The following is a 53,227-nucleotide window of genomic DNA, read 5'->3' as shown; positions in this document are numbered from 1 at the left end:
CGCTGGCACTGCCATCATTGCGGAGACTTCAGCGGTGGAAAATACTTCAACGGCAGCGCGGACACTCGGACCGATTGGCGTGGCGGCCATGGAAAAGCGCGGGCTCAGTCCCGAGACCGCGGTCCAATTGGGCGTTTTTACCGGTAGGTTCGTCTACGGCGAGGAAGACGGCCGCCGCGTGATCGACGGCGTCGAGCCGGACGAGAACGGCAACGTCCTGGTGTTCCCCATGGAGGAGCACGGCGTCGAGGTCGGGCAGAAGTGGCGCGGTCCCAACAAGTTCTTCATGCAGCAGAAGGGCAGCAAGCAGGTCTTCATCAACGGCGACGTGATGAGCGACCCCTCGCTCTACGACGGTTCGAATGCGCTGACGATCGTCGAGGGCGAGCCGGACATGATCTCGGCCATCGACGCAGGCTTTCCCCTCACGGTCTCGGTGCCGTCGGGCGCGCCGAACCCGCCGAAAGAGAAGGGACCAGCGGACGAGCCAACCGACGACTCCAGCGGCAAGTTTGAATTCATGTGGCACCGGCGCGAGGAGCTGAAGAAGATTCGCCGGTTCATCATCGCTGTCGACAATGACCGCAATGGCCAGTATCTGGCCGAGGAGCTGGTTCGCCGGCTGGGCGCCGCGCGCTGCTCGTTCGTCACCTATCAGGAAGGCTGCAAAGACCTCAACGACGTCCTGATGAAGCACGGCCTCGACGCCGTGCGCGCCGTGCTCGCGCAGGCCAAGCCCTATCCGCTGAAGGGCATCTACCTGCTCTCCGACTATCCGGACCGGCCGCCCATCGACGTCTACTCGACTGGCTGGAAGACGGTCGACGAGATCTACACGCCGTTCCTGCCGTCGTTCACCGTGGTGACGGGGCTGCCGGGCTCCGGCAAGTCGACCTGGCTCACCAACCTCTGTGTCAATCTCTCGGAGCAGTACGGCTGGAAATGGGGCATGTTCTCGCCGGAGATGCCGATCGTGCCGCACTACCGGGACAAGCTGCGGCGGATCGTCGGCCGCCGGCCGGTCGAGCTGATGGGGCGCAACGAGCTGGCGGCTGCCGACTATTGGATCAACCAGCACTTCTCATTCATCGATTTCGACGTCGCGGGCGAGGACGACGCCGACCTGACGCTCGAATGGGTAATGGACCGCGCCTACGACGCGCTGATGCGGCACGGCATCAGAGGGCTGGTGATCGATCCATGGAACGAGATCGAGCACGGCAAGACCCGTCACGAGTCGACGACCGAATATTGCAACCGCGCACTGCGCATGCTGATCAAGTTCGGCCGCCGGCATGGTTTGGCAACCTACGTCCTGGCGCATCCTACGAAGGACGTCGGCAAGGACGGCAAAGCCCGGGTGCCGACGCTGTACGACATCGAGGGATCGGCGGCGTTCTTCAATAAGCCGGACTTCGGCATCGTGATCGATCGGCCCGACCCGAACGTCGACCGCACCCACGTCTACAGCCGGAAGGTCCGGTTCGAGGGCACCGGCAACAAGGGTAGTGTCATCCTGCAGTTCAATCGCGAGAACAGCCGCTACGAACTGCTCAAAGCGTATCAGCCGGAGCTGGTGTGATGATGAAATCGGAGGGTGAATGAGCGCGAAGCTGGCCGACATCTGCGCCGAGCTCGGAGTCGAGATCATCGACACGAGCGAGAGCGCGCGCCGGCCAGGCCAGACGTGCGCCGGCAAGATACTGCAGAAGGTCTTGAACGACGAAGGCGAAGCGCACTTGCGCTCGGTGCTGATCACGATCATGGAGACCGAGAACAACAAGCGCATGCTGGTCCGCGCGGTGATCCTTGCCGTCTCCGATGTGCTGCGCGCGTATCCGAGCTGGTTCGGGGCCGAATGGCTAGCGGCCTTCGACCGTATCGAGCTCGCCGATCTCTACGAAGATGCGAAGCGCGATCGCGAGGCCGCGGCGCCTCGCCATTCGATTGCCGCACGCCTGATCGATCGGCTGCGACCGCATTTCGACGAACCGCCGCAACCGCGGCTGCTGTGAACTATGGAGGTAACGATGTGGACTGTTGAGATCGTCAAGGCGCGATTTATCGAGGCCGCCGATATCGAGCGGCGCATGATGGTGAAGGGCGGACCAAGCACTGGCAGCGCCTGGCCGACCTATTCCTACGACGCTGAGGATATCGCCGGCTGGGATGACGTCGCGATCGCCGACAACCTGGAACGCTGGCAGGGGCGCAAGGCTACCAAGTCGCCGGAGCTGACGCGGTGGGAAGAGGTGTTCTTTGACTGGACCGGACTGCTCGCGGTCGACCGCCGCATCATCGTCTGGCGCTGGTCGCAATGCATCGCCTCCGGCCGATCGTTCTCCGAGTGGTGCGAGCGCAAGGGCTTGGTCAGGATGACCGCCTACAATCGCATGGAACGGGTGTTCGCCAATCTCGCGACGCGGTTTGATCTTGAAGCGCGTTTGTTGAGGCTACCGGACGGGAAATGGGCTTTACAGGACGAGGCCTCCGAGGCACCTTCTGCGCACAAGATGGGGCCGCGCACGTCAAGAAGACACGTGGATATTCACCCCCCGGCCTATCGCGCCGAACCATTCACAGATCAGCTGACGACGCCTGAAGCTGTCGCTACCTTCGAGCAACACTTGGCCGACGTTAACGAGAGGCGGCGCAAGGCCCGAATTCGAAAAGCGCTTCGTGGAGTACCCGGAGAGACAGTAGACGATCGCGAATCGAGCCCAAGACATCTGGCTACCGAAAGGGCTACGCCGCCCGTGCGCCATCTGATATGGTCTGAGCGGGGGCAGGAATGAGATGGGCGAGCGGGCATTCAAGATCATTGAGATCGCATTCCTTGGGGCGAATTTTGCGCTCGGAGCTCTAAACCTGCTGGTGCTCTATGCTTGGCAGGTGCCGGTATTTTCGGCTGATGAGAAACTGAAAGGCATAGATTTCAACCTCAAGACTATTGAGAGCAGCGTATCTGAACAGAAGGCGAAGATAGATCTATTACAGAACGCGCTCCTCTCAACAGAGCGAACGTTGAAGCTGATTCAAGATCTTTCGCCAAGGCTGAACCTTGATTTTGCAAAAGCTGAATATTTTGGAAGAGGCAGTGTTGAGATTACATTGTCGCTAAAGAACGAAGGGCAGTATACGATAGCTCAAATCGGACCTCCATTCCTAAGAGTTTCGAAAACACCGTTGGATGATTGCGACTCCAAAGAGTCCGAGGTGGATATCAGCGAAGTTAAGTACCCAGCCCCGGTAGGAGCGCTAAATCCAAGTAGTAAAGCTCTGTATACAGTTAGATTGAGGTTGCCTGCCGACCTCCGTGTATTCTGGTACTGTGTTAAATTTCACACAGAGATAGATTCGAAGCTCATTGATATTGCTAAGAAGGCGCTCGATTCAAAATTCGACAACGAGATTGAGTCGCACAAGGTTGCTTACACTTGGCTATCGAGCAAAATCACCCTGAAGGGTCCAGGTCCGATTAGCGCCGGAGATCCCAACCGCTGACGCCTCCTCGTTTCCACAGGACTGAGAAGCCGCAACTTCGGGGGCGTCCACAATTTTTGAGCAATCGAGTCGCCGAAGGCGCCAGTCTACCCCCGAGGGACCGCCGTCAGACCGACACACCGCGCGAGAGGGAAGGCCGTGGAAGATACCCCGATAGGGGGCGCAACGCCTTGCCCCGGCCACTCACGTTCGAACATCCCGCCCACCGGGCCCGCGCCCGGCCGGGACGCCGTATAGGGCGGGATTCCATCTGCGGGAAACGAGCCGAGGATCGCTGGTAAACGGCCCGTGGATGCTTCTTTGGCTCTCGGCCGTGAGATGATAGCCGGCAGCTCGTGAAACGAATGGGTGAGGCTGGGAGCGGCGTTAGTCCGTGCCGTCCAGAATCCACTCGATGATAAAGGCCTCAATGTCGCGCTTCTGGCTGGTGAGGCCATCGATCGCGAGCGAAACCAAAGTGGCAACCGGCCCGGAGGGTCCGTCGCCCTTCTCCCATTTGCGGACGGTGTCGGCTCCGTTGCCGCCCGGATCCGACAGTCCGACCAACTTGGCCATGTCGGCTTGGGATAGCTTGCGGCCGCTCGCTGCGCTGAACGTTGCGCGCGCGCCGTGGAATTCTTCGCCCGTCATGGTCCGTGGCCTTCCTCGTCAAGATTCGGATCGTAATGCGCTAAGTATACGCGGGCGTACCCTCCGACTCCAACCTCGGCATCTCAGTCGTCGGCAGCGCTTGAAATCAGGACCTCGCTGGCGAGCCGGACGCGTGGCTTGCTCATCGCAGCACCTCCAACGCTTTGACGGCGTCGGCGCCCCCATCGTTCAAGACGATCGCCTTGGCCTGGTTATTCACTCGGTCGGCGGTGGCTTGGTTCGCGCGAATGATGCGAGTGATGGTCTCGCGTTTCGCATCTCGCGCGGGCTTGGCTTTCCGGTCGAAGGTCAGCCGGTCGATGGTGATCGTGGTCAGCGTCGGATAGTAGAACAGGCGGACCAGCCGCGGGCCGCAGTCCAGCATCACGAAGCGGCGCAGCCCGCAGCCGACGTCACGGTGATCGATGTTGATGTCGACCACCGGTTTGCTCTCGCGGAAGGCCGTGGAGGGAGACGCGATTCCGGCGGCGAGCCGCTCCTGGTCGGCGCGGGCCGCAGCAACGGCGCGTCGGGTGGCCCACGCGCGTTGCGCGGCGTTCATAGGAGCAGGGGAAGAGTTCAGCATCGCGATTTCTCCATCGCTGGCGGGCCGTTGGCCCAAAGGGGTGGCGCGGGCTCTGGCCCGCGCCGGTCGTCCTTACTTCAGGTGGATCAGGACGGCGAGGGCCGCCACGCCTGCAGCCATGATGCTGCCGAGCCTGATGGTGAGGGCGGACTTGACCGCGTCGAGCGCGACAGTCAGGTCGGCCTTGGTGACGAGTTCGTTCATGATGAAGGTCCGCGCGGCTTCCGCATGGGCATCCGCCTCAGCGGCCGGAATGCCAGCAGTCTTGAGGTGCTTCGAGTAGCCGAGCGTATCAAAGGTGAAGGCCATCGTCATTTCTCCGTTTCATCGGCGGGGCGTTGCCCCTGTGTTGACGAGAATGGTTATAGCCTGAATTTGTTTCCGTTTGCAACTCATTTGTTGAAAAAAATTCAGGAAAATTGAGGCTCGAGGAGAGGCGTTCCAATCGGCCTGTGGTTGTGGTGCCCCCGGCGCGAATGAACGCATGGAGCGGGCGGATTCCGTTGGGAAGCAGGCAAAGAAAAGGGGCGGCATTTGCCGCCCCGAGTTGTCGGGAGGAGGGGGTTAGGATGCCGCCATCTCCATGATCTTGGTCGCGGCCGAGTCGAGGGCGAAGCGGTCCGACGCGTTCGGCATGTCCCGGGCGATCTCGGTCAGCCCACCGGCATAGCCCCAAACCGTGTTAGGCGCGCCGTACCAGTCGACGCGCTGGCAGGCCAGATCGTAAGCCTTGCCGGCGAGTCCCTTGGTCAGGGCCGGGACCTTCAGCTTGAAAATCGCGTCGAGGACGTCATCCTTCTTGGCGCCCAGGACGTGGCGGCGGCAGCGCTCGACCATCAATTCGTCATCGCGGGTCGAGGCCTCCGCGTATTTCTTGACCTCGATCGCCATCATGTCGAACGCCTTGGCCGACTGGTCGTGGCCAATGTGGATGATCTTGGCCTCTGCGATATTCTGCGCGCCCCACACACGGTGATTGCCGCAGACGTATTCGTAGAAAAACGTCATGATGCCGAAGGTGCGGTCACCCACCTCGCTATTCCAGCAGAAGAAGCCGCGCGACAAGCCACCGCCGGGCCCCTTCTCGAAAATGCGGCGCTCGTTGTCGACCATGAATGCGAACATGTCGCGATCGCCGAGATAGAGGCCGCGCGAGCCATCGAAAGCGGCCGGAGCGGGCTGCCAGGGGCCGCGGGCTTCCAGCTCGAGCAGGCGCGCGGTGATGTCCGCGTTCCAGATGCGCGAATACTTGTCGGAGGTGAGGGCGCGGGCGACCGTCGCGGCATCGGTGCGCGGGCTGCCCAGCAGAAGCTGGGCACCTTTGTCTTCGCTGCCGGACTGCCGAAGGCCGTGATTGAGGCAGTCGGCCGCCAGCTGGGCCGGCAGATCCTTGAGGTAACCTGTCGGCGCCGAGGCGCGGGAGGCAATCTGGGAGAATGCCCAATTCGTGAGGAGCGCGTCGCCGGTCGGGCCGTCGAGAACCAGATCGTTGCCCCGGGCGGCCACGCGCAGCGCGTTGGTCTTGATTTCCTCGACCACGGCCGAAGTCTTGAACCGCATCGCGGCGTCATGCATCGCCCGCAGCGAGCCGAAACGCTCGTCAGCCGGACGGTTGGCCCATTCCTTGTGCGCCTTGGTGAGGGTGGTGGTCATCTGAGGACTCTCCAGGTTGCGGGGCGTTGCCCCTGTTTCAACGGGCGGGGCGTTGCCCCTGTCACAGAGAGATAAAACCACAGGTAGCGGCCGGTCGCAACACTTTTCCTGAATTAATTTCCGGATAATGTCCGGGGTGGAATTGGCGCATATAAGGAAGGCTGCTCCATGACGAGCGTTTCCCGTCTGATCGAAGCTGACCTCGAGACCCTGATAAGGGGGGAGCCTGGCGCCGCCGTCGCGCTGCCGGGCCTGCTCGACCGGGCCACAGCTCGCCCGCAAGACGCCCAGCCCGAGCGTCTCGCCAACCTCGTCGACCTCATCAACTTCGCTCGCCAAGGCGCCCCAATCATCAAGGGCACGGAACCAGAGAGACCAAATTGCAGGGAGTGCAACAACACCCGCCTGCTCAGACTGCAACAGCCTCTCGGACTGGTAGGAAATTCAGTCCAGCGCACCCAAGCCCTTCTGCCGCAAAGCCTGTCTCGAAAGGGACAGGGGAAGAGGGGGGAAGGGGCAGGGGCGGGCGATTCCGCACCGGTCCTTAACACGCGCGCGGGAGGGCACCAGTCGTGCCTGACACAGACGGCAAGCCGATCGGCATCGGCGAAGCGCACAAGCTGCGGGAGCAGTTTATGGCGACGGCACGGCGGCTTGCGACCGTGGCGGGAGACGAGCGCCTGCCTTGGGGCGAGCGTTACGAGGCGGCCGTGCTCGGAGACGAGGCCTTGGACGATGCAAGGCTCATGGATGAGTTGATCAGGGCGGGGTGAACTCCGCGAACTGCCAAACGGTGTTGATTATGGGGCTCTATTCGCCGCAGGCGCTCGGCGCCGTCATTCTTGATCGTCTGTGCCGCGCGCTCGCGCGCCAGGTCCAACGTCTCTGCAGGGTAGAGCAGCCCGGTAGCTCGCGAGGCTCATAACCTCGAGGTCGTCCGTTCGAATCTGGCCCCTGCAACCAGTTGTGCCGCCGCCCCGCATCGGGAGGGCGGCAGCTAAAGCGCAGTTTGCCTTGGATCAACGGGCCTTAACCGTCTGCGAATGTGACTTCCACGGCGCAACCATTCGCGCCCGAAGTTAGTGTGGCGCCGACCCACGCCACGTAGATGAATCGTCCGGGTGGCACCGAATTGGGACCTACATTCAAATTTCCTGGTCCAAGGTTCTTTATCACGAACCGCACACCCGGCGTTTCGGTGCCGTGGCCAGGGGTGCCGCTGATAGGAACGTCTCTCTCGTTAGAACCAAGTGTCATCAGAAAAGGCTGCGACCAAGCCATTCAACCACTCCAATCGTTCTGATAGTAGATGAAGCCCATCCACGGAAAATGCTATCGGACGGGCGAATAATTGAAAAGCCAGCAGCGGATCAGATGTGAAAAAATTTCCGGTCCGCCAGCATAGCTAGGCGCCCCGCATTTTCCGGGCGCAGTGGCCGCGACAGCGACGCGCGGAGTGCTGGCCCTAGCTCAGAGAGACCAGCTTGTAGATATGGTCTGCTCTCGCGGTTTGCGGCCCCTTTTCGCGGAAGGTGTCGGCAAGCAGACCTCGCTCGAGTCCTTTCTGGTCCCCTACGCCGAGAAGATACGATGCGACAATGATGTCGACCGACGTTTTCGATATGTCCCGACTGGATCGTTCGAGCGACAACAGGTCCTCTATCGTCTCATCGAATGTCGGTCTGGTCATTTCTCGCTCCTGCAACCGACGTACACCGAGCCATCGGTGCTCGCAGTCGGAGCCAAAGGCCTGCGGCGCCGATCAGGAGCATCGCCCAAGTCGAGGGCTCCGGAACTGCGGAAACCTGTTGTGACGCGAGCGAAAATCCCTCGGGAAGGTCCAAAAACAAGTGAGCCTCAAGGTTGCTCACGTTTCCCAGGGTGAAGGATCCGGTGCCCCAGGAGATGGAATGTTTGAGCACCGAAGGGTCGCTGTACCAGATGATATCTCCGGTGGGAGAGCAGCTCGTACAGTTGTATCCGCCGACGTTGGCTCCGGCGACCTCCAGGTCACCCAACGCACCGACTTTGGATGCATTGTAGAGCCAGCCTCCCGCAATGCTGAAGCTGCTATATACGGCGAAGCCACTGAAACTTCCCGGAGTCTGAAAGTCTATTGGCGGCATGTTAGCGCTGGCGTAGAGCGAAACGTGACCGAAATAGAGCTGATTTGGCTGCCATGGCCCGATGATCTCGTCCATGCCGCTGAGCGGTATCTCGACCGCTGAAGCGGGCCAACTGAAGACACAGGCCAAGCTGGTGATTAGTGCGGCAATCATTCGTCGCATGGGACGATCCTCAAAAAGCGATCGGCATCGACTCGCCTGAAATATTCTCCAACGCTAACTCACGTCCGCTGGCCTGTCCAGGTTGTGTCGCTCTGTACGTCAGGCGTGAAGCTCAGGGCGGGTTCCCAAGCCGAAAGCAACAGCGCGGCTTGCGCGAGGTGATGCGGCAGAGCCGATCACAGAAGCGGGCGAGGTATGAAACGCGTTGCGAGTAGGCGCGCCGCGCGCGGAATGCGGCATGGGGCTCGAGCATCACGCTCGGGCCCCGATCGCTTTGAAGGCCCAGCAGCGTAGAGGAGAGGCCACATGCACAAGCCATCGTCACCCATCGTGATCGTCACCAGCGAAAGGGCGCAGCGTCGAGCGGCCTACAACGCCGAGCGCGTCATGGCCTATCGCGCCGGCGCCGAAGATCGCAAGGCAGCTGCGCAGGCGAAGCGCGACCGGAAGGCGGCCAAGCGCGCGCGCGACGCGGAGCGGTCTGCGCAGCGCGAGTCGCCGCAGGTGAAAGCGTGAGCGTCGAAGTCGAACTCGCGCGGGCAAATCTTGAGACGGCCGAGAGCGCCGAAGTCGTGACGGGCGCCCAGATCCTGCGATGGCTCAAACATCGGCCCGTCGTCGGCACCGCTGAAGTCCTGGTAGCCGTTGAGCGGGCGATCACTGCCGTTGGGCGGGCCAAAACGATCGACGCCGAGCGTCCATCATGAAAGGCCGCCGCATCATCTCGGTCCGCCTGGTGCTCACGCGCCGCTGCGGACTGGTCAAGGTCGTCACGATCGGCCGCGGCCGTCGCAGGTCCTGGCTGCAGGCTCAGGGGAGCTTCCATGTCAGCCGCCGCAAAGCAGACAGCCACGCACTGCAAGTGCGGGGCGGCGCTTGGCCGTTCCGGGAAGTGCCCGGCGCTCTGCGAGCCGGTGCCGCAGCCGCCGCCCAAATATGACGGCCCGGCCTTCGTCGGCCAGACCCACACCTCACGACTGGCAGCGCCGGCCTACGTGCCGCCGCCGCGCTGCCGCGAGGGCAGCCGCGTTCGCTTCATGGTCAAGGGCGGCATGATCGTCGACGGCAACGTGACGATTTTCCCGGTGACGTCTATCTCTTCATCAAGGACGACCGCGGCATGTCCCACAAGGTCATGGCGCGCGACGTCCTGCGAGTCCTGGCAGTGTAATGGCAAAGCAACCAAAGACGACGCTCGCACCCGGCGAGCCCATCATCACCGACGAGCTGCGCAAGGTCGCCGATCTCAAGGCCGATCCGAAGAACGCGCGGCGTCACTCGGAAGCGCAGGTCTCCCAGATCGCGCAGTCCATCGAGCGGTTCGGATTCGTCGAGAAGCTCGTGATCCGGCCGAACGGCCAGCTCATCGCGGGCGAGGGCCGGCTGCTGGCGCTGCAGCGCGTCGGGCGCGAGACCGTCGAGTGTCGCGTGGTCGCGGGCCTCTCAGACGGCGGCTACAAGGCGCTCGGCATTGCGCTCAACCGCATCGCCGAGAACTCGCGTTGGGACGACGACATCCTGCGCGACCTGCTCGGCGAGCTGCAGGCCGAAGGCGAGAACCCGCTCTCGCTCGGGTTTTCTTCCGGCGAGCTCGACAAGCTCCTCGCCGAGCCGGCCGAGCTCGAGGTGAAGGAAATCGAGACCAGCCCGGTCATGGACGAGTTCTGGATTTCGATCCGCGGTCCGCTCGAGCATCAGGCTCACGCGCTTAAGGCGCTGCAGGACGCGCTCAAGCCGCTCACGGGCGTGACCGTCGAGCTCGGCACCATAGCGCTGGCCTGAACTCAGCTCAGTCACTGACGAGCCGGGCGGCAAGCAACCACGCATGGACGGTCTGCCAGCGATCTCCGGAGTCTCGGAAATTCAGCAGATGAGAATGCGTTCGTTGCAGATCGAAATAGAACGCGAACCCGTCTTGGCCGGTTGCCTTGTCCTTTCCGGCAGCTGATGCCCATCGTCGCCATTCGGACAGGATCTGCTGTCGAGCATCATCCTTTTTCATCTGAAAGCTCCGTCATCCAGGTTGCGGGGGTAGAGCTGCTAAGCGCCCAACCTGTAGCAGCTAGCTGCTGACCACAAGGAAAAGCTCTGAGCTTTCCACCACTTAAGCGTGCCAAACGAGAAGAACCGAATGTCGAACGCTCGCGCCACTGGCAAGGTAAAATGGTTCTCTGATGTCAAGGGATACGGCTTCATCGTCCCGGATGACGGCGGTGATGATGTCTTCACCCATCGCACCGCGTTCAAGCCGCCGCTGACGCTGCTCAAGACCGACGATCGCGTCTCCTATGAGCTCGTGCAGTCGAAGAACGGCAAGGGCTCAGGCACCAAGGCGGTCGAAGTCGAGTTAGCGTGATGACGCGCATCGCTCGCCTATCGCAGGCCAAAGGTTCCAAGAAGGTAGACAACAACCCGACAGCTCTCGCGGCGAAAGTCAAGATTCGTCAGAACGTGATTGAGACGATTGGGCGGAAGGCGGCGGTGTTCGACGCCTTCGCGGGATCCGGCGAGATGTATTCGGCCGTCTGGAAGACGGCCGGCGCTTATGCGGGCTGCGACATGAAGCGGCAACGCGATGATCGGCTGATGTTCTGCGCCGATAATCGACGAGTGTTGCGAGCCATCGATCTGTCGAAGTTTTCAATCTTCGATTTGGATGCCTACGGCTTCCCTTGGGAGGCGGCAATTATCATCAGCGATCGTCGCCGCGTCGCTCCTGGTGAGCGAATTGGGATGGTCTTCACTGAAGCAGGCGGCATCTCCTACCGACAAAACACGGTTCCAATTGCGATAACGCTGTTGACGGGAGTTCGGAACCGCAGCGTTGGGCTCGGCCGCATGCGCGCGCAGATATTCGATCGGGCGCTGCTCGGCCTCACATCCCGGATGAACTGCACCATCGAGAGGCGTTGGCAAGCGATGGCGTCAAGGTCTTCAACAGGAGGGCCTGGCGGCATGCAGACCATCTATTGCGGCGTCGTATTGAAAGGCAAAGGGTAGGGCGATGAGCTGGGCCACGCGGCAGGGGGTGGCGGCCATCGCCTATGGTGTCGTCCTGGTGGCGGGCTTCGTCATGCTGTTTCGGCCGGAAGCACGGGTGCAGAGCGTGTTGCCGATCCCTGTCCCCGAGGTTGTGCGCAAGATTGAGGAGCGCTGGCCGGCGCCGATCCCAGCGTCGACGCCTGAGCCGTCGCCTTTCGTACTCGAGGCCGCGCCGCCCCCAAGCGAGGACGAGCAAACTAAACACCCCGAGCCGCAGCCGGTGGCGACACCTGGTCCAAGGCCGGCCGCGCGACGTGGCGCGGTCAAGCACCGCCGGCCGCGCGCGCCGATTCCGCTCATCATTGCTGAACCGGACGAGGACGTCGTGCCCGAGGCGGACTATGTCGACGATTCGTGGCTGGCGCAGTTCTTCCGAGCGGCGGCACGCAGGGCAGGAGCTATTCAGTAGCGGGCCCGTCGCTTGGCGGCGAGAAACTCGGCGAGATTGGCGGGGTCGGCCGCGAACCGTTCCCACGCGAGCTTAAACTTGCGCATGCAGTCCTTGCGGTCCGTTCCCCTGCCGCTGGTCTCAGACGCGCGCATGGGGAGCACCGTGTCGATCCCCCACGTCCAGCTCTGATCGGCGCCGGCGAAAGATTGGACGCCGATCGACCCAATTTCAACTTCGCCATCCTCATCCCTGAGGATGACGCGGTAGTTGTTCAGGGCCTGCGGGTGCTGGACCTTGCGGAGATAGAGCGGCATCACCGGAAAAGATGACAGACAAGCGCGACGGTCACCAGAACGACCATCGCCGTCGCGGTGAAGGCGCCGCGCTGCTCAAGATTTGACTTCACCGATCGTCAGCCGGGGGGCGCCTTTCAGATCACCGGTCTTCTCCCTGACGACGATGTTGTGACCTTTCTCGAACGTCAGGGTCGTACGCTCCTTCTTTCCGACAATAGATGTCACGAGATCGAAATTGACCCACACTTCGGTCCCATCGGTTGCTAGGTGAAGTTTCCTGAATTTCGCCATCTCTCTCATTCCTCGTCCTCAACACATCGCCAGAGTCTCGGTAAATTGGGCCGGCGCTTCGTCACCCACGCACGTTGGCCATCACCATGATAGTCCAGCCGAGCCAGGCCTTCTCCTGGGCTCGCCTCATCGCGCGATGCACACCACCCAGCCCGATCGACTGAGCTATCCGCCGTACCTTCGGCGCGTTAACGTAGCGCAGCAGACCTCGATTGTAGAAGGGCGTCAGTGAGAACATCTTCTGAACGTTAAAGCGTCCAGCCAGTAGCTGCGAGAGCTCGTGGCGATCTGTCCAGCGCCGAATCTGTCCCGGCGCCGCTGCTGGGATGTCGTTCATCTGGAGCACGGGCTTGTTCTGGGTGGCCAGCATCAGGCAGCCGCCGGGCTTCAGCAGGTCAGCGATCTTGGCAAGGAACGCCGGCTGATCGGCGACGTGGGCGAGAACCTCAAGGCTGATCGCGACATCGTAGCCGGAGCCGACGTCGAGAGCCATGAAGTCGCCCGGGATGAAGCGAACCTCTGGCAGCCGCGCCGCGGTGCGGGCGATCACCTCGTGTGACAGATCGGTCGCGGTGACCTGCCCGAACCTCGTCAGGTGCTCGCACAGCCAACCGGCGCCGCAGCCGACTTCGATGATTTTGAGATCGGTGCGGCCCAGGCTCTCAAGCCAGGAAATGATGACGTCACGCTGCTCTTGCGAGACCTCGCCGACCTCTTTCTCGCGTGTCGACGCATTCCAGCGGTTCCAAAATGCCTGTTGAGTATCAATTGCTTCGCTCATGGGTACGCCTCGATGATCAGGCCGCCGGTAGGCAGGTCCTGGGTGAACTGTAGCCCGGCCGGTGGCGGATTCAATTGCTCCGTTCCTGACAGGTTAACGCTTAGGTTGTGTCGATGCGTCGGGAGCGGCCGCCTTAATGATGCTGCTGCACCCGCAGCGGGTTCGGGTAGCCGGCCGGGAGGAATCCCTGCAGATCCTTTTTGATATAGTGCGCCTTGCCGAGCGCCTGCAGCTTGTCGATCATCCGCAGCGTGTAATCCCGCCAGTCCGTGGTCTTGGTCATCGGCAGGTAGTTGACGCGGCCGACCTTGTAGAGGTCCACGAAGCTTTGTGTCGCCTGCACGATCTCCAACGAGGCCTCGATGTCGATCGTCGGCTCGAGCGAGACCCAGGTGAAGATGCCGCGCTCATGAAACTTCGCGAGCGTGACGAGCCGGTCCATCGGCAGCGCTGCACCGCGCTCCCACTTCTTCGAAAATCGGTCGTCCAGGCTTGTCAGCGTGCTGGCGAAGGCGTCGCGATCGGGCCTGAACACTGCGATGTCGGGCAGCGCACGGTTGCCGCCCTTCGTCAGAGTGCAGAAGCCCAGGCCGAAGTCGGCGAGCGTCTCCAGCGTCGGCCGGGTGAGGCTGGTGTCGAACGGATTGTAAGGGTCCGTGGTGAACGACAGCATGACCTGCCCGGTGAGGCCGGCGCGCTGATACTTGATCGCGTCGGCGCGTAGCGCGTCCATGAAGTTCGGGCGCGGGACGGCGTTGGCGTCGAACTCCGGCCGGTCCATCCGCAGGACCTTGGGGACATAGCAGTAGGCGCAACCGTGGCCGCAGCCCCGGTAGGGGTTGGTTGCCAGCGGGGCGTATTCGCCGGCCTGGCCGCGCGGCGCGTAGATCGTGCTGCAGCCCTTCACTGAGACGCCGTCCGGGTTGATCTCGGGGCGCGGGATGATGCGGGACATGGGTCCTCCGATTCCTGAATGTGGCCAAGGTATCTGAAATAAAATCAGGAAACAAGAAAAAGCGGAATTTAATTCCGATTGGAGTAGCGACGTGACCCGCAAAAAGCCCACGCCCGAGCCTAAGCGCCCGGTCGGCCGCCCTCCGTTCAAGATCGATCTCGATCAGCTGGCGAAGCTGGCCTCGATCGGCTGCACGAAGGAAGAGGCGGCCTTCGTGCTCGGCTGCGGCAAGCGCACGCTGCTCGACCACATGCGGGCCGAGAACGAAGTCACCGAGGCGTGGGAGCGCGGCGTCAATCTGGGGAAAGTCTCGCTGCGGCGGCTGCAATGGCGCCACGCCAACGGGTCGGGCTCCTCCGCGGTCAACATGACCATCCATCTGTCCAAGCACCGGCTCGGCGAGACTGACAAGGCCGCGATCGAGATGAGTGGGCCGAACGGCAACCCAATCCCTGTGGTGTTCTCAAAGGATGACGCCGGCCTCCTTTAGCCTGACGCCGCGGCAGCAGATCGCGAACCGCCTTCTCGGGGGGGCAGCGCGCAACGTCTTGATGTTCGGCGGAGCGCGGTCCGGAAAAACGTTCCTGATCTGCCGCGCGATCATGGCACGCGCCATTGGCGCGCCTGGCTCGCGACATGCCATCCTGCGCTTTCGCGCCAACGCGGCGCGATCGTCAATTTCGCTCGATACGCTGCCCAAGTCGCGCTCTCTGTGCTTCCCGTCCGTGCGCATGCATGAGCGCCGGCAGGACGGCTATTGGGAGCTGCCGAACGGGTCGCAAATCTGGGTCGCAGGCCTCGACGACAAAGAGCGCGTCGAGAAGATCCTCGGCCAGGAGTTTGCGACGGTCTTCTTCAACGAGTGCTCGCAGATACCGTATGCGTCGGTGCTGCTCGCCCGCACTCGTCTTGCCCAGCGCGTTCTGACGCTGGCCGGCAAAGAGCTCCGGCAGAAGGCGTTCTACGATCTCAACCCGGCCGGCGCCGGTCACTGGACGAACGTCGAGTTCGGCCTGCACAAGGACCCGACTTCGCGGCTGGCTCTCGCCAAGCCGGAAGACTTCGTCCGCATGGGTCTCAACCCGACGGACAATGCGGCGAACCTCACGCCAGAGTTCATCGCTGCGCTGGATTCGCTGCCTGAAAAGCAGCGGCGCCGGTTCTACGAGGGCATCTACGTCGCCGAGGTCGACGGCGCGCTCTGGTCCTACGAACGGCTCGATCAGTGCAGAGTCACCGAGAGCGACGTGGTCGAGCTCAAACGCATCGTGGTGTCGGTCGACCCATCGGGCGCGCGCGGCCCTGAGGACAAGCGATCTGACGAGATCGGCATCATCGTCGCCGGACTCGGGGTCGACGGCCGCGTCTACGTCCTCGAAGATCTGTCGCTGCGGGACTCGCCGGCGGCCTGGGCGCGCCGCGCGGTGCACGCCTTCCACAGATGGCGTGCTGACGCGATTATCGGCGAGACGAATTTCGGCGGCGCCATGGTGGCGCAGGCCATCCGCACCGTCGACGAGAACGTGCCATTCATCGAGGTCACGGCCTCGCGCGGCAAGTGGGTTCGGGCAGAGCCGGTGTCGGGCCTCTACGACCCGAAGGTCGACAAGGTGCGCCACGTCGGGCGGATGCCCGACCTGGAAGAGCAGATGACCATGTTTTCGCAGTCCGGATATACGGGCGAGCGATCACCGGACCGCGCTGACGCGCTGGTCTGGGCAGTGCACGAGCTGCTGCTGAAAGAGTACGGGCCGGGCGCTGCCTTCCTCGAGATCGCGCGCCAGGAGATGGCCGAGAAGGCGCGGCTCGCGGCTGCGGCCGCCGCGGCCGGTCTGCCTGGTATCGACGACACGCCCAAGCCCGCTCCGAAGGAATGGGCCAAGGGCTCCGTCGAGTGGATGCGTCAACAGATGGGGGAGGACGTTCCGTCCCCGCCGTAAAGGACATGCAAGCGGATGCCGACCGGTGGACAGAAGACACCCATCACCGGCCGGTTTCTGAACGGCTATGGCAACAGCGCGGTGTTCGCGCCGGGCTCTGCAATGTTCTCGCCGGGCGAGCCTTTGCTGCCGCAGAGCGAGCAGCCGGTTCGCGGCTTCGACTTCCCGGCCAACTTCAACATCAATTGGACCCCGCGCGGCGTCGAGCCGTTCGGGTTCGATGCGCTGCGCGGCTTTGCCAACGTCGAGCTCGTTCGGCTCGCGATCGAAACCCGCAAGGATCAAATCGAGCGGCTCGACTGGCAGATCAAGTCCAGGCGCGGGCGCAAGGCGAGCGCCGACTCCGATGAGCGGATCCGCAAAGTCGAGAAGCTGTTCCGAAAGCCAGATGGCGCAACCGACTTCGCCGCTTGGCTTCGTCCGCTCGTCGAAGACCTGCTCGTCATTGACGCGCCGACCGTCGAGCGCCGCCGCAACCGCGCCGGCGGCCTGATCGGCCTCGAGGTCGTGGACGGCGCGACGATCCACCCGCTGATTGACCAGCGCGGCCGCAGGCCTCCGCCCGGCTCGCCAGCGTTCCAGCAGATCATCAAGGGGGTGGTCTGGGCGAACCTGACCACCGAGGACCTGATCTACGCACCGCGCAATCGGCGGACCAACCACATCTATGGCTTCTCGCCGGTCGAGCAGATCATTGTCTCGATCAACACGCTGTTGCGCCGGCAGACCAAGCAGCTCGCCTGGTTCACGGAAGGCAACCGGCCCGACGGCATCCTGACCGGACCCGAGGGCTGGACGCCGGATCATATCCGCGAGTTTCAGGCTTGGTTCGACAGCAGGATGGCCGGCAACGACGCCGAGCGCGCCAAGCTGCAATGGACGCCGTTCGGGACGAAGTATCAGGCCTTCAAGGACTCGCCGTTCAAAGACGAGTTCGACGAATGGCTGGCGCGCGTCGTCTGCTTCTGTTTCTCGCTGCCGCCGACCCCGTTCATCCGTCAGATGAACCGGTCAACGTCTCAGGAGGACCAGGATCGTGCCCTCGAAGAGGGTCTGATGCCGCTGCTCAAATGGGCCAAGCGCCTTTTCGACGGCGTGATCCAGGACGATCTCGGTTTCACCGATCTGGAGTTCGCCTGGGACACCATCATCGATCTCGACCCGAAGAAGCAGTCTGAGATCGACGACATCGACCTGAAGAACGGCTCGCGCTCGATCGACGAGGTGCGCGCGACCCGTGGTCTCGACCCGCTGCCGGGCAACGCCGGCAACGAGCCGATGATCTACACGGCCTCGGGAGCTATCCCGGTCTCGATGATCAGGTCGAACGCAGAGACTGAGGCGAAGCTGCAGGAGCGTCAGTTGAGCATGCCGCTCGACGGCGGGGCTAACGGCCCCAGCGGCAAGAAGCCGAAACCCCGCAAAACGAAAGCAACGGCCGATGCCTAACATCCGCTTGCTGCCGCCTGCCGGCGGCGCAACCACGACAGCCAACGGCCGCAGCTACAGCTGCGCGTCTGGATTCACTCTCGACGTTCCCGATTTCGACGCTTTCGTCCTGATCGCGAATGGCTGGGTCAACGCCGCCGGTTCTTCGAATGGCGCGGCCGGCACTGTCGGCACGACGTCGGCGAGACCGGCCAGCCCGAAGTTCGGCCAGACCTTCCACGACGCTACGTTGAACATGAATATCGTGTTTGATGGCAAAGTCTGGCGCAACCCTGCCACGGGCGCAGCGGTCTGATGGGCGCGACACGACGATTCTACGGCTCTTTCGCCAAGGTGGACGAGGAGCAGCGCGTCGTCGAGGGCTACGCCTCCACCGAGGCGCGCGACGCCCACGGCGAGATCGTGCTGAAGAGCGCAATCGAGGATGCGCTGGCCGGCTACATGGAGTTCGGCAACATCCGCGAGATGCACCAGCTCTCCGCGGTCGGCACAGCGGAGGACGCCGTTGTCGACGACAAGGGCCTGTATCTTGCCGCGAAGGTCGTGGACGACACGGCCTGGGGCAAGGTCACGAAGAAGGTCTACAAGGGCTTCTCGATCGGCGGCAAGGTGCTGGCACGCGATCCGAAGAACAAGAAGATCATCACCAAAATCCTGCTGACTGAGATCAGCCTTGTCGACCGTCCATCAAACCCCGAAGCGAAATTCGATCTGTGGCGCGCCGCTGGCTCGCCCTCAACCGAGGAGTCCAGCGTGAAGAAGACCTATGTCGAGCTGCCGGCGACTGCCACGAGCAGCGAGATCGTCAAGGCGGTGACGTCGGCGGTCGAAGCGGGCCATCACATCCTGGTCGGCTCCGAGCGCGAAGGCGAGCTGCTTAAGTCGATCAATTCGGCGCTGGCCGTGGTGACGAGCGCCGGCATCGCTGACATGGAGCTGGTCGATCTCTCCAAGTCCGAAACGACCGCGGCCGATTCGTCGGCAGAACCCGCAGAGAAGGCTGTGGGCGCGACTTTCGAGCAGATGGTGCAAGGTGAGGGGGCAATCGAAAAAAACGCTGGGGCGCCGGATGTGGCCGAAGGCGGAGCCGAGAAAGACGAAACGGTCGCGAAGGCCGCGGACGCCCCGGCGGCCGAAGCTGGAATCCCGGCGGCCGAGGCCCGAGCCGACCCCGTTGCCAAGGCCACCGCCGTGCTGAACGCGGCGGCTGAGAAGGTGGCCGCGCTCGCCAAGGCGGGTGAGGCGGACATGCAGAAGAGCATGTACCACGTCAGCCGGTTCGCGGAGCTGCTGGAGTCCCTGTCATATCTGGTCGCCGGCACTCAGAACGAGGCGGAGTTCGAGGGCGACAACTCCCCGGTCCCGGCCAAGCTGCGCGAGTGGGTCAAGGCTGGATCTGCCGTGTTCAAAGAACTCGCGAAGGAAGAGGTTGACGAGTTCGTCGGGCAGTTCAAGGCGCAGAAGGCAGCGGCCGTCGGCGATCTGGTCAAGTCCGGGGAGATCGCCGTCGACCTCGAGGTGGTCGGCGGTGAACGGCTCGCCAAGGCGATCGACGATGCGCGAGCCGACCTGGCGAACGAGCGCGACACGTTGGTGAAGACCATCGCCGAGAAGGACGAGGCACTGGCCAAGATGGCCGAGCACGTCAATTCGACGATCCCCGATTTGCTCGAGCAGGTGAGTGTGCTGTCAAAGCGGCTCGACGACTACAGCCAGGAGCCGGCGCCAGCGAAGACGGTCGGCTCGTTCGCAGCCATCACCAAGGGCGAAGACGCGGGCGGCGCTGCGGCGCTTGGCAAGGCGGGCCCGGCGCAGACCCAGGAGGACATCGCCAAGGCGCTCGCCGCGATGCCCGATGACGAGCGGGCGATGCTGCTGATCAAGGCATCGCACCAGCTGCCCCGCAAGATCACGTACCGCTAACAGTCAGCGTTCAGCTTTCACCGATCCGGCCAAGCATCAGCGAGGCCGATAAACCCACCCCGCCGGAATGGTCCGCGCGGGGTTTTATTTGCCTCGCGAACGGAGAAAAGAGCTCCAAATGAAGCACGTCAGTCCCGAAGACCTCCAGAAGTCGTTCGTCGACTCGCTCAAGAACCCGTCGGAGGACATCGCGCGCAGCATTCTGGTGAGCGCCGGCATGAGTCCGGCTCAGATCGATGTCCTGGCGAAGAACATCTCGACCGGCACCGGCCTGGTCGCCTACGACCTGCAGGCTCCGGCCAAGAACCTCTATCCGGTCTATTGCCCGATCCGCAATCAGCTGCCGCGCATTGGCGGCGGCATCGGCACCGCCACCAACTGGCGCGCCGTGATGGCGATCATGGGTTCCGGCTTCGATGCGTCGGGCTGGGTGCCCGAAGGCCAGCGCGCCGGCCAGATGAGCTATCAGACCGCGAACCGTTCGGCCTCCTACGTCACGATCGGCGAGGAGGACGCGGCGACCTTCGAGGCGATCTCGGCCGGCCGCACCTTCGAGGACATTCAGGCCCGCATGACCATGCGGCTGCTGCAAAAGGTCTTCCTCAAGGAAGAGATGGGCCTGATGTGGGGCAACAACTCGGCCGCGCTCGGCACCACACCGACTCCCACCACCTCGGCATCGGGCTCTGGCACATCGCTTGGCGTGGCTACGCTGTCGGTGATTTGCATCGCCCTGACCGGCGAGGGCTACTTCAACTCGTCCGTCGCAGGCGGCGTCGGAACGGTCAAGACCGTGACCGGCGCTGACGGCAAGACGTTTACGCTCAACGGCGGTGCCGCGCAGAAGTCCGCGGCGGCCTCGCAGGCGGTGACCGCGGGGCAGCACCTGTTCGCGACCGTCAACTCGGTGCAGGGCGCTGTCGGCTATGCCTGGTTCTGGGGCGTGGCAGGTTCCGAGGTGCTCGGCGCCATCACCACCATCAACTCGGTGGACATCAAGGCGGCGGCTACCGGCACCCAGACCGCGGCCTCGATCGCGGCAGCGGACTATTCCACCAATTCGCTCGCCTACGACGGCCTGTTCACGACCGCGGCCAAGACCGGCTCCGGCGCCTACGTCCAGGCGCTCGCATCCGGCACGGCTGGCACCGGTTCGACCCTCACCGCGACCGGCAAGGGCTCGGTGGCCGAGATCGACCAGATGATGCAGACCATGTGGGACCTCTATCAGGTCTCGCTGTCCGAGATCTGGGTCAACTCGCAGGAGCTGAAGAACATCACCACCAAGGTGATCTCGAACGGCGCCGGCGGCAGCCTGATCAACTACTTCCAGGATCCGAAGGCTGGCGAGTTCATCCTGAGCGCCGGTGGAGTGGTCGAGTTCTACTACAACCCGTTCATGGCCCCAGGCGCAGGTCGGCGCATACCGATCAACATCCATCCGAAGGTCCCCCCGGGAACCATCGTCGGCTGGGCGAAGGATCTGCCGATCCAGTACCAGAGCAACGAGGTCCCGAACGTTGCCGAGGTCAAAACCCGTCAGGACTACTATCAGATCGACTGGCCCATCACGACGCGTCAGCGCCAGGTCGGCGTCTACAGCGAGCAGGCGCTCGCCGTGTACGCCCCCTTCGCCATGGGCGCGATCACCAACATCGCCAACGGCTAACACCGTCGGCGGTTCGTGCGGCGCCCGGTCACCCCATGGGCCGGGCGCCGCTTAAACCCCTCGATCTGAAGAGAGCAGCATGCCCAAGAAATTGAAGGCCCCGCCGGGCACGGACGAGGCCAACATCGGCACGACCAAGTTTCCAGTCGACTCGACCGATCGCACCATCACGGTCCCCGACGATGTCGATACGTCCGGTCTTGAATCGGCAGGAGGCTTCGTCCGATTGACCGAGCCGACGCCTCTGGTCGATGCCGGCCACTCGCTGATGCGCCATGCCTCCGACCCGAACGCGTCCTGCAGCTTCGAGAAGTCCGGCGATTTCTTCATGGTGCCGTCGGAGAAGGTCGCGGACATGGAGAGCCACGGCTTCGTCGTGGTCGAGAGCGCCAAGCCTGCCGATCAGGCCCAGCCTGCTCCGCAGCCCCCGGCTCAGTAAGGACAAGGCATGGCGAGCGGTGATCTTGCAAAGCTGGCCGACGCCCTGCTGTGGCTCGGGCAAGACAGCGACGAGGACGACATCGTCGCGCGGTTGATCTCCGCTTGCTCCACGTCGATCCAGAAGCATCTCGGCTATCAGGTGCTCTCGGCATCCTACACCCGGACCTTCAACGGGGGCGGGGGCCGATCGATAATGCTGCCGGAGCGCAACGTCACCGCGATCGCATCGTTGACCATCGACGATCAGCCTGTGCCGTTCTCGACGGCCACCCGCGTGGCGGGCTTCGTCTTTGACAACAAGATGATCTACTTGCGCGGCGGCTACGTGTTCAGCCGCGGAGTGCAGAATGTCCAGGCGCAATACACCGCGGGCCTGCCGAGCGTGCCGGGCGACATCGCCCAGGCGTGCCTCGATTGGGTGAAGATCACCTTCGACAATCTGGACACGCTGCCGGGCATCAAGAGTCTCAAGGCTGGCGACAGTGCGATCGAATATGGCCCCGACACCTTCACGATCGGGACCGTGACCATTCCCATGCCGCAGATCGTGGCGGCGAAACTCCTAAACTATCGAAGGGTCGCGCCGACATGACCGGGCTGACGAACTATTCCGCGTTCAACGTCTTGAATTACCTCACCGGTCAGAAGGCGATGCCCGCTCTGCCGGCGATCTATCTGGCGCTGTTCACGGCCGTCGGCACCGACGTTGGCACTGGCTTCACCGAGGTCTCGGGGGGCGCCTACGCGCGCGTGCAGGTCGCCGGGACGCTCGTTACCAATGCCGCGACCTCGACCGCAAGCCCGACCATCAACGCGGCCTCGGTGCCGTCCTGGATCGTCGCCGGCATGGCGGTCTACGACGTGACCACCGGCAGCGCGGTCGGCACCGTGCAGTCGACAGGAGCCAGCACGATCACGCTGTCGGCCAACGCCGCGAGCGCGGTCGCGTCGGGCGACACGCTTAGCATCTCCGCCTTCCCGAACGCCACGGGCACGAGCCCGGCGACCGTCAGCAACGGAGCCACCATTGCGTTCCCGACCGCGGCCGCGGATTGGGGCATCGCGATGGCCTGGGGCCTCTACGACGCTTCCGGTGCCGGCAATCTGCTGTTCTGGGACTACATGGGCAACTTCGCCTGGTTGCCCGCCACCGTCTCGGCCGCGTCGCCCGGTGTCTTCACCGCGAAGGCACATAGCTATGCCAACGGCAACAGTATTGTCTATTCGACAGAGTATGGAGGGGCTGCGCCGTCGTTCTCGGCTGGCAACTACACCGGTCTACAGACGGTCGCAGGCGCCGGGGCTGACACGTTCAGCGTCGCAGGGGTGAATACGTCCTCGACCGGCAGCGGCGCGGTGCGTCGCGTCTCTGCGCAGTCGATTCCGAATGGAGTCACCGCGTCGTTCAACCCTTCGACCTTTACCCTTTCCATGGCATGACAAGGGGGAGAGGGAGTGATGGCGCTGCAGGCAATACTGCTCTATGCGTCGGGAGACGGGTCGTCCATGCAGATCGCCTACGACGACGCGGCCATGGTGGCTACAGAGATCGATATGCAGGTTCCGGCAGCGGCGCAGCCCTGCACCTTCCGGTTTCAGATCGACTCTGCCAATCCGTTGCTCCAGGTCTCATTCGAGCAGACGTACCGCGCCGGGGTGTCGTCTTCCTATACGATCAATCCGCAGCTTGCTGTGTCGCTGGTTACTAATCAGCGCGGTCATCGCGTGGTCTCCTATCCGTGGCTTGTTCGCTGGGGCGGTGGATTGACCAATCAGGCAGCTCCGGCTTGATCATGGACACGAGGAGAAGTTATCGTGGCCATTGCGCGCGTCCAGGGTAGCATCGCGGGCGCGAGCGCCAACAGCACGACGGTTGCGGTCACGTTGGGGGCCGCAGTTGGGAGCGGAAATTGTGTGGTCGGCTGCGTCAGCTATGGCGCTGGCCCATCGATCACGTCAGTCAAGGACGACAAGGGCAATAGCTATAAGCTGCTGGATGCAGCCAACGACGCATCTCTCACTCAGAACGCATCGAGCTTCGTGCTCGGCAACATCACGAACGCGCCGACGACGATTACCGTCACATTCTCCGCTGCAACTGACTTTCGAGATCTGACCGTCGACGAATATTCTGGCGTCGCGGCGACTGCCGACCCAACCGATGGTCATACGGGTCAGATCTCGTCCGGCGCGACCCCAAGCTCCGGAAACATAACTCCGACCGCGAACGGGGATCTGATCTGGGGCTGCGCTTTCAACAACACCGAGAACGCCTCTAAAGCTCCGCCCGCGTCTGGCAGCGGATTCACGCTGCGTAACGCGTGGAATACCTCGTTTGGAGGCGTAAACGGTGCGACCGAAGACCTCGTGCAGGCGAGTGCTTCCCCTATAGCTGCATCGTTCAGCGCGACAACCGGTGACACCTGGGTGGTCTTTGTTGTCGCGTTGAAGGCCGCGGCTGCTGGAACGTCCGTCGCGCTGTCAGCCCTTGGTATGGCAATGGCGTCCGGCCGCGCAGCGATCGCCGGCAAAGCGGCTTTGCGCGCAGCGAGCGTGGGAGCGGCTTCCGGCCAGGCTGGGATCGCTGCCCGAGCGGGGCTATTCGCGCGAGGAGGAGCGATATCGGTCGGGCGAGCCTCTTCCAGCTCAGCGGCGCTCTTGGCAGGTCGCAGCGCCTCGATCACCGGCGGGCGCGCAGCGATGTCGGCCAATGCCGGGCTGCAGGCTCGATCCATCTCTGTCGGTGCAGGGAACGCGTCCGCCTCGGTGCGCGCGGCGCTGTCGGCGTCAGGCCACGCTTCGAGCAAAGGTCAGGCGGGTCTGGTCGGAAAGGTCGGGCTTGCCGCGCGCGGTGCCGCGATGTCCTTCGGGCGCCTCATGCCGCCGGGGTCCGTGGCGTTGATCGCGCGTGGTTTCGCAATGTCTGCTGGCCGAGCGGCTATCGCCGGACGCGTAGCGTTGGCTACGTTGGGGCAAAGCAGGTCCTCTGGTCAAGGCGGCATGATCGCCAACCTGTTCTTGCAAGCCTCCGCTCGAGCGATGAGCTCGGGTCGGGCAGGCATCTCGTCTGCGGTCCTGCTGACGGCCCGTGGAACGGCAACGTCGCTCGGCAAGGTCGCGGCCAGTGCGAAGGCGGCATTGTCCGCTCGGGGCTCTGCGATTGCGCAAGGCGCTGCTCAGCCAGCAGGTCGCGTTGCCCTGCTGGCGCGCGGGGTTGCGCAGGCGGGTGGCCGGGCGGCACTGAGTGCACTGTCACCAATCGTTGCGCTTGCGGCCTCCGGTTTTGCCAGTTCGTCGGGATGGCTCGCGCTGAAAGTCTTCGCGCCTTCAAGCCGGGTCGTGAGAGCAATGTTCGCCTCGCGCTCGGTGTCAGCGCCAAAGCGGAGCCGAAGCGTGCAGGTGGCGCCGGTCGATAGGAGTGTCCGAGCCCCGCCACCCAACACGTGAGACCTGATGATGCTGATTTGGAAAGACGGAAAGGGGCCTGCTGAACAGGCCCCATTTGATCTCGATTGGTCACTGCGGCTCGCCGGAGAGGCGATCATCTCCTCAAGCTGGACCGTCACCGCTGGCGATGGCGCGCTGATCATCGTGAGCCAGAAGTTCTCGGCCGGCATGGCGCAGGTGATGCTGTCGGGCGGTACACTCGGAGTGATCTACGAGCTGCAGAACATAGTCGCCACGGCGACCTGTCCCGAGCTGACCGAAAAGGTACAGCTGCCTATTCGCAATAGGTGAGCCATGGGCTTGCTCTATCCGCGACGCATTGAGGTGCGCCGCGCCAAATCGGTTGCGGGCAACACCGATGCGATCGGGCTGACCGGGTATTCCGGGCAGGTGGTCACCACGGATCCCACGAACGCCCAAGGCGAAATGGTCATCGCGGCCAAGGTGCCGGCGAGCATTCAAGCAGCCCAGACAGGGCGAAAGAAAGACAATGCGCTTCCCGGTGACGCGGTATTCGCACCGACGTGGCGTATCTACATCCCGAAGCGTGCGCTCGCGCAGGGGGCGGTACGCGATCGTGACATCGTGGTTGACGATGAGGGGTATCGCTACGAGGTCGGCCAGAATTACTGGAATGTGCTGGGCTACCAGCTGATCTGTATCCGCCTGGAGGCTTGAACTTGGCCGACCTTTCCGACGTCACTGCCTATCTGGCGACGACGGCCGCGAACGCGGTCTATCCGAGCGGATCAGGGCAGCCCTCGATCATCGCACCGCTCGACTGCCGCATTTTCGAAGGCTGGCCCAATCCTGACCAGCTCGACCGCGACATGCAGGGGTTGACGAAGGACAATCCGCCGCTGCCCCGCGCGAAGGGGCCAGTCCCGAACGTGTCGGTGTTTCCGATGCAGGGCACCGGAGTGACGCTTTACCAGATCCTCGACAAGACCTATGAGATTCGGGCGGCGCAGGTCGCAACGACCTTCGCGCTCAATGGCAGCACGATCACCGTGTCGGGGCAGGTCGCCGTGGGCGAGTTCCTGACGCTGGTCATCGACGACATGGTGGTGTGCTCACAGAGCGGTGCCACGACAGCCGCGATGCTGGCAGCCCTCGCAGCGGAGGCGCAGGGCAAGGGCTATCCCGGAGCGTCTTCGACGGCGAGCTCGCTCACCGTGCCGTTCACGCACAGCCTGCTGGTGCGACAGGGAGGCAAGGGCCTGCTGGGCAAGGTCTCGCATCGGCAGCGCCATTCCATCATGGTGACGGTGTGGGCTCCCACGCCGGATCTGCGCAACAAGCTGGCGAAGGCGATCGACGTCGGGCTGAAGGCGCGGAACAGAGTCTCGATGCCTGACTCGTCTCAGGCGACCATCGTCTATAACCGCACGAACACCAACGATGAGGAGCAGAGCGCGGGCATCTATCGCCGCGATCTTATCTTCGACGTGGAGTATGCGACGGTCGAGACGTTCGACGGCTTCACCATCACCTCGGCTCAGATCGCAATCGCCAACGCGGTCGACCTCAGCGTCGTCGCAAACGTCACCGCCTAAAGGGGAAGTGCCCGTGGCCTATCATCTCGTCTGCGTCCATCCGTTCCATGGCTACGACAAGGGCCAGATCGTCACTGATCCGGCCGAGGTCGATGCTCTGATGGCTGAGCGCGATCATCATTTCGTCCGCATCGATGCGCCGGAGCCTGCGGCGCCAGCGCAGAGCCCGGCCAAAGCGCCCGCCGAGCCGTCCGCCTGATCGGCATCATCCATCCAACCCATTCGCGACGAACCCGCCCGCTGAGGCGGGTTTTTTACTGGAGACTGCATAAATGTCGAACGTGTTCCTCGACGGCTCGCAGAACCTTGCCGCGCTGGCGGTGCCTGGCGTCTTCTTCGACATCATCCTTCCGCAGCCGTTCATCCAGGGCCAGCCCACCAATATCATGGGCCTCGTCGGCGTTGGCAGCTGGGGCCAGCCGAACACGCTGATCCCGGGCGCTGAACCCTACGACGTCTCGCTATCGATCGGACCACCGGTCATCCGTCCTTATGACATCGCCTCGTTTGTTGCGGCGAGCAAGCAGATCGGCAACGCTGTCGGCTACATGATGGTGCGCGTCACCGACGGCACCGATACGGCTGCCACCGGTACCATGGGCGGCGTCACGCTGACCGCCAAGTACACCGGCATCATGGGCAACGGCATCGACGCTTCGATCCAGAACGGCTCGGCCGCCAACAGCTACATGGGCGTGATCGCCTTCCCGGGCCTGTCGCCGGAACAGTTCAACAACGTGGCTGGTCCGGTGCCGGCGAGCTTCACGGCCACCTTCACCGGTCAGCCTGCCGCGAACGATACGCTCACCATCGCCGGTACCGCGGTCACCTTCGTGGCCGGCACGCCGGCAGGGCTGCAGGTCAAGATTGGCACCAACCTGGCGGGCACGCTGTCGAACCTGCTGGCGTTCCTGCAGGCCTCGGCGGACACGGGTCTCGTCAAGTTTACCTACGGCCTGTCCGGCAGCGCGCTGATTGGCACCGCCAATCAGTTCGTGTCGAGCGGCGCGAACGCCGGCACGGCGGGCAACGCGCTCACCGTCGCCAAGACCTCGACCGCAATCACGCTGTCGGGCGCGACCGCCTCCGGCGGAACGGGCACCTGGCAGACGTTCTGGACCAACTTGGCGAACGCGATCAACAGCGGCAACGCCTTCAGCGGGCCGTCCAAGTGCGTCATCGCGTCCGCGCTGGTGTCGACCACACCGCCGACCCTGTCCAGCCCGATCACGCTGTCGGGCGGCACCGATGGCGCCTCCGGCGTCACCGACGCCGTGCTGATGGGCACGGACACCGCGCCGCGCAAGGGCATGTACGTCCTGCGCAACTCGCTGGTGGACTCATTCACCCTCTGCGACATGACGACGTCTGCCAACTACGCCGCGATCGCCTCGTTTGCGATCGGGGAGAGCATGCTGCCGGTGTTTGCCGGTCCGTCGGGCCAGCTGCGGCAGGATGCGCTCAACACGCGCATCAACTCCGGCATCGATACGCCCTGGTTCTGGTACATCATGGGCGACTGGCCGACGTTTTATGACGACGCCAACGGCGTCGCGCGTCTCATCAACCCGGCTGCGGTGGGCCTTGGTATCCTGGGCAATCTGTCGCCGCAGCTGTCGCCGCTCAACAAGCGGCTCGGCGGCGTCGTCGCAACGCAGAACCAGGCGCAGCCATATTCCGACACGGAGCTGGCGCAGATCAACCTGGGTGGCATCGATGTGATCCTCGGGCCGCAGCAGTCCCCGGGCGGTTACTACTTCTCGTTCGCCACCGGCCGCAACGTCTCGAGCAACACCGCGGCGAGCGACATCAACTATACCCGCATGACCAACTTCTTGGCGCGCGACGCCAAGAGCAAGGCCGCGGGATCGTTCATCGGCCGGCTGCAGTCGATCCAGGCGAATGACCAGACCCGCAGTGACGCCAAGGCCCTCTTCGATGGCCGCTACGCTCAGCTGAAAGATCCGGCGTTCGGCCTTGGCATTAACGGCCAGGGCATGATCGATGGGTTCGCGACGCAGTGCGACCTCAACAACAACACCAAGGACTCGATCTCGAAGGGCTACCTGATCCTCTACGCGAAGGTCCGGTACCTCAACACGGTCCGCTATTTCGTCATCAAGTTCCAGGGTGGTGGCAACGTCGACGTCACTTCCTCGATCAACCCGCCCCCGGGCGCAACTATCTGATCGGCGCTCATCCCGCAATCCCGGACACTAGGAGGGTCCATTGCCCGTCAATGGAATGAACACCGGCACCGACTATACGCTCAGCTTCTATGACGGCGGCTCGGGGCTGCTGGTGCCGCTCGGCGACGTTCAGAACGTCAAGATCACTGCGCTGAAGCACAGCATCAAATCGCAGCCGTTCAATCGGCCACCGCGTTATGGCTTCGTGCCAGACGGCTACAAAATAGACTTTCAGATTACCCGCACAGGCTCGGAGCTGACAGACTTTCTGGTCGCGGTCGAGCAGAACTTCAACGAAGGCAGAGTGCTGAGGCCGGGATATTTCAACGAGACGATCAACAATCCCAACGGCTCGCTCTCCCGTTATCAATACACCGAGTTCGTCATCTTCCTGGACGACCACGGCAACATTCAACGCGATGCGCCAGTGACCCTCACGCTGGAAGGCATGGCCAGTTCCAAGGTGCCGATTGCCTGATGCAGATCGGGGTCATCACCGTCGGCGGACGGCAGGTCGGCGTCGTCAGCTGGAGCGACGGCGCTGACCCGGCCGACACCTTCATGCCCGACCTCGATGGATATAGCCCCGAGGGCCGCGCGGCGGAGAGCGAGCCGGGCGGGGGATCACGCCTTCATGCAGTTCGGCATCACGGCAATGCCGCGCTCGCTGATCGCGCCAGTCACCACACCTCACGCGGCGGCTACGCGCCGACCGGCGCGACATATAACGGGGGCGCCGCCGGGAAACTGGTCAGCCGTGGGTCAGCGGAGACCGACAAGGCCATTGTCGACGCAGCGAAGGCGCATCATCTCGATCCGAACACCATGCGCGCGATCGCCTCGATAGAGAGCGGCATGGATCCGACCTCGAACGCGCATCGGAAGACCCAATACAAGGGGCTGTTCCAGATGGGCAGCCGTGGCCCGAAATCGGAATGGGCGCGGTTCGGCGCCGGCGGCAACATCTATTCTGCTCGCGACAACGCGATGGCGGCGGCCCGGATGTTCTCGGCGAACCGAGCTCAATTTCGGGAGAGGTACGGCCGCGACCCGACCGACGCAGAGCTCTACATGATGCACCAGCAAGGGCTCGGCTTCTACACACGTGGCGCGATGACGAACGTTCGTGGCAATCCCTATCCGGGGATGCACGGCGAGCAGAGCCACAAGACATTTGAGGCCGGCTGGGGCAGGGAGCTGGCGCGCCGCAAGGCAGCCTTCGAGAGCGGTCAACCCGGAGTCGCTCAACGCAGTGGCGGCGGACGGCTGTCGGGACAGATCGACCCGCGTGTCGAACCTCGCATCACCGAGATCGTCAGTGCGGCGGCAGCCCATCTGCCTGTGGGCTACACGGTGTCGATGACGTCCGGCTATCGCGGCGAGGGCACGCCGAACCACAATGGCCGGGCTGCCGACTTCCATATCGCCGACCCGCAGGGCAAAGTGCTGCGCAACCGCGGCGAGGACCCGAGCGGGATGTATCAGACGCTCGCCCGTCACGCCTATGGCGAGATGCTGGCACGGCATCCTGATCTCAAGGGGCAATTTGCGTGGGGTGGTGCGTTCGGCACCCAACTCGGCGGCGGCGGCGAGCGCGACCTGATGCACTTCGACATCAACGGTGAGCGGGGCCGCTACAGCGAATACCTGTTGCGGAATATGGGGCCGATGCCGGGGGTCAAGTACGGCGCTCAGCCCGACAAGGTCGCCGAAGACGAGCCGAAGGATGTCACGTTTGATCCGGGGACGATGGCGCCTTAACCGTCGGGCCCCGGGTTCAAGCCGCGCCCGGCCCAGACCATCACCTTGCCGGCTTCGATCAAGGCGAAGCGCAGGAGCTTGAAGCCAAGCACCAGGATCACCGCGAGAATCGCCGTTGCGATGCCGCCGATCTGGTCGTTGTTGAACGAGACCAGCAGCCAAGCCATCAGCACGATCAGGGGGACTGCGGCAATCGCCGTCATCCAGTGGTGCCATGGTTGCGGGCCAATCGAGATCGGGGCGCGGCCACTCGCGTCCGGATCCACAGGCTTGATGCGATAGCCGAGACGATGAGCGGTTGCCATCACGGCGGTGATCGCGACGTCGGGCGGCACCACGAACCATTCATCGCCGCCCGGAGCCTTGTGCTGGTTGAGCATGAAGTGGGTCTCAACCTCGACAGGGCCGGCCCCGCCATTCTCGACCTCGCCGACAAACTCGAATTTGAGGGCGAACGGCGACCCGGTCTGCAATTCGGCAAGCCGCCGTCGCGGCTCGTCGGAGACCCCGATCTTCTGCCGGCCGTGCTCGCCGGAGATCACATAGACGTACGCTGCCATCGGCTCCAGTTCCATCAACCTCCCGTAGCATAGGACACCCATGAGAGAAGAGGAAGCTCCCGAAACGCCGTCGCAAACCATCGTCAACGCGGTGGAAACGAGGTTTCATGTCGACGCCAAGGGACGCCGGATCGAAGTCCGGCAGCTCAACGCCCTGCAGGTCTATCGGCTTAACAAGGTGCTCGGCGCCGCGGCCAACAACGCCGCGGCTGCCGACATGGCCACGTTGGCGTGCACGGTCATCAAGATCGACGCCCAGCCGGTGGCGATGCCGGCGACGGAGCGCGAAGTCGAGTTTCTGATCAAGCAGCTTGGCTTCGAAGGCTTCGCCGCGGCGGCCGAGGCCCTGAAGAAGTTCGCACCGGTCGATGAAGAGGCGGAGCTCGAGACGGCAAAAAACTGAGCGAGCGGCCCGCGTTCAAGCTGCGGGTCGCCGCCTGTAACGCCGGTCTCTCGTTCGATGTCGCCTTCAGCGCCCCGGATGACTTCCTGATGGCCTGGCTCATCGCCAATGGCGAGAACAATGGCGGCAAGTTCGACCGCCGATCGAACCGCTGGATCAAGCCGACATGATCACCCTCACCGAGTTCGAGGCTCAGCTGCGGGCGGCAATCGTCTCCGTCAAGCCGCGCCTTGAGATCGGTCTGGACAAGGTCGGATCGCTCGCCCTGTCGCTGGCGGCCGAGTATCCCGGGCACTATCAGCCGGGATGGGCTCCACTCGCCGAGTCGACCCTGAAAGACAAGACCGCGAAGGGCTTCGCAGTCCCTTCGCCGCTTAAGCGCACCGGTCAGATGGCGGCATCGTTCGCCAAAGAGTTGGTGCCCACCGAGCTCACCGTGGTGATCGGCTCGCCGGAGAAAGTCGCACTCTGGCAGGAGATGGGCACCTCGCGCATTCCGCCGCGGCCAGTTGCGGCCAAGGCCATGCGGAACGCGATTCCATATGCGGCTGACGTGTTCGGCGAGATCGCCGTCGCTCTGCTGATGGGCAAGGCACTATACAGATGATCACGTCCTTCGAGGTCGGCGCTCTCTTCAAGATCATTGACGAGGCGTCGCCGACGCTGCGCAAGATCCTGGCGCAAGTCCGCGAGCTGAACAAGGCGGTCGAGGGCGCCAAGGCCAACATGACGGCCGTCGGGAAGAACCCGGCGCTGGCGGCTGCCATCGACGAGACCAAGGAGCTCGCTCTGGCCTGGCGCGACGTCCAGAAGGCGTCGGCGGCCGCGAACCGGTCGATTAGCGCGGCCAGCAGAAAGCAGATCGCCGGCCCTGGCGCTGCCGGCGTGGCCGAAGCTCAGCAGCTGGCGACCGCCTGGGAGCGCATCGCCGTGGCATCGGGTACTGCGAAGGGCAACGCTGCTGGCATTATCACGTCCTCTCGGCGCGCGGCGACGAATGGCCCCTCGGTCGGAGGTGCCGCCATTGCTGCCGGCGGCGGTGGCGGCGGACGCGGTCGCGTGCCGAGCTGGCCTGGCCGTCAGGCCGGCAGTGGCGGCAGCGCGCACATCTCGGGCCCGGCCCTGTCGGTGCCGGGTGGCGCCCATGTCAGGGTGAGCGGCAACATGGGCGGTGCGGCGCTTGGGGCCGCCGGCCTCTTGGGTTACGGCGCCTATGAAGCTGCACAGATGGAAGATACGGTCTTCCAGATGATGTATCACGCCGGGCTCGAGTACACCGACGAGAACCGGCTCAAGCTCCGCAAGATCCTGCAGGAGTCCACGCGCACGTCAGGCTATGGTCTGCACGACATCGCGGAAGCTGCGACGCAAGAGATCCGGATGTTCCAAGGGACGGAGGGCACTGGCCCGGGGGCCGGCCTTGAAGTTCTGCCGGAGATGCTGAAGGCGGCGACCACCGAAGCGCGGCTGAAGGGCGGTAATCCGAAGGAGTCCATGCAGGCCCTGATCGGGCTTGCTCATATGACGAAGGAATACGACCCGGCCGCGATCAAGGCGTTGGCCAAGGATTTCGCATTCCTGTCGATCTCAAATCCTTCGTCGTTGCAGTCGATGGAGCGCGCGGCGGGCTATGCCGTGCCGATCCTACAATCCGGCCTCGGGATCGATCCCCGGGATTCGCTGCTGCTCGGCACCGCGCTCACGCGCGCGGGCGCGACCAACACGAAATCCGGCACCTGGCTGCGCGAGGCGATGGTTCGCGCCATGCCGGGCACGGCCATCTTCGAGAGCGAGAAGAAGGCGGAGCGCCACGACGAGCTTTTGAAGAAGATCGGGCTCCTCGACAAAGACGGTAACGTCACCTGGAAGGATGCCAGCGGCAAGCTCGATCCGCTCAAGATGCTGGAGATCGCGCACGAGGGCTTGGCGAAGCTGCCGTTGGAGGAGCGGGCTGGCGCGGAGCGCAAAATATTCGGAGCGCAGGGAAGCGGCGCGATCTCGCTGCTCTCCGATGATGCGGTCTACAATCAGGTCCGCAACATGAGGGCGATGCGGGATTCGCCGGAATGGGCCAATCGATATGGCACGTTCAGCCAAGCCTATCTCGATAACTCGACCGTCCAGCAGGCCCGCACCACCGTCGCCGAGTTCAACAACACCATGATGGACCTCGGCGCTCACACGCTGCCCGCGGTCAATGGCGCGCTGAAGGACTTCAAGGCGGTACTCGAAGCGATTCGCAGCATCACCCCTGGAGCGGCGAAGGACGGTGGGACTTCCATCGCCAAGCGGGCTCTCGAAGGCGCGGCGGCTGGCGCGGCCGGCGGCGCGTTGATCGGCGCGTTCGGCGGCCCTGTCGGCGCTGTCGGAGGCGCGGCGATCGGCGGCGTGGCAGGCACCGCCTACGGTTACATGGAGGCGCAGGGCGACGGCAAGGATCTCAAGACGTGGATCAAAGACTACAACAAGGCGCTGGACGGGCCGAATGCTCGAACGTTTGGAGCGGGCGGAAAGTTCACCGACGGTCTGTTTCAGCGGCAGGATGAGCAGAAGGATCGCAAGCAGCTCGACGAGTTTCTCATCGAGCTGCGTCGCCAGAACACGGGCGCAACGCTTGGCGCTCCTGGCGCTGCACCAGCGGCGCAGAGGCCGGTGCAGCTCAACCTGAACATCGACGGCAAGACGCTGGCTCAGGCACTCAGCGAGTCCAACAACCAGTATCTCGGTTTCCCGACGCAGGCGCCGGCGGCCGACGGCACCGGGCAGTTCTACTCGGGAGATCACAACATCTCGGACAAATAGGCTATGGTGACCTCAGTTCTCTCGCTGGCCGGCATCGCCTTCGACAGCTTCTCGACGCCAAGGCGAATGCCGGCCGGCGGCAATCAGGCGATGGTCGTGCACAAGCTGCCTGGTGGAGGGCGCGTCGTCGACACGCTTGGCCCGGACGAGGCGGATATCTACTGGAACGGCCAGTTCTTCGGGGACGAGGCCTATGCTACGGCGCTCGTGCTCGATTCCATCCGGCAGTCCGGTCAGGTGGTGCCGCTGATCTGGGCCGGCCAATACCGCTCTGTGATCATCGCTAGCTTCAACTACGCGCTGCGTCGTGAGCCGGTTTGGGTCGAATATCAGATCGTCTGCATGGTCAAGAGCAACCCGATGGCGGGCGTGCTCGGCGCCGTCGCGTCTTCCGTCGAGTCTCTGGTCCTCTCCGATCTTGCGGTGGTGTCGGGCCTATGAGTCTTCCCGATAGCATCAAGGCCCAGACGACCAGCCTGCAGGCGCAGGTCAAAGCAGCCGGCTCTCTCAGCGCGGCGCCGCGCGCCGTTCTGGAGGCAATCAAGCTGAATGCGGCGCAGCTCGTCACCGACCTGCAGGCGGCGCTGATCGCGCCGAGCAGCCTGCTGGACACATGGACCGCGCCGACCGGCTCCGCCGAAATCGTTGACGGGGTTCTGCAGGTCACGCAGGCGGCCGAAGATCAGCGCGATCTGGCGCTCGCTCGCGGCGTGGCCGGCCGCGCCGCCTCGAACCTCAACCAGGTGCAGTCATGACCGTAGGCTATGTCGCAGCCACCGTACCGGCCAGAGGGGTGAGGGTATCCGACACGACGCTGTTCGAAGTGGCCATGCGCGAACTCGGAGACGCTCTGCATTGGGTGGCGCTCGCGCGGCTCAACGGCTTGACGAGCCCATGGATCATAGGAGAGCAGACCATTCTCATTCCGCCGGTGCTGCCGAGCGGACAACCGACTGGCATCCTGGGACTCTGAGCGCGCATGGCGATCATGGAAGGGGCAGGGCCACACGCCGCGTGGTTGACCGTCAATGGCCAGACGTTCCCAATTGAGCACGGCCAGGTCAACCAGCAGGCAACGCGAAAGACCGCGCAATTCTCTGGCGTGATCCCGCTCTCATACCCCGGTGCCTACGAGATGGCGGCGACGAGCGGCGACAACGAGGCCTCCATCACCGTCCTGACGCGCGGCAGGACGGCCACGCTGGTGACGGGCGAGGTCGACTATTTTAACAGCGATCTCATTGCGCGCGTCATCCACTTCACCGGCCGCGATAAATCGGCAAAGCTCCATGAGAAGAAGTCGTCGGAGAAGTGGGTCAATAAGAAGCCGAGTGAGATCGTCGAGGATCTGATCGGCCGCGTTGGGCTGTCCGGCAAGATCACCGCCAGCCAGATTATGGCAGGGAAAAAACTCGAGCAGGACTTCGTCCACCTCTCCGACAACGTGTCGTTCGGCTACCTCATCCACAAGCTCGCGCAGATCGATGGCTGCCGCTGGTTCGTCGACCCGAAGGGCACTTTTCACTATTTGCCGATGGGATCGACGGAGGGAACCTATTCCATCACCATCGACCAGAGCCGACAGCCGATCTCTGCGGACTGCCTGCAGCTTCAGATCGGCCGCAATGTGCAGGCCGGGAAGAAGATCAAGACGACGATAAAGTCGTTTCACCCGAAGCTGAAGAAGGTCTTCTCGTACACGTCGAATGTCGATGGCAACGGCGGCCCGACAGAGTACAACTATCACATTCCCAACCTGCTGCAGGAGCACGTGAACAAGCGCGCTAGATCGCATGCTGCGGAACGCGCTCGCCATGAATTGCAGGTGACCGCCACCATCGTAGGCGACCCGGACGTATCTGCTGGGATGGGCCTTCAGCTCAGCGGTACCACCTATTACGACCAGGTCTACGAGCTCGACACCGTCAACCATGTTATCGGTATGCCTGGTCACACCACGCACCTCACGGCGAGATCAGCGAAAGAGGGAAGGTCAGCCTCGTGAACGAAAATCAGGTCCTCGGTATGATCGAGAGGCATTCGGCCGGACGCTACACCGAGCGGCACGGGCTGGTGACGAGCTACGATCCGGACAAGCACCTCGCCAAGGTGGTGTTCATGCCGGAGGGCCATGAGAGCGGCTGGCTGCCGATTGAGACCGGCCATATCGGCGCCGGCTACGGCATCGCGATCGGCCTGCAGCCCGGCGACGGCAAGACCACAGGCGACCAGGTCGTCGTGCGGTTGCAGGAAGGGGATTTCGAGTCCGCCAAGATTGTCCAGCGCGTTCATTCCGACGATCAGCCTCCGCCCAAGGTTCAGTCTGGTGAGATGGTGTTGTGGACGCGATTCCAGAACTCGCAGGGCGGTCCGGAATCGGCGCAGGGCGCGCAAGGCGGCGTCGGCCAGAAGGTCTATCTCAAGAACGATGGATCAATCGAGGTGACCGACGGCAACGGCGCCACGCACGTGTTCGACGGCAGAGGCAACATCACCAAAATCGCGTCTGGCACCATCACCCACATGGCCGGCGGCGATTACACGGTCACTGCGGTATGACGATCACCCACCAGATCAAGACCAATGCCAATCCGCTGTCGAAGGTCGGTAGCGTAGCAAGCCAACTGTCCGGGTTGATCGCCCAGGCGCAGAGCATGGTCAATTCTGGCGTGGGATTGCCCGGGCTGCAGAACATCGGCTCCCAGATCGCAAGTCTCGCTCCGTCGCTCGCCGACGCAGGCGGCCCGCCGCAGATTGCCAGCGCGCTGGTTGCGCTCGGCAACCAGATGTCATCCAGCACGATGTCGGACATGGCTGGGATTCTGTCCTCGCTGGCCGGCCAGATGTCCAAATTGACGGACGCGATCAATCAGGCCGGACTGGCGCAGGTGCTGCACTCGCACGTGCTCGACGCCTTGCAGGGCATCGTTCACTCCGCGTTCGGCGGGCAGCATACGGTCAAGCTCGGCGGTGTTGGGATCGACATCGCCTCGTCCGCGAAGGTGGCGCACACCGCACCAAAGCTGCCGCACAACGGCTTCACTATGGTGTCGGACGCGCTTGCGGTGACCAAGGGCATCACAGGTCAGTCGTTCGGCATGCTGTCCGATCGCCGGCTCAAGACGAAGGTCCGCCAGCACCCGCCTGTGCTCGGTCAGGTGCTGAAACTACGGCTCAAGACCTTTCTGGTGAGGGCGCTGGACTTCGAGACCGGAGAGGTGGCCCATGAGGTCGCGCCGAGGTTCTCCGTCGGATTCATCGCGCAGCAGTTCGCCAAGGTCTTCCCGCATCTGGTGACCAGAAACGGCAAGTACCTCGAGGTTGAAGAGGGCAAGGTCGCAGCGATCTTGACCTTGGCGCTTCAAGAGTTCGTCGCGGAAACACGGGCGCGGGTCTCTGATCTCGAGCGCGAAATCGCGGAGCTCAAGAGACGATGACTTTTATCTTCCCGCGCGCTCACCTTTCCGGTCTGACCATTTCGATGGCGGGCAGCTCGCCGTCCTTCAGCGTATCCGCAGGTCAAGCAGCCGATTCAAGCAATTCAGCGATCGTCAACTTGCCGGCGGCGCTCAGCAAGACGGCTGCAATCTGGGCGGCGGGCTCTGGCGGAGGACTGGATACCGGCACCATCGCGGTCAACACGTGGTATCACGCGTTCCTGATCGCGAGTGCTGATGGCAGCCTGGCAGACATCGTCGTCTCGACGTCGCTTACCTCACCGGTGCTCCCTGTCGGATATGCGTTATTCCGCCGCATCGGCGCGATGAGGACAGATGGATCGGGAAATTGGATCAAATTCCAACAGCTCGGCGATGAGTTTATCTGGGATGCCGGGGTGCTCGACTTCAACTCAAGTGGCGTCGCCTCTCGGGCCTTGTATGCGCTGACCGTCCCGCCGGGGGTTCGGGTTTCGTCGCAGGTGGTCATTTTCGTCAACGGCGCCTCTCCGGGTTCTGCGACGAGTGTCGCATGCCCAGACATCGTAGGACCAGGAGGTTCACAGGTCATCCAAAACAGCTCCAGCCAAGGCTTAGCGGCCCTGACGGTCCGCACCAACACCAGCCAGCAGATTGCGATCACTCAGGGGGCCGCAGGCCCTCTGTCCATCTGGACCCTTGGGTGGACCGATAGGCGCGGGAAAGACGACTGAGATGGCCGATCTCTCGCTCGAATGGCACGACGATTTCCAGGTCGATGCCACAGGTGATCTGCTTGTGATCGATGGCGACGACGAGGTCAGGCAGCGGCTGGAGCGCAGGCTATGCACCGCGGTCCAGGGTTACGTCTGGCATCCGACCTATGGCGCAGGGCTGCCACAGAAGGTCGGTTCGACCCTATCGGCCGCGGACATCAAGGCCGTCGTGGTGTCCCAGATCGCGCTCGAGGCCTCGGTTGCACCGAACCCGCCGGCGCAGATCTCAGTCTCGGAGTCAGCGGGCGGGAAGGTCTCGATCGGCATCAAGTATTGGGACGCGCTCACCGGGCGAAGCGTCTCTTTCTCCATAACGACGTAAGAAGGCAAGCCGGTGGCAACACTCCCGACCAAGTCGTTCTCGACGATCGTCGCCGACATCGTTGCCGGCATTCAGGGCCGCGCGTCGAAGCTGATCAACTTCGCCATCGGCTCCACGCTGCGCGCCATCGCGGAGGGCTATGCTGGCCTGTTTCTGTGGTTCCAGGCGATGGTGCTGGACCTGCTGACCGCTACCCGCCTGAGCACGGCCAAAGACGTGGACGTCGACACATTCACTGCCGATTTCATGGAGCCCATCGGGATCTCCAATGGGGTGCCGTCGCCACGTCTTGGGGCTCAGGCCGCGACCGGGCAGCTCACGTATTCCCGGTTCACGGCGGCGCCGACCACCTGCTTCATCCCGGCTGCGAGCTCGGTTACTGCGCAGGGCATCGTCACCAATGCCGGTGCGAACAAGGCCGCAACGGTCCAGTCCAACGACGGATCGCAGAACTTTGTGGTGATCGCGAATCCTGCGCATCCCAACTATTCTGCCACACTCGGCGGGTATACCGTGCCCTCGATGGTGGCCTCGATCATCGTCCCAGCCTCGGCGCTGATCGCGGGCGCTGCGGGCAATGTCCGGGCCGGCACCCTGACCGTCATGACATCGCCGGTGACCGGGCTAGACCAGGTCACAAACGTTGCTGCCTTCGTCAACGGTGCCGACCAGGAGCAGGATACCCCGCTGAAGCGGCGCTTCGCCGCCTACATTCTTGGGCTCTCGCGCGGCGACTATTACGGTCTCACGTCGAGCATCCTGGGCGTCGGCGTGACGGTGCAGTGGACGCTGACTGAGTTCTACAATTTCGATGGCAGCGGCCGGCCCGGCTATTTCTTCGTGGTGGCCGATGACGGCAGTGGCAACCCGCCCGCAGCGTTCATGCAAATGGTCACGGATGCCGCCTACGCCGTGCGGCCGCTCGGCATTCAGTGCGGCGTGTTCCGGCCGACCATCATCTTTGCGAACGTGGCCATGCAGGTTCCGACTCTGCAGGGCTATGATCGCGCTGCGGTTCTCGCGCAGGTCGGCGCTGCGATCGCGACCAACATCAACGCGCTCGGCCTTGGCAAGGCGCTGCCCTGGAACATCCTGTCCTCGTGGGCCTACGCCGTGCCGGGGGTTGACTGCAACGTTGGCGTGAGCGGCGTGCTGCTCAACGGCGCTTCAGGTGATAGCGCGACCATCACTCCGACCCGGAAGACGCAGGACGGGAATGGCACGATAGGCTACGCCACCATCAAAGCGGGGGTCATGACCATCTCATGACGACGAGATCCTCGGACGACATCGTAGCGAAGGTCGTCAGTACGATCCCGCGCCGATGGTTCAAATGGGTGCCGCCGATCCGCAATGCGGTGATCGGCGGGGCAGCGGACGGCGCAGCATGGTGCTACGGCCTGATCGGATATGCGCGGGCTCAGACCCGGCTGGCGTCTGCCTATGGCATCTGGCTGGACCTGCTCGCTCGTGACTTCGTGGCCGACTTCCTCGTGCGCGGCGGCGCCAACGACGACACCTTTCGGGCTCGCTTGCGAGCGACGATCCTGCAGGAGCGGGTCACGCGGAAAGGCATGATCGCTGCGGTCACCGCGCTCACCGGGAACACGCCGGTCGTCTTCGAACCATGGCACACGGGCGACACCGGTGCCTATAGCGGCGCTGGAGCGAAATACGGCCAGTTTGGCTACGGTGTCGGAAGCGGAGGCTACGGCAACATGAACTTGCCGGCCCAGATCTTCATGAAGGTCAAGCGCGGCGCGCCGAGCGGGGTTCCCAATGTCGGCGGCTGGTCCAACAAGAATCTCGCGATAACCACGCCGGGCGGATACGGCGCCGGCTCATGGGAATATCTCGGGCCATCAACGCGTCTGTCCGGCATCACCGACGCGATGATCTACGACGTGATCAACAAGACGAAGCCCACGGGCGTCACGGTTTGGGTCGCCTTCGTTTAGCGCACCTCGAGCATTCATCCTCATCCAGCCCCGCCCTCGCGCGGGGTTTTTTGTTGCCTGAAAGAAGGTCCCCGAAATGGATCGTGCCATTGTCCAGCCTGGCGCGCTGCCGCAGGACACCGATATCCTGCTCACCAACAAGTTCGCGCTTCTCGGGCAGGCTTATCAGAACATGGCGCTGCTCGGCACCAGCACGGTCGTGGCCGGGCTCGCAGCCACGCCGACCTCGCCGACTGCGGACCTGCATGTCACGATCGGCGTTGGTACGATCTATCAAATGACGCCGACAGATGCGTCGGCCTATGGGAGCCTCGGCGTCGACAATACCAGCGTGATGAAGCAGGGCGTCAATTCGAGCCCTCAGGTGCTATCGATCGCGCCGCCGGCCACCTCTGGGTTCAGCCAGGTCTATCTCGTGCAGGCTATCCTGAACGACGCCGACGGCGGCAATATCGTCCTGAGCTATTACAATTCGGCCAACCCGTCGCAGCCCTTCTCTGGACCGGGCAACGCGGGCACGTCGAACTTCACCATCAGGACGAGCGTCTGTCAGATCGCACTGAAGGCCGGCGTCGCCGCATCGACCGGTACGCAGGTCGCGCCAACTCCCGACGCAGGCTATGTCGGCCTCTACACCATCACGGTGGCGAATGGTCAGACGCAGATCACCTCGACCAATATCGTGCAGCTCGCGACCGCCCCGTTTTTTCCCTCGCTGCCGTCCGTTCCGTCCGGAGTCCAGAACGGCACTTGGGTCTGGGGAGGCTCGGACACCGGAACGGCGAACAACTATGCGGTGACCTGCACCCCGATCCCGATCGCCTACAAGGCGGGCATGGGCATCAGGTTCAAGGCGACGAACGCTAACAGCGGCGCCTCGACGATCAATGTCAACGGTCTTGGAGCAGTCGCCATCAAGCGCGCGGGTGGCAACGCGCTCGCATCCGGCGACATCGTCTCTGGCCAGGTGGTCAGCCTGGTCTATGACGGCGTCAATTTCCAGATGGACAACTATCTGGGCATCTCGGGCGCGACCACCAACATCACGAACAACTCGATCGGTCTGCCGTACGTCAACGACACCGGATCGCAGAACGCTCTGATCGGCACCTATTCTCCGGCGGTTACCGCGTACTCGGCCGGCCTCGCGATCACGATCAAGCTCGCGAATTCGATCACGTCGTCGTCGACCATCAACTGCAACGGCTTGGGCGTGAAGAGCATCACCCTGGGTGATGGCACGCCGACATTGGCGAACATGTTCGTCGCAGGCCAGATCCTGCTGTTGATCTACGATGGCACGGCCTTCCAGATTTACGGCACGTCCAGCGCGGTCGCCAAGAAGCTGACGAGCAACTACACGATGTATGTCAACAAGGCTCTTGGCGACGACGGTAACGACGGTAGCGCAAACGTCTCCGGCAAGGCGCTGGCCACGATCGGGCGAGCGATGGCCCTGGCTTGGGCCTATGGTCCCAGCCAGTACACCATCACAATACAGGTCTCGGCCGGAACCTACAACGAACCGGTCTCGACGCCGCTGCAGGCCGGACCGAACGTCGTCATCAACGGCTCTGGAACGAGCGCCACGACGGTCAATGGCGGAGCCAACAACACGTTCGTTGCGCAGGGCCCGAACACTCTGACGGTCCAAAACCTGAATGCGACCAACACAGGTGCACAGTCGAACAGCGTGTTCCTTGCGACTCAAGGGGCGTCTCTGACCACCAACAACACGATGAGCGGGAACCAGGCCGGCAACGTGTTCACTGGTCAGTCGGGCGGCACAGTGTTTCCCGGCAACCACACTTTCAACGGAAACCAGTACAACTGCTTCTCTGCAGTCTATGGAGGAACCTGCACCATCTCGACGTTTACCTTCACCTTTGCTGGTCCAGTGTCGGTCACGAACGCTGTCGCGGCGGCGTTCGGCGGCGGCGTCCTCAATGTCAACAATGTCAATCCGCCTAGCTTCGTGAACCCGAGCTACGTGAACGGCAAGAAGTTCGACGCGCAGATCAACGGTGTGATCTCGCTCAATGGATTGGGCGCGAACTTCTTTCCCGGATCGGTTGCGGGCGGCACGGGCAACGGCGGACAGTTCTATCCCTAAGAGGAGCCGAGCGCCGTGCTGCAAACTGTGTTCACCCCGGCCAACTGGTATTGGATCGCTGCCAATGGCCGGATCTACTCCAGCGCGAGAAGCGCGATCGTGTACCCCGAGGATGCCGGTTATCGGGCGTTTATCGCAGTGCATGGGGCCGTGACCCCTTGGCCCGTCGACGGGAATGGCAATCAGACAGCAGACGCCTTGAAGGAGCTGCTGGCTCATTACGGCATCGTCGCCTCGATTCCATAGGCGAACTGCGAGCTTGCTGCTCGCGCTCTATCACCAACTGGAGATTGATATGACCGCTTCGACTTACGACGCGGCGATGGTTCGCGTATTCGCCGATGAAGGCGGCTACACGAACCATCCGAAAGATCCGGGCGGCCCCACGAATTGGGGAATCACCCTGGCGGACGCTCGGATGTATTGGAAAGCTGATGCCACGCCGGAAGACGTCAAGGCTATGCCGAAAGCGGTCGCCGCGCTGATCTATCGCGAGCATTACGCGAAGCCGATTCGCTACGACGATCTGCCGGCCGGTTTCGACTATTCGGCGCTCGACGCTGCGATCAACTCGGGCAGGGCGCGCGCATTGCAGTGGGCGTCAAAGGCGTTGGGGATCACGTCGACCGAGATTGTCCTGATTGTGCGATCGGCGGCGAGCGTGAACGACAAGGTGGCGCTGATCCAGCGGTACTGGCAGATGCGACTCTCCTTCCTTCATTCACTGCGGACCTGGTCGACGTTCGGCGGAGGCTGGGGCAGGCGCTGTGCGCAGGGGGAGGCGGCGGCCGTCCGCATGTGGCTGTCGGTCGGCGCCGAACTTCCGGCGCCGGAGGCGCGTAAGCGCCTGGACCAGGAGGCGAACAGGGCAAAGACCAGCGCCGCCAAGGCGGCGACCGCTGGTGCAGGCAGCGCGGCTGGATCTGCTGCACCAGCTCATCTGTCGGTCGACCTGTCGCACCTCGGCTCCGGCGGGAAAGTCGCGACGGCTATCCTGGTCGCGGTGCTGATCGGCGCCGCGATCTACTTCATCCGGAAGTTCATCATCCACAACCAGCGCGCCGCGGCCTACGCGGCGTCATAGGGGGTCTTCATGTTCTGGTTCGTCGTCGCGCTTCCGGGCGTGATCTTCGCCTACGCGGTCGTGCTGCGGCCTCTTCTCCATCGCATCACCGTGTTCCGGACGTTTTATGATGAGGCCGATGGGTTCTGGGCGAAGGCCTGGGCCATGTGCGGCAGATCGATCACCGTGCTCTGGGGCTACGTGCTCGGCGGTATCGGATCGACGTTAGCTCTGTTCGACAAGCTGGCACCGCTCGTGGGCGCGCCAGACATCGACCTGCAGGGCAAGGTTAAGGATGCGCTGATCGAGTATCCGCAGATCGCCGGTTGGGTACTGTTCGCCATCTCACTGATCACGATCTGGGCGCGTGTCCGGACCATCGGGCGATCGATCGGGCCGACGGCCGCCGACCCAAACGGGTAGGCCGAGCGATGTTCGGGATGTCCTGGTTCTCCATCGCCTCGGCCGTCTTCAGATTCCTGGGCGGCGACACAGCCAAGAGCCTGCTCGCCGCTTATCAGGCGCACCTTACGGCCAACAACAACGATCACAAGATCGCGGCCGACCTGGCCGCCCAGGAGGTTACTGCGCAGACTGCCGAGACACAGGCGGTCACACAGCTGAAGATCGCCCAGATCGGACATCCTTGGGAGGTCGAGAAACTCTTCGCTTACGTTACCCTGTCCTATTACGCGAAGCTGCTTATCTGGGACAAGGTGATCGGCAGCCTCGCCGGCTACACCGAAAGCATCTTCGTGACCGATCCGCTCAGGAGCTATGACGCGATCTGGGGCGGGATGATCATCAGCTACTATTTCGCGAAGCGTGGGTTCGAGAACATTATGCAGATCCTGAAGCGGTAGCGCATCCATCTGAAAGCCGAAAGAGAATGATGACTGCCGAGCTGATCCGCGAGATCGCTTCGAACGCCGCAGAGAAAGCCGCCGAGCAGGTTGCGGAAAAGGTGGCGGAGAAGGCCGTGCGAGCCACACTTACTGCGCTCGGAATCGACGTCGACAAGCTCCACGAGGAGCAGAAGGTGTGGGCATTCGCCCGCACCATGCAGCAGGGCACGCAACGTGGATTCCTTGCCATCTTCACCGGGTTCCTGACTTCGACGGCTGCGCTGATTGCGGGGTCGGTCTGGTACGTGTTCTTCAACAAGCCGCCGCATCCGTGATCGGCGCATTCCAGTAGAGGTTCTTCATGGCTCCCCATCTCGTCATCGTCGGCGCCGACAAGGGCGGCGTCGGCAAGACCACCGTTGCGCGCGCGCTGCGCGACTACTTCACGTCGCACGGCATCTCGGTGCGCGCGTTCGACGGCGAGTATCTCGCCAAGGACCCCAAGACCGGCAAGCGCGGCACGTTCGCGCGGTTCTTCGACGGCGTCGAGGTGGTGAACCTCGCTGAGTCCGACGATCAGATGAAGGTGTTCGACGGCCTGCACTTGGCCCAGGTCACGCTGCTCGACCTGCCCGCTGGCACCATGAGCCTCACGCTCAAGGATCTCCGCACGCTCGGCTTCTTCGACGGCGTTGCCGGCGGGACGCTCCGGCTTTCTGCGATCCACGTCATTGGTTCGAACAAGGCATCGTTCGATGAGATCGACGGCATCCGCGATGGGGTCGCCGGGGCCGGCTATCACACGGTTCTCAATGCGACGAACCGCTCCAAGTTCGAAGGCCTGCCGGAGTCGGTGAAGGATCCGATCCGCGTGCCGCTGCTCGAGGAACGGACCGCGGCGGACGTCGACATGCAGAGCGTCGGCTTCTCCGCCTATTACGCAGATCTCCAGAACGGCATGGTCAAGCGCGGCTATGTGAACTCCTGGCTGAAGCCGGTGTTCGCCGAGTTCGACCGCAAGGCGCTCAACGCCCTGTGAGACCGCCACGACCCGATTCGAAGAGTTCCCATGGCCCGCTGCCCTTCCGAAGGGTGGCGGGCCTTTTTTTGCGTTTGAGGAGTTTGAAATGGCGGGCATGGGCGTGTTGTGCCGCCTCGGGACGGGGTATTGTTTAGCCTCGCGATCGGACTTTCAAGGTGACGTGTTTGTAGGCCTTAGCCCAGGCCGCTGTCCTGGATTGCTTCGAAGAGCGCCCCCGGTACATCATTCAACCGCCAGCGCGGCAATCTCGTCCCGGGTGCAGGCCGGAGGTTGATTCTAAGCGCCCCACCATGGCAAGGTGTGGATAGAAATCGGCTCAAGACGTGGGAATCCAGCAGCAAATCGAGCAAGCCGAAAATAGGGGCAGCGTGGAGAGTGATAGCCTGCAAGGGATAACGGGGCGAAATGGCAGATTATTATCCACCAATTTCACGGGCCATCGGCGAATTGGGGCCCGGTGCTCTTGTCGGGGATCGGTACGTTGTCTACGCACGCGCGCGTAAAGCTTTATTCGAGCGCTTGCGCAGTAATCCCCAGCTGAGCGAGTCGGATATCGAGCACCAACAGATGTTGCTCGAGGAAGCAATCGATAGAGTGGAAGCGGAGCATGGCCGTAGTTCGGGCATAAGCGCAGTTTGGTCCCGCTTTCGAAGATTGCTAGGATCAGATCTAGATGGGCGACGAAGCACTGAGACCAGTTCCACCGAGGCTGATCCGCTTGCGGAGCTTGCCCGCCTGATTGGGCAAAACGACCCGTTTGCCTCTCATATGTCCCAGCCAGAGCGTGCGGAGCCGGAAGCAAACTTCGATAGTGCTCTGTTCGGTCATTTGGATGCGGTCCAGAACTTAGAAGGCGATGTAGTCGAAACATTCGTGGACAGAGATGATCCGAGGACAAGTCGGTCGCGACTACCTCCGATTAATGCTATTCCGGAGCAGGACCTCACAAGGGCATTTGCCTTCAGCCCAACCAGGAAAGGCCCTCTTGATCTTGTTCTCGATCCTCCCACGGACCCTCACGACCGGGAGCAGTCAGAGCTTTACGCCCGCATCAGGAGGCAGTTGAAGAAGCTTAAGGAGGATACACCTAGTCAGGAGAGATCGCAGGTCGATGATGCTATCGATGATTTTTTGGACAACCATCCAGAGGATTGGAGCAAAGTTGAGTACAAAAAGCTAGTTTGGCTGAGCGGAAATTCGCTGAGATCCTTGTTAGCTCAACACGATTCGGTAAAGAGCGATCCCGAGCACTACTCTAAGCTTCCACCATCAGTAGCCGAGCGTCTTCGAAATCCTGTTCAAGCCTGGAGCATTTTTGTTCAGGGCGATCCTCATTTGGCGGAATTAGACAGATACAGCCTGGGACCGCAGGAGCAGCAACAGGTTCGTGAAAGCTTAAAGGCCGCTGAGCCAATTATCCTCAAGGCGGCTCAAGATCGTCAAATTACGACTGAGAAAGCTGCTAACGCTATCGGCTCGACATTCAGGTCCGCATCAGTTGATGCGGCTGACGTGAATACGAAGCTCGCGCAAGAACTTGCCGAGAGGACTAATAGGAATCTGTTCAGCCAGATTGCAAGGCGTGGATATCTCTGGGTCGAGGAGATTAACGACCCGGAGTCGCCTGCCTCAAAGGAGCTGGCCGCCTCCATCGCCAAGGGGGCAGTCGGCGCGGTTGCAAGTACAGCTGTGGTTGCGGCTATTCACCACGCCTTGCCGTTTTTAGAATTTGTAGCAACAAACCTGCCTGCGATTAAGCAGTACGTTGTCGTCGCGTTCCAACACACTCAAATGGGCGAAATAGTTGATGCGCTCGCCTTCGAATATAACCGTATAAAGCATTTGTATCAAAAGGCATCACTCGGGTAACGCAGGGGAAGGAGCGATCATGGTAGAGATAGCAGACACTTGACTGCCGCGGCGATCAGAATCAAGTGAGCAGATTGTACAAGGCGGACTTGTCTTGAACAATCCGCTGCCCGCCTGAGCCGACGCTTCAACGGCCAGTAACACGTGCAGCCCCCGATCAGACAACAAAGCAGTTTCAGTCGAGGCGGCGAGTTCGCGAGGTCCTTTTGCCTTCTATCGGCTGCTCGTCGGTCATCGCATCGATCAGGTTGCAGACCTTGGTCAGTTTCAGTTTGCCATCCGAGGGCCGCAAGTACTCTCTGAGCGCTCGACTGCTGCCGGGGGGCGAACGGAAGCAATGTCGCACGGCGGGGAGACGGCTTGCGAGCCGAAGCAGTCGCTTTCAAGTGCTGCCGTGCAGCGACGGCCGGCCTGGGCATGAAACTGCCGGGGTGACGGCTCAGGCCGGTCCGTCGTCAGTGCGGAGGCCGCGTGCGACGATCTCGATCGCGTCATCCGGCAACGGTCGCTGCAACGCGTTTGCGTCGTCCCACGGCGCCCGCAGCCAGACGTCGCGCTCCTCGGCCGTGGTCAGGATAACAGGCATCGCCTTGGGGTGAATGGGCGCCACCACGGCGTTCGGCTCGGTGGTCAGGAAGCCGTAGACGAGGTGAGGGCCGGGGATCGGCTTGGACTTGGTGCCGCGGTCGCCTTTGAACTCGGTCCAGATGCCCGCGAAGCAAGTGAGCGGCCGCTCGTCGGCCTGGGCAAACCAGACCACGTCTTTCTTCTTCGTCACCGGGTTCGGCTCCGGCGCGGATTCGGCGAAGCTGTTGAACGGCACCAGGCAGCGGTGCTCCGGCTTCAGCCAGCCGCGCCAGTGCGGCGAGGCCGTGTTGCGGATGTTGGTGACCGGCGGGCCACCGGTGCGCGGGGGCGGCGGCATGCCCCAGCACATCATCACCATCTCGCGGCCGTCGACCGCCTCGCGCACCACCGGCGCGGGATAATCCGGGAAGACGCTCGGCATCGGCGGCAGATTGCCCTCGTAGCGGCGAACGATCCGGAACAGCTCGGCGATCGCGGCCTGGTTGGTGGAGATGGAGTAGAGATTGCACATGGATTCGATTCAGGACTGAGGACTAAACCGCCGCCGCAGGCTGCCGCACAACTCTTGTTGATATTTTTGGTTGAGCGCGTCAGAATACGGTATTTCTAGCTAACAATTGGGTCAAAAAACATGAAGCGCCTTGCGGTTGTTTTTCTAAGTCTCCTCAGCTCGGAAGCCTTTGCCACTCCGCTCTGCCAAATTTCTCAGACTGTTCCGGCCGGCTTCAAGCGCTGTCCTCAACAGATTGTTTGTCCTGCTAACCTTTGCACCTACATAAACTCCGACGATAATGCTATGAAGTCGCGCGTCTATCAGTCGGTTTGTTTGCAGGAGGGCTGCATAGGCTACGCGCCCGGCAATCCACCCGCCTGCATCACCTCTATTAATATCCCCGAAGGGATCGAGTGTCCTAAGGTCAACTAACACCAGCTCATCGCTCTCCCGGCCACCATGTGGCCGGTGGGTGTGCCGCCGAGATCTTCGTCTGTCGCAGGGCTGCCAGCGTGCTCCGCTTGTACGGATACCCCCCACAGCCGCGAGCAGGCCTTGCAGCGCATATAGCGCTCGAGCTCGTGAATCGGCGTCGTCTTTGGCCGCCGGATGATGTCGAGCGCCACCGTCTGGTTGGTGCCGTAGCCGAGGCAGCGGATCTCGAGAAAGGCGAAGCCGGCGTTCAGCGCGTCGTCGAGGAGGGGCGAGGGCTGCGCCGAGCCGCGGAACGCTAGCATGCGCTTGTTCCAGGCGTCACACGCCAGCCTGTCGGCTTCTTTGCGCGCCTGCGCCGCGGGCTCCGCCGCAATGCGGACCTCGGCGCCGTACAGCCGGTCTCGGGATTTCGCGCTCATTGAGTGGAGCATGATTCCGCCGATTTGCGGCCATGAAAAGCCGCTAGGTGTGGTACGTCTGCGCGGCAGGCGCGCTATTCGGCAGGGAGGCGCTTGGCGTTAGACAGAGTGGGCGGATACAGACCGCTTTCGATCGTGAAATCGGTGCTTGTTAGACAGGAAAATTAAGCGATTACAATTCTGCCGATGAATTTTAAGTCCCTTGCGTCTACCAATTCCGCCACGTCCGCGTTTGGGATCAGAGACCTAGCCCAGCCTTCGTGCAGAAGGAATGAAGCTTTCGGTGCCCTGAGGCTCATCCTCCTGCTTAAGCCAAGGCGGTCGCCTTGGTAAAGCCTCAATCCGGCCGTCACCAGCTGCTTTGAGATGGCATCTGATCTGAAGCAAGCGAGCCAGGTCATTCAACAGCTGCGCCAAAGGGCACTTGCAAGATGCGGATGTCGTTCTGAAATCGGGCGCTCGGCAGATCCAACTGGCGGGGCGGGTGAGCCGGATCCGGAAGGGGCGGGCAATGTCGATGCTGCGGATCGTGCGGTCGGCGAGGCCAAGCCCGATGCGCTTCCCTTCGGGGCGAGACGATGCTTTAAGACGGCTGCTTTAACGAGGCTGCATGACCACTGACTGCCACCGCCCAGGCCATCGGCGCCTTGCGCTCGCCGCGGGATTGATCGCTTTGGGATCGCTGCTGTCCGGTTGTGCCGGCATGAGCGACAACATGTCGACGGCTTTCGCCGATCCGGCCAAATACGATCTGTACGACTGCAAGCAGCTCGAAACCGAGCGCAAGTCGCTGGCTGCGCGCACCGCCGAGTTGCAGGGCCTGATGGCCAAGGCGGAGACCGGGACCGGCGGTGTCGTGGTGGCAGAGCTCGCTTATCGCAACGATTACGTCGCGATCCGCGGCCAGTCGCAATTCGCCGAAGAGGCGTGGCGCCGCAACAAGTGCCAGGAAAGCCCGCCGCCGGCGCCTGCGGCCGCCAAGGGCGGCAAGCCGGCCAAACCGGCGCGTCCGGCGCGGCCGATGGCCTCCACCGGTTCGACCGGTCCTTCGACCCTGCCGCGGGACGGTTCGGTCTATTGAGGCCGCAAGATCAGATGGTGATGCGTTTCCGTGGCAACGCATTCATGCGCTAGAGCCGCCAATCGTAGATCCAGCTTTGCCGCGCCGATAGCCGTTGCGGGCCGAGCGCCTTGATGCTGAGGTCGCGTGCCAGCGCCAGCGGACCCGTCATGTGGTAGACGCGCCCTTGCTGGCGCGCCGTGCGCTGCACCCGGCCGACGCGGGGGCGACGCAGCCTGGCGTAGCGCTGCAATGCCCCCTCGATGGCGCCAGGGCCATCCGGGCGCGCCTCGCTCAGGGTCTTGGCGAGCACGGCTGCGTCCTCGATCGCCATGCCCGCGCCCTGCGCGGCGAAGGGCAACATCGCATGGGCGGCGTCGCCCAGCAGCGCGACATTGCCTGCGGTCCACGCGATGCCCTCGGGAACCCCGAACAAGGCCCATTTGCGCCAGCCATCGACCGCATTGAGCAGCAAGCGGGCCGTGGCCGGCCAGCGTGGCGGGCCGAACGCCGCCTTCAGCTCCGCTGGATCGCCCTCGGCGCTCCAGCCCGGCCGGTTCCAGGTGCCGGGCACCACCGCGACGACGTTGACCTGCCGCCCGGCTGAGATCGGGTAGGCGACCAGATGAGCACCGGGTCCCATCCAGAGCTGCACCCGCGCGCTGGCATGGTCGCGGGGCAATTGCCGGGCGTCGAGCGTGCCGCGCCACGCGATCAGGCCGGAGAATTCGGCGCGGACCTGGGGAAACAGATGATGCCGCACTGCCGACCAGACGCCGTCGGCGCCGATCAGCGCCAGCGCCACGTCCTGCCGGCGTTCATCGCCGCGGCGATGCACCACGGTCAAGCCCTTGGCGTGGGCCGCCACATCCTCGAACTGGCAGCCCAGGCGCAGCTCGACATCCGGATGCGCCATCGCCTCGGCCGCCAGGGCCGCCTGCAGATCGGCGCGATGCACGACCCAATAGGGCGCGCCGGCCGCCTCGCTCGCCGCCGCGCCGAGCGGCAGCCGCGCGATTTCACCGCCGGCCCGGGCGCTGAGGATGCTGACGGCCTCCGGCACCACCACGCGGGAGGCAAGCCGCGGCCCCAATCCGAGATCGATCAGAATGCGACTGGCATTCGGGGACAGTTGCAGCCCGGCGCCGACCTCTTCGAGCCGCTCGGCCTTTTCCAGCACGACGACACGAAAGCCCTTGGTGGCCAGTGCGAGAGCTGCTGTCAGGCCGCCGATCCCGGCGCCTGCAACGAAGATGGTACGCGATGCCACGATCGGACGATCAGGCCACGTCCTTGAGCACGCATTCCGGCGGCCGCGCTTCGCCGGCGGCGAGGTCAGGCGCGTAGCGGTACAGCGTCGAGCAGTAAGGACAGATGATTTCCTTGTCGTTGCCGAGATCGAGGAACACGTGCGGATGATCGAACGGCGGGTTCGCGCCCACGCACATGAACTCACGCGAGCCGATCTCGATGACGGGCACACCGGCATCGTTGTGGAAATGCGGGACGATGTTATCGGCCATCGGTTTCACCTCGAGTGGCAAGAAGAGCAGAGCGGATCAGCACGGGGAATCGGCCGACGGGACAGGAACGATACGCCGTGCCGTCGCGAAACGGCGGCGCACCATACTGAGCCATAAGGCCAATTCCTAGGATTGGGAACCTGCGTTGGGTGTGACGCACGCCGTTATTTTTGCGCTTGTGGATTCGACACAAACCAGATGCGCCCGAGAAGCCCTTCTTTCGTCGGGGCCGTTGTGTGCCGGGCCGGACATCCTATGTCTTCACCTGAATATCCACGCGAAAACGTGAACACGGCGTGATCTCGAATCGAATCAATCGCGGTATCGGTCTGGCCGTGGCGGGCCTTGCCATCAGCATCGCCATCGGCGCGGCGCTGTATCCGCATGCCTATCATGCCGGAGCCGTGCTCGACGCGGCAGACGATCCGGCGCGGCTGTCGGAGCTGCAGATCGCGCCGCTATTGCAAAGCGATCCGACGCGCATCTCCACCGGTATCGAGGAGGCGCTTGCCGCCGGCGATCCCGATCTCGCCGACAGCTTCGTGGCACTCGCAAACGCTCATCATCTCGCCCTCGATGAGAGTCAGGTGCAGCGGGTGACCGAAGCCTTGGCTGCGGAGAAGGCGCCGGCGAGCGTGGCGAAGCGCTTTGCGACCGGGCTCGTTACCGGTCAGGCCGATGATGTCGCCAGCCTCTCCGGCACTGTCGCCGGCGATCTGTTCGTGTTCGGTGACATCCGCGACGCCGT

Annotated in this window: 67 protein-coding genes, 1 tRNA gene and 1 pseudogene (1 of these 69 cut by a window edge); 54 read left to right on the top strand and 15 right to left on the bottom strand. The window is 63.1% G+C overall.

The window, feature by feature from the left end; all coding sequences use genetic code 11:
* Positions 1-34: 34 nt before the first annotated feature.
* The 4 genes from HL671_RS20210 to HL671_RS20195 are packed head-to-tail and all read left to right on the top strand — an operon-like array spanning position 35 to position 3,504.
* Positions 35-1,582 (top strand): bifunctional DNA primase/helicase, encoded by a 1,548-nt coding sequence (locus tag HL671_RS20210; RefSeq protein ID WP_312010727.1) that lies wholly within the window; start codon positions 35-37, stop codon positions 1,580-1,582.
* 19 nt (positions 1,583-1,601) lie between these two features.
* Positions 1,602-2,015 carry a hypothetical protein gene (locus HL671_RS20205; RefSeq protein ID WP_172237926.1) on the top strand — a complete coding sequence of 138 codons (414 nt, stop codon included), beginning with the start codon at positions 1,602-1,604 and terminating at the stop codon, positions 2,013-2,015.
* 15 nt (positions 2,016-2,030) lie between these two features.
* Positions 2,031-2,795: a hypothetical protein gene (locus HL671_RS20200; RefSeq protein WP_172237923.1), complete on the top strand. Its 765-nt coding sequence runs from the start codon at positions 2,031-2,033 to the stop codon at positions 2,793-2,795.
* 1 nt (position 2,796) lies between these two features.
* The gene (locus tag HL671_RS20195; RefSeq protein WP_172237920.1) at positions 2,797-3,504 is read left to right on the top strand and encodes a hypothetical protein; all 708 of its coding nucleotides are present in this window, start codon (positions 2,797-2,799) and stop codon (positions 3,502-3,504) included.
* A gap of 366 nt (positions 3,505-3,870) precedes the next feature.
* On the opposite strand, the gene HL671_RS20190 is transcribed toward HL671_RS20195, so the two are convergent.
* The 4 genes from HL671_RS20190 to HL671_RS20175 all read right to left on the bottom strand — a co-directional run bounded on the left by HL671_RS20190 (position 3,871) and on the right by HL671_RS20175 (position 6,712).
* Entirely contained in the window at positions 3,871-4,134 is a 264-nt protein-coding gene (locus HL671_RS20190; protein WP_172237917.1) for a helix-turn-helix domain-containing protein, read from the bottom strand.
* 142 nt (positions 4,135-4,276) lie between these two features.
* Positions 4,277-4,720, bottom strand: coding sequence for a hypothetical protein (locus HL671_RS20185; protein WP_172237914.1), 444 nt, complete (start codon positions 4,718-4,720; stop codon positions 4,277-4,279).
* 72 nt (positions 4,721-4,792) lie between these two features.
* Positions 4,793-5,035: a hypothetical protein gene (locus tag HL671_RS20180; protein WP_312010726.1), complete on the bottom strand. Its 243-nt coding sequence runs from the start codon at positions 5,033-5,035 to the stop codon at positions 4,793-4,795.
* A gap of 249 nt (positions 5,036-5,284) precedes the next feature.
* On the bottom strand, positions 5,285-6,712 hold the full coding sequence (locus tag HL671_RS20175; protein WP_172237911.1) for a hypothetical protein: 1,428 nt from the start codon (positions 6,710-6,712) through the stop codon (positions 5,285-5,287).
* A gap of 233 nt (positions 6,713-6,945) precedes the next feature.
* Between HL671_RS20175 and HL671_RS20170 the strand changes: the two genes are divergently transcribed.
* Both HL671_RS20170 and HL671_RS20165 read left to right on the top strand, forming a co-directional pair.
* Positions 6,946-7,146 carry a hypothetical protein gene (locus tag HL671_RS20170; protein ID WP_172237908.1) on the top strand — a complete coding sequence of 67 codons (201 nt, stop codon included), beginning with the start codon at positions 6,946-6,948 and terminating at the stop codon, positions 7,144-7,146.
* 113 nt (positions 7,147-7,259) lie between these two features.
* A tRNA-Met gene (locus tag HL671_RS20165) sits at positions 7,260-7,336 on the top strand.
* Between the two features lie 704 nt (positions 7,337-8,040).
* Here HL671_RS20165 and HL671_RS20160 read toward each other — a convergent pair.
* Complete coding sequence (locus HL671_RS20160) at positions 8,041-8,661, bottom strand: PEP-CTERM sorting domain-containing protein (protein WP_172237905.1); 621 nt, start codon at positions 8,659-8,661, stop codon at positions 8,041-8,043.
* Between the two features lie 306 nt (positions 8,662-8,967).
* Between HL671_RS20160 and HL671_RS20155 the strand changes: the two genes are divergently transcribed.
* The 4 genes from HL671_RS20155 to HL671_RS20140 all read left to right on the top strand — a co-directional run bounded on the left by HL671_RS20155 (position 8,968) and on the right by HL671_RS20140 (position 10,443).
* The gene (locus HL671_RS20155; protein WP_172237902.1) at positions 8,968-9,177 is read left to right on the top strand and encodes a hypothetical protein; all 210 of its coding nucleotides are present in this window, start codon (positions 8,968-8,970) and stop codon (positions 9,175-9,177) included.
* Positions 9,174-9,368 carry a hypothetical protein gene (locus HL671_RS20150; RefSeq protein WP_172237899.1) on the top strand — a complete coding sequence of 65 codons (195 nt, stop codon included), beginning with the start codon at positions 9,174-9,176 and terminating at the stop codon, positions 9,366-9,368. The genes HL671_RS20155 and HL671_RS20150 overlap by 4 nt, the downstream gene beginning before the upstream one ends.
* Positions 9,365-9,601, top strand: coding sequence for a hypothetical protein (locus HL671_RS20145; RefSeq protein WP_172237896.1), 237 nt, complete (start codon positions 9,365-9,367; stop codon positions 9,599-9,601). The genes HL671_RS20150 and HL671_RS20145 overlap by 4 nt, the downstream gene beginning before the upstream one ends.
* A 230-nt stretch (positions 9,602-9,831) precedes the next feature.
* Positions 9,832-10,443: a ParB/Srx family N-terminal domain-containing protein gene (locus HL671_RS20140; RefSeq protein WP_172237893.1), complete on the top strand. Its 612-nt coding sequence runs from the start codon at positions 9,832-9,834 to the stop codon at positions 10,441-10,443.
* Between the two features lie 7 nt (positions 10,444-10,450).
* Here HL671_RS20140 and HL671_RS20135 read toward each other — a convergent pair whose 3' ends face one another.
* On the bottom strand, positions 10,451-10,663 hold the full coding sequence (locus tag HL671_RS20135) for a hypothetical protein (RefSeq protein WP_172237890.1): 213 nt from the start codon (positions 10,661-10,663) through the stop codon (positions 10,451-10,453).
* Between the two features lie 129 nt (positions 10,664-10,792).
* Here HL671_RS20135 and HL671_RS20130 point away from each other — a divergent pair, with 129 nt between their 5' ends.
* Genes HL671_RS20130 through HL671_RS20120 form a run of 3 tightly spaced genes read left to right on the top strand, consistent with a single transcriptional unit; the run spans position 10,793 to position 12,112 of the window.
* Entirely contained in the window at positions 10,793-11,017 is a 225-nt protein-coding gene (locus HL671_RS20130) for a cold-shock protein (RefSeq protein WP_172237887.1), read from the top strand.
* Entirely contained in the window at positions 11,017-11,661 is a 645-nt protein-coding gene (locus tag HL671_RS20125; protein WP_172237884.1) for a hypothetical protein, read from the top strand. The genes HL671_RS20130 and HL671_RS20125 overlap by 1 nt, the downstream gene beginning before the upstream one ends.
* 4 nt (positions 11,662-11,665) lie before the next feature.
* Positions 11,666-12,112 (top strand): hypothetical protein, encoded by a 447-nt coding sequence (locus HL671_RS20120; protein ID WP_172237881.1) that lies wholly within the window; start codon positions 11,666-11,668, stop codon positions 12,110-12,112.
* On the opposite strand, the gene HL671_RS20115 is transcribed toward HL671_RS20120, so the two are convergent.
* From HL671_RS20115 to HL671_RS20100, 4 genes are all read right to left on the bottom strand, one after another.
* Positions 12,106-12,408, bottom strand: a complete 303-nt coding sequence (locus tag HL671_RS20115; RefSeq protein WP_172237878.1) for a hypothetical protein — start codon at positions 12,406-12,408, stop codon at positions 12,106-12,108. The genes HL671_RS20120 and HL671_RS20115 overlap by 7 nt on opposite strands.
* Positions 12,409-12,483: 75 nt before the next feature.
* Positions 12,484-12,681 (bottom strand): hypothetical protein, encoded by a 198-nt coding sequence (locus HL671_RS20110; protein ID WP_172237875.1) that lies wholly within the window; start codon positions 12,679-12,681, stop codon positions 12,484-12,486.
* 61 nt (positions 12,682-12,742) lie between these two features.
* On the bottom strand, positions 12,743-13,462 hold the full coding sequence (locus tag HL671_RS20105; protein ID WP_172237872.1) for a class I SAM-dependent methyltransferase: 720 nt from the start codon (positions 13,460-13,462) through the stop codon (positions 12,743-12,745).
* 133 nt (positions 13,463-13,595) lie between these two features.
* Positions 13,596-14,417 carry a radical SAM protein gene (locus HL671_RS20100; RefSeq protein ID WP_172237869.1) on the bottom strand — a complete coding sequence of 274 codons (822 nt, stop codon included), beginning with the start codon at positions 14,415-14,417 and terminating at the stop codon, positions 13,596-13,598.
* 91 nt (positions 14,418-14,508) lie between these two features.
* Here HL671_RS20100 and HL671_RS20095 point away from each other — a divergent pair, with 91 nt between their 5' ends.
* From HL671_RS20095 to HL671_RS20010, 18 genes are all read left to right on the top strand, one after another.
* The gene (locus HL671_RS20095) at positions 14,509-14,907 is read left to right on the top strand and encodes a hypothetical protein (protein ID WP_172237866.1); all 399 of its coding nucleotides are present in this window, start codon (positions 14,509-14,511) and stop codon (positions 14,905-14,907) included.
* Complete coding sequence (locus HL671_RS20090; RefSeq protein WP_172237863.1) at positions 14,888-16,357, top strand: phage terminase large subunit; 1,470 nt, start codon at positions 14,888-14,890, stop codon at positions 16,355-16,357. Before HL671_RS20095 ends, HL671_RS20090 begins: the two co-directional genes overlap by 20 nt.
* 15 nt (positions 16,358-16,372) lie before the next feature.
* Positions 16,373-17,806, top strand: a complete 1,434-nt coding sequence (locus HL671_RS20085) for a phage portal protein (protein WP_172237860.1) — start codon at positions 16,373-16,375, stop codon at positions 17,804-17,806.
* A 7-nt stretch (positions 17,807-17,813) separates the two neighbouring features.
* Positions 17,814-18,101 carry a hypothetical protein gene (locus HL671_RS20080; protein ID WP_172237857.1) on the top strand — a complete coding sequence of 96 codons (288 nt, stop codon included), beginning with the start codon at positions 17,814-17,816 and terminating at the stop codon, positions 18,099-18,101.
* Complete coding sequence (locus HL671_RS20075; protein ID WP_172237854.1) at positions 18,101-19,729, top strand: HK97 family phage prohead protease; 1,629 nt, start codon at positions 18,101-18,103, stop codon at positions 19,727-19,729. Before HL671_RS20080 ends, HL671_RS20075 begins: the two co-directional genes overlap by 1 nt.
* Positions 19,730-19,847: 118 nt before the next feature.
* Positions 19,848-21,398, top strand: coding sequence for a hypothetical protein (locus tag HL671_RS20070; protein WP_172237851.1), 1,551 nt, complete (start codon positions 19,848-19,850; stop codon positions 21,396-21,398).
* A 79-nt stretch (positions 21,399-21,477) separates the two neighbouring features.
* Positions 21,478-21,837 (top strand): hypothetical protein, encoded by a 360-nt coding sequence (locus tag HL671_RS20065; RefSeq protein ID WP_172237848.1) that lies wholly within the window; start codon positions 21,478-21,480, stop codon positions 21,835-21,837.
* A 9-nt stretch (positions 21,838-21,846) separates the two neighbouring features.
* The gene (locus HL671_RS20060; RefSeq protein ID WP_172237846.1) at positions 21,847-22,431 is read left to right on the top strand and encodes a hypothetical protein; all 585 of its coding nucleotides are present in this window, start codon (positions 21,847-21,849) and stop codon (positions 22,429-22,431) included.
* Positions 22,428-23,279 (top strand): phage tail fiber protein, encoded by an 852-nt coding sequence (locus HL671_RS20055; protein ID WP_172237843.1) that lies wholly within the window; start codon positions 22,428-22,430, stop codon positions 23,277-23,279. The genes HL671_RS20060 and HL671_RS20055 overlap by 4 nt, the downstream gene beginning before the upstream one ends.
* 18 nt (positions 23,280-23,297) lie before the next feature.
* Positions 23,298-23,630 carry a hypothetical protein gene (locus tag HL671_RS20050; RefSeq protein WP_172237840.1) on the top strand — a complete coding sequence of 111 codons (333 nt, stop codon included), beginning with the start codon at positions 23,298-23,300 and terminating at the stop codon, positions 23,628-23,630.
* 24 nt (positions 23,631-23,654) lie between these two features.
* The gene (locus tag HL671_RS20045; protein WP_172237837.1) at positions 23,655-25,286 is read left to right on the top strand and encodes a TrbL/VirB6 family protein; all 1,632 of its coding nucleotides are present in this window, start codon (positions 23,655-23,657) and stop codon (positions 25,284-25,286) included.
* A gap of 6 nt (positions 25,287-25,292) precedes the next feature.
* Positions 25,293-25,577 carry a phage fiber-tail adaptor protein gene (locus HL671_RS20040; protein ID WP_172237834.1) on the top strand — a complete coding sequence of 95 codons (285 nt, stop codon included), beginning with the start codon at positions 25,293-25,295 and terminating at the stop codon, positions 25,575-25,577.
* A 3-nt stretch (positions 25,578-25,580) separates the two neighbouring features.
* Positions 25,581-25,964, top strand: a complete 384-nt coding sequence (locus HL671_RS20035; RefSeq protein ID WP_172237831.1) for a hypothetical protein — start codon at positions 25,581-25,583, stop codon at positions 25,962-25,964.
* A 2-nt stretch (positions 25,965-25,966) separates the two neighbouring features.
* Entirely contained in the window at positions 25,967-26,842 is an 876-nt protein-coding gene (locus tag HL671_RS20030) for a hypothetical protein (protein WP_172237828.1), read from the top strand.
* A 13-nt stretch (positions 26,843-26,855) separates the two neighbouring features.
* A complete protein-coding gene (locus HL671_RS20025) occupies positions 26,856-27,041 on the top strand; it encodes a hypothetical protein (RefSeq protein WP_172237825.1) in 186 nt (61 codons plus the stop codon).
* Between the two features lie 73 nt (positions 27,042-27,114).
* The gene (locus HL671_RS20020; RefSeq protein WP_172237615.1) at positions 27,115-29,031 is read left to right on the top strand and encodes a hypothetical protein; all 1,917 of its coding nucleotides are present in this window, start codon (positions 27,115-27,117) and stop codon (positions 29,029-29,031) included.
* A 55-nt stretch (positions 29,032-29,086) separates the two neighbouring features.
* On the top strand, positions 29,087-29,509 hold the full coding sequence (locus HL671_RS20015) for a hypothetical protein (protein ID WP_172237822.1): 423 nt from the start codon (positions 29,087-29,089) through the stop codon (positions 29,507-29,509).
* A complete protein-coding gene (locus tag HL671_RS20010; RefSeq protein WP_172237819.1) occupies positions 29,509-30,792 on the top strand; it encodes a hypothetical protein in 1,284 nt (427 codons plus the stop codon). Before HL671_RS20015 ends, HL671_RS20010 begins: the two co-directional genes overlap by 1 nt.
* Here the strand turns inward: HL671_RS20010 and HL671_RS20005 are convergent.
* Positions 30,789-31,352 (bottom strand): GIY-YIG nuclease family protein, encoded by a 564-nt coding sequence (locus tag HL671_RS20005; protein WP_172237816.1) that lies wholly within the window; start codon positions 31,350-31,352, stop codon positions 30,789-30,791. The two genes, HL671_RS20010 and HL671_RS20005, sit on opposite strands and share 4 nt — an antisense overlap.
* A 40-nt stretch (positions 31,353-31,392) precedes the next feature.
* Between HL671_RS20005 and HL671_RS20000 the strand changes: the two genes are divergently transcribed.
* The 21 genes from HL671_RS20000 to HL671_RS19900 all read left to right on the top strand — a co-directional run bounded on the left by HL671_RS20000 (position 31,393) and on the right by HL671_RS19900 (position 47,961).
* Positions 31,393-31,755, top strand: coding sequence for a hypothetical protein (locus HL671_RS20000; RefSeq protein ID WP_172237813.1), 363 nt, complete (start codon positions 31,393-31,395; stop codon positions 31,753-31,755).
* A 166-nt stretch (positions 31,756-31,921) separates the two neighbouring features.
* Positions 31,922-32,362 carry a hypothetical protein gene (locus HL671_RS19995; protein WP_172237810.1) on the top strand — a complete coding sequence of 147 codons (441 nt, stop codon included), beginning with the start codon at positions 31,922-31,924 and terminating at the stop codon, positions 32,360-32,362.
* Entirely contained in the window at positions 32,359-34,557 is a 2,199-nt protein-coding gene (locus HL671_RS19990) for a phage tail tape measure protein (RefSeq protein ID WP_172237612.1), read from the top strand. Before HL671_RS19995 ends, HL671_RS19990 begins: the two co-directional genes overlap by 4 nt.
* Before the next feature lie 3 nt (positions 34,558-34,560).
* Positions 34,561-34,998: a hypothetical protein gene (locus HL671_RS19985; RefSeq protein WP_172237807.1), complete on the top strand. Its 438-nt coding sequence runs from the start codon at positions 34,561-34,563 to the stop codon at positions 34,996-34,998.
* A complete protein-coding gene (locus HL671_RS19980) occupies positions 34,995-35,312 on the top strand; it encodes a hypothetical protein (RefSeq protein ID WP_172237804.1) in 318 nt (105 codons plus the stop codon). The genes HL671_RS19985 and HL671_RS19980 overlap by 4 nt, the downstream gene beginning before the upstream one ends.
* On the top strand, positions 35,309-35,530 hold the full coding sequence (locus HL671_RS19975; protein WP_172237801.1) for a hypothetical protein: 222 nt from the start codon (positions 35,309-35,311) through the stop codon (positions 35,528-35,530). Before HL671_RS19980 ends, HL671_RS19975 begins: the two co-directional genes overlap by 4 nt.
* A gap of 6 nt (positions 35,531-35,536) precedes the next feature.
* The gene (locus HL671_RS19970; protein WP_172237798.1) at positions 35,537-36,562 is read left to right on the top strand and encodes a hypothetical protein; all 1,026 of its coding nucleotides are present in this window, start codon (positions 35,537-35,539) and stop codon (positions 36,560-36,562) included.
* Positions 36,559-37,116 carry a hypothetical protein gene (locus tag HL671_RS19965; RefSeq protein WP_210263980.1) on the top strand — a complete coding sequence of 186 codons (558 nt, stop codon included), beginning with the start codon at positions 36,559-36,561 and terminating at the stop codon, positions 37,114-37,116. Before HL671_RS19970 ends, HL671_RS19965 begins: the two co-directional genes overlap by 4 nt.
* Positions 37,113-37,994, top strand: a complete 882-nt coding sequence (locus HL671_RS19960) for a tail fiber domain-containing protein (RefSeq protein ID WP_172237792.1) — start codon at positions 37,113-37,115, stop codon at positions 37,992-37,994. The genes HL671_RS19965 and HL671_RS19960 overlap by 4 nt, the downstream gene beginning before the upstream one ends.
* Complete coding sequence (locus tag HL671_RS19955) at positions 37,991-38,707, top strand: hypothetical protein (protein WP_172237789.1); 717 nt, start codon at positions 37,991-37,993, stop codon at positions 38,705-38,707. Before HL671_RS19960 ends, HL671_RS19955 begins: the two co-directional genes overlap by 4 nt.
* A 1-nt stretch (position 38,708) precedes the next feature.
* Complete coding sequence (locus HL671_RS19950) at positions 38,709-39,071, top strand: phage tail protein (protein ID WP_172237786.1); 363 nt, start codon at positions 38,709-38,711, stop codon at positions 39,069-39,071.
* Positions 39,072-39,083: 12 nt separating this feature from the next.
* Entirely contained in the window at positions 39,084-40,340 is a 1,257-nt protein-coding gene (locus tag HL671_RS19945; protein ID WP_172237783.1) for a baseplate J/gp47 family protein, read from the top strand.
* Positions 40,337-41,029 carry a hypothetical protein gene (locus HL671_RS19940; protein WP_172237780.1) on the top strand — a complete coding sequence of 231 codons (693 nt, stop codon included), beginning with the start codon at positions 40,337-40,339 and terminating at the stop codon, positions 41,027-41,029. Before HL671_RS19945 ends, HL671_RS19940 begins: the two co-directional genes overlap by 4 nt.
* 76 nt (positions 41,030-41,105) lie before the next feature.
* Positions 41,106-43,142: a hypothetical protein gene (locus HL671_RS19935; RefSeq protein WP_172237777.1), complete on the top strand. Its 2,037-nt coding sequence runs from the start codon at positions 41,106-41,108 to the stop codon at positions 43,140-43,142.
* 15 nt (positions 43,143-43,157) lie between these two features.
* Positions 43,158-43,388, top strand: coding sequence for a hypothetical protein (locus tag HL671_RS19930; RefSeq protein WP_172237774.1), 231 nt, complete (start codon positions 43,158-43,160; stop codon positions 43,386-43,388).
* Positions 43,389-43,401: 13 nt separating this feature from the next.
* The gene (locus tag HL671_RS19925; protein WP_172237771.1) at positions 43,402-44,226 is read left to right on the top strand and encodes a glycoside hydrolase family 108 protein; all 825 of its coding nucleotides are present in this window, start codon (positions 43,402-43,404) and stop codon (positions 44,224-44,226) included.
* Between the two features lie 9 nt (positions 44,227-44,235).
* Entirely contained in the window at positions 44,236-44,628 is a 393-nt protein-coding gene (locus HL671_RS19920; RefSeq protein ID WP_172237768.1) for a hypothetical protein, read from the top strand.
* Positions 44,629-44,645: 17 nt separating this feature from the next.
* Complete coding sequence (locus HL671_RS19915) at positions 44,646-45,068, top strand: hypothetical protein (protein WP_172237765.1); 423 nt, start codon at positions 44,646-44,648, stop codon at positions 45,066-45,068.
* A 29-nt stretch (positions 45,069-45,097) separates the two neighbouring features.
* Positions 45,098-45,385 carry a hypothetical protein gene (locus HL671_RS19910; RefSeq protein ID WP_172237762.1) on the top strand — a complete coding sequence of 96 codons (288 nt, stop codon included), beginning with the start codon at positions 45,098-45,100 and terminating at the stop codon, positions 45,383-45,385.
* A 26-nt stretch (positions 45,386-45,411) separates the two neighbouring features.
* Positions 45,412-46,089 (top strand): P-loop NTPase family protein, encoded by a 678-nt coding sequence (locus tag HL671_RS19905; RefSeq protein WP_172237759.1) that lies wholly within the window; start codon positions 45,412-45,414, stop codon positions 46,087-46,089.
* 408 nt (positions 46,090-46,497) lie between these two features.
* On the top strand, positions 46,498-47,961 hold the full coding sequence (locus HL671_RS19900; protein WP_172237756.1) for a hypothetical protein: 1,464 nt from the start codon (positions 46,498-46,500) through the stop codon (positions 47,959-47,961).
* Between the two features lie 439 nt (positions 47,962-48,400).
* Here HL671_RS19900 and HL671_RS19895 read toward each other — a convergent pair whose 3' ends face one another.
* On the bottom strand, positions 48,401-49,060 hold the full coding sequence (locus tag HL671_RS19895; RefSeq protein WP_172237753.1) for an SOS response-associated peptidase: 660 nt from the start codon (positions 49,058-49,060) through the stop codon (positions 48,401-48,403).
* Between the two features lie 421 nt (positions 49,061-49,481).
* Positions 49,482-49,896, bottom strand: a pseudogene (locus HL671_RS19890) (hypothetical protein).
* A 610-nt stretch (positions 49,897-50,506) separates the two neighbouring features.
* On the opposite strand from HL671_RS19890, the gene HL671_RS19885 reads away from it, so the two are divergent.
* Positions 50,507-50,977 carry a hypothetical protein gene (locus tag HL671_RS19885; protein ID WP_041750869.1) on the top strand — a complete coding sequence of 157 codons (471 nt, stop codon included), beginning with the start codon at positions 50,507-50,509 and terminating at the stop codon, positions 50,975-50,977.
* Between the two features lie 49 nt (positions 50,978-51,026).
* Here the strand turns inward: HL671_RS19885 and HL671_RS19880 are convergent, their stop codons facing one another.
* Positions 51,027-52,229 (bottom strand): FAD-dependent monooxygenase, encoded by a 1,203-nt coding sequence (locus HL671_RS19880; RefSeq protein WP_172238043.1) that lies wholly within the window; start codon positions 52,227-52,229, stop codon positions 51,027-51,029.
* Between the two features lie 7 nt (positions 52,230-52,236).
* Positions 52,237-52,479 (bottom strand): zinc-finger domain-containing protein, encoded by a 243-nt coding sequence (locus HL671_RS19875; protein WP_012045191.1) that lies wholly within the window; start codon positions 52,477-52,479, stop codon positions 52,237-52,239.
* A 296-nt stretch (positions 52,480-52,775) separates the two neighbouring features.
* Here HL671_RS19875 and HL671_RS19870 point away from each other — a divergent pair, with 296 nt between their 5' ends.
* A protein-coding gene (locus tag HL671_RS19870) for a hypothetical protein (protein WP_012045190.1) crosses the window boundary here: on the top strand, positions 52,776-53,227 show its beginning. The gene runs 700 nt beyond the window's last position; only the first 452 of its 1,152 coding nucleotides appear in the window; it begins with the start codon at positions 52,776-52,778; its stop codon lies beyond the right edge, outside the window.

Source organism: Bradyrhizobium denitrificans (assembly GCF_013179005.1).
In the GTDB taxonomy this organism is placed as follows: domain Bacteria; phylum Pseudomonadota; class Alphaproteobacteria; order Rhizobiales; family Xanthobacteraceae; genus Bradyrhizobium; species Bradyrhizobium denitrificans.
Note: the sequence above shows the minus strand (reverse complement) of the source record. Positions and strands in the feature narration are given on the sequence as shown.

Bases quoted from the DNA above. Each gene is read 5' to 3' on its own strand.
- HL671_RS20015 (WP_172237822.1), top strand. From the start codon at position 29,087: ATGAACACCGGCACCGACTATACGCTCAGCTTCTATGACGGCGGCTCG.
- HL671_RS19885 (WP_041750869.1), top strand. From the start codon at position 50,507: ATGACCACTGACTGCCACCGCCCAGGCCATCGGCGCCTTGCGCTCGCC.
- HL671_RS19955 (WP_172237789.1), top strand. From the start codon at position 37,991: ATGACTTTTATCTTCCCGCGCGCTCACCTTTCCGGTCTGACCATTTCG.
- HL671_RS19950 (WP_172237786.1), top strand. From the start codon at position 38,709: ATGGCCGATCTCTCGCTCGAATGGCACGACGATTTCCAGGTCGATGCC.
- HL671_RS20105 (WP_172237872.1), bottom strand. From the start codon at position 13,462: ATGAGCGAAGCAATTGATACTCAACAGGCATTTTGGAACCGCTGGAAT.
- HL671_RS19975 (WP_172237801.1), top strand. From the start codon at position 35,309: ATGACCGTAGGCTATGTCGCAGCCACCGTACCGGCCAGAGGGGTGAGG.
- HL671_RS20145 (WP_172237896.1), top strand. From the start codon at position 9,365: ATGAAAGGCCGCCGCATCATCTCGGTCCGCCTGGTGCTCACGCGCCGC.
- HL671_RS20130 (WP_172237887.1), top strand. From the start codon at position 10,793: ATGTCGAACGCTCGCGCCACTGGCAAGGTAAAATGGTTCTCTGATGTC.
- HL671_RS19990 (WP_172237612.1), top strand. From the start codon at position 32,359: ATGATCACGTCCTTCGAGGTCGGCGCTCTCTTCAAGATCATTGACGAG.
- HL671_RS19895 (WP_172237753.1), bottom strand. From the start codon at position 49,060: ATGTGCAATCTCTACTCCATCTCCACCAACCAGGCCGCGATCGCCGAG.
- HL671_RS20140 (WP_172237893.1), top strand. From the start codon at position 9,832: ATGGCAAAGCAACCAAAGACGACGCTCGCACCCGGCGAGCCCATCATC.
- HL671_RS20075 (WP_172237854.1), top strand. From the start codon at position 18,101: ATGGGCGCGACACGACGATTCTACGGCTCTTTCGCCAAGGTGGACGAG.
- HL671_RS20200 (WP_172237923.1), top strand. From the start codon at position 2,031: ATGTGGACTGTTGAGATCGTCAAGGCGCGATTTATCGAGGCCGCCGAT.
- HL671_RS20070 (WP_172237851.1), top strand. From the start codon at position 19,848: ATGAAGCACGTCAGTCCCGAAGACCTCCAGAAGTCGTTCGTCGACTCG.
- HL671_RS20090 (WP_172237863.1), top strand. From the start codon at position 14,888: ATGACGCCGGCCTCCTTTAGCCTGACGCCGCGGCAGCAGATCGCGAAC.
- HL671_RS19905 (WP_172237759.1), top strand. From the start codon at position 45,412: ATGGCTCCCCATCTCGTCATCGTCGGCGCCGACAAGGGCGGCGTCGGC.
- HL671_RS19915 (WP_172237765.1), top strand. From the start codon at position 44,646: ATGTCCTGGTTCTCCATCGCCTCGGCCGTCTTCAGATTCCTGGGCGGC.
- HL671_RS20190 (WP_172237917.1), bottom strand. From the start codon at position 4,134: ATGACGGGCGAAGAATTCCACGGCGCGCGCGCAACGTTCAGCGCAGCG.
- HL671_RS19900 (WP_172237756.1), top strand. From the start codon at position 46,498: ATGGCAGATTATTATCCACCAATTTCACGGGCCATCGGCGAATTGGGG.
- HL671_RS20125 (WP_172237884.1), top strand. From the start codon at position 11,017: ATGACGCGCATCGCTCGCCTATCGCAGGCCAAAGGTTCCAAGAAGGTA.
- HL671_RS19875 (WP_012045191.1), bottom strand. From the start codon at position 52,479: ATGGCCGATAACATCGTCCCGCATTTCCACAACGATGCCGGTGTGCCC.
- HL671_RS19920 (WP_172237768.1), top strand. From the start codon at position 44,236: ATGTTCTGGTTCGTCGTCGCGCTTCCGGGCGTGATCTTCGCCTACGCG.
- HL671_RS20010 (WP_172237819.1), top strand. From the start codon at position 29,509: ATGCAGATCGGGGTCATCACCGTCGGCGGACGGCAGGTCGGCGTCGTC.
- HL671_RS19970 (WP_172237798.1), top strand. From the start codon at position 35,537: ATGGCGATCATGGAAGGGGCAGGGCCACACGCCGCGTGGTTGACCGTC.
- HL671_RS19985 (WP_172237807.1), top strand. From the start codon at position 34,561: ATGGTGACCTCAGTTCTCTCGCTGGCCGGCATCGCCTTCGACAGCTTC.
- HL671_RS20020 (WP_172237615.1), top strand. From the start codon at position 27,115: ATGTCGAACGTGTTCCTCGACGGCTCGCAGAACCTTGCCGCGCTGGCG.
- HL671_RS20100 (WP_172237869.1), bottom strand. From the start codon at position 14,417: ATGTCCCGCATCATCCCGCGCCCCGAGATCAACCCGGACGGCGTCTCA.
- HL671_RS19910 (WP_172237762.1), top strand. From the start codon at position 45,098: ATGACTGCCGAGCTGATCCGCGAGATCGCTTCGAACGCCGCAGAGAAA.
- HL671_RS20005 (WP_172237816.1), bottom strand. From the start codon at position 31,352: ATGGCAGCGTACGTCTATGTGATCTCCGGCGAGCACGGCCGGCAGAAG.
- HL671_RS20115 (WP_172237878.1), bottom strand. From the start codon at position 12,408: ATGCCGCTCTATCTCCGCAAGGTCCAGCACCCGCAGGCCCTGAACAAC.
- HL671_RS20180 (WP_312010726.1), bottom strand. From the start codon at position 5,035: ATGACGATGGCCTTCACCTTTGATACGCTCGGCTACTCGAAGCACCTC.
- HL671_RS19995 (WP_172237810.1), top strand. From the start codon at position 31,922: ATGATCACCCTCACCGAGTTCGAGGCTCAGCTGCGGGCGGCAATCGTC.
- HL671_RS20160 (WP_172237905.1), bottom strand. From the start codon at position 8,661: ATGCGACGAATGATTGCCGCACTAATCACCAGCTTGGCCTGTGTCTTC.
- HL671_RS20035 (WP_172237831.1), top strand. From the start codon at position 25,581: ATGGGCTTGCTCTATCCGCGACGCATTGAGGTGCGCCGCGCCAAATCG.
- HL671_RS20195 (WP_172237920.1), top strand. From the start codon at position 2,797: ATGGGCGAGCGGGCATTCAAGATCATTGAGATCGCATTCCTTGGGGCG.
- HL671_RS19940 (WP_172237780.1), top strand. From the start codon at position 40,337: ATGACGACGAGATCCTCGGACGACATCGTAGCGAAGGTCGTCAGTACG.
- HL671_RS20000 (WP_172237813.1), top strand. From the start codon at position 31,393: ATGAGAGAAGAGGAAGCTCCCGAAACGCCGTCGCAAACCATCGTCAAC.
- HL671_RS19960 (WP_172237792.1), top strand. From the start codon at position 37,113: ATGACGATCACCCACCAGATCAAGACCAATGCCAATCCGCTGTCGAAG.
- HL671_RS20055 (WP_172237843.1), top strand. From the start codon at position 22,428: ATGACCGGGCTGACGAACTATTCCGCGTTCAACGTCTTGAATTACCTC.
- HL671_RS20110 (WP_172237875.1), bottom strand. From the start codon at position 12,681: ATGGCGAAATTCAGGAAACTTCACCTAGCAACCGATGGGACCGAAGTG.
- HL671_RS20085 (WP_172237860.1), top strand. From the start codon at position 16,373: ATGCCGACCGGTGGACAGAAGACACCCATCACCGGCCGGTTTCTGAAC.
- HL671_RS20185 (WP_172237914.1), bottom strand. From the start codon at position 4,720: ATGCTGAACTCTTCCCCTGCTCCTATGAACGCCGCGCAACGCGCGTGG.
- HL671_RS20060 (WP_172237846.1), top strand. From the start codon at position 21,847: ATGGCGAGCGGTGATCTTGCAAAGCTGGCCGACGCCCTGCTGTGGCTC.
- HL671_RS20120 (WP_172237881.1), top strand. From the start codon at position 11,666: ATGAGCTGGGCCACGCGGCAGGGGGTGGCGGCCATCGCCTATGGTGTC.
- HL671_RS20205 (WP_172237926.1), top strand. From the start codon at position 1,602: ATGAGCGCGAAGCTGGCCGACATCTGCGCCGAGCTCGGAGTCGAGATC.
- HL671_RS20050 (WP_172237840.1), top strand. From the start codon at position 23,298: ATGGCGCTGCAGGCAATACTGCTCTATGCGTCGGGAGACGGGTCGTCC.
- HL671_RS20065 (WP_172237848.1), top strand. From the start codon at position 21,478: ATGCCCAAGAAATTGAAGGCCCCGCCGGGCACGGACGAGGCCAACATC.
- HL671_RS19980 (WP_172237804.1), top strand. From the start codon at position 34,995: ATGAGTCTTCCCGATAGCATCAAGGCCCAGACGACCAGCCTGCAGGCG.
- HL671_RS20135 (WP_172237890.1), bottom strand. From the start codon at position 10,663: ATGAAAAAGGATGATGCTCGACAGCAGATCCTGTCCGAATGGCGACGA.
- HL671_RS20155 (WP_172237902.1), top strand. From the start codon at position 8,968: ATGCACAAGCCATCGTCACCCATCGTGATCGTCACCAGCGAAAGGGCG.
- HL671_RS19935 (WP_172237777.1), top strand. From the start codon at position 41,106: ATGGATCGTGCCATTGTCCAGCCTGGCGCGCTGCCGCAGGACACCGAT.
- HL671_RS20040 (WP_172237834.1), top strand. From the start codon at position 25,293: ATGATGCTGATTTGGAAAGACGGAAAGGGGCCTGCTGAACAGGCCCCA.